Origin of the sequence: Pseudomonas cuatrocienegasensis (genome assembly GCF_900110925.1) — a bacterium.
GTDB classification, from domain to species: domain Bacteria; phylum Pseudomonadota; class Gammaproteobacteria; order Pseudomonadales; family Pseudomonadaceae; genus Aquipseudomonas; species Aquipseudomonas cuatrocienegasensis.
This window is the reverse complement of sequence record NZ_FOFP01000001.1, coordinates 508,773-565,660: the sequence shown is the minus strand read 5'-3', so window position 1 is coordinate 565,660 and position 56,888 is coordinate 508,773. Positions and strand designations below refer to the sequence as shown.

At 60.8% G+C, this 56,888-nt stretch carries 53 protein-coding genes and 2 pseudogenes (2 of these 55 cut by a window edge); 14 read left to right on the top strand and 41 right to left on the bottom strand.

Annotated elements, in window-relative coordinates:
• The 9 genes from BMW49_RS02680 to BMW49_RS02640 all read right to left on the bottom strand — a co-directional run.
• On the bottom strand, positions 1 to 412 hold the 5' portion of the coding sequence (locus BMW49_RS02680; protein ID WP_069516646.1) for a DUF4892 domain-containing protein. It extends 401 nt beyond the left edge of the window; the window shows 412 of its 813 coding nt (coding positions 1-412); its start codon is at positions 410 to 412; its stop codon lies off the left edge, out of view.
• Complete coding sequence (locus BMW49_RS02675) at positions 409 to 1,071, bottom strand: glutathione S-transferase family protein (RefSeq protein ID WP_069516647.1); 663 nt, start codon at positions 1,069 to 1,071, stop codon at positions 409 to 411. The genes BMW49_RS02680 and BMW49_RS02675 overlap by 4 nt, the downstream gene beginning before the upstream one ends.
• A 51-nt stretch (positions 1,072 to 1,122) precedes the next feature.
• Positions 1,123 to 1,986: an alpha/beta hydrolase gene (locus BMW49_RS02670; protein WP_069516648.1), complete on the bottom strand. Its 864-nt coding sequence runs from the start codon at positions 1,984 to 1,986 to the stop codon at positions 1,123 to 1,125.
• Complete coding sequence (locus BMW49_RS02665; protein ID WP_069516649.1) at positions 1,983 to 2,789, bottom strand: alpha/beta fold hydrolase; 807 nt, start codon at positions 2,787 to 2,789, stop codon at positions 1,983 to 1,985. The genes BMW49_RS02670 and BMW49_RS02665 overlap by 4 nt, the downstream gene beginning before the upstream one ends.
• Before the next feature lie 119 nt (positions 2,790 to 2,908).
• Positions 2,909 to 3,352, bottom strand: a complete 444-nt coding sequence (locus BMW49_RS02660) for a hotdog fold thioesterase (RefSeq protein ID WP_069516943.1) — start codon at positions 3,350 to 3,352, stop codon at positions 2,909 to 2,911.
• Between the two features lie 14 nt (positions 3,353 to 3,366).
• Positions 3,367 to 5,016, bottom strand: coding sequence for an AMP-binding protein (locus tag BMW49_RS02655; RefSeq protein ID WP_090390840.1), 1,650 nt, complete (start codon positions 5,014 to 5,016; stop codon positions 3,367 to 3,369).
• A 141-nt stretch (positions 5,017 to 5,157) separates the two neighbouring features.
• A complete protein-coding gene (gene sixA / locus BMW49_RS02650; protein ID WP_069516651.1) occupies positions 5,158 to 5,622 on the bottom strand; it encodes a phosphohistidine phosphatase SixA in 465 nt (154 codons plus the stop codon).
• 10 nt (positions 5,623 to 5,632) lie between these two features.
• Positions 5,633 to 5,980, bottom strand: a complete 348-nt coding sequence (locus BMW49_RS02645) for a DUF4389 domain-containing protein (RefSeq protein WP_069516652.1) — start codon at positions 5,978 to 5,980, stop codon at positions 5,633 to 5,635.
• A 23-nt stretch (positions 5,981 to 6,003) separates the two neighbouring features.
• Complete coding sequence (locus BMW49_RS02640; RefSeq protein ID WP_069516653.1) at positions 6,004 to 7,026, bottom strand: NAD(P)H-dependent glycerol-3-phosphate dehydrogenase; 1,023 nt, start codon at positions 7,024 to 7,026, stop codon at positions 6,004 to 6,006.
• A 539-nt stretch (positions 7,027 to 7,565) separates the two neighbouring features.
• Between BMW49_RS02640 and BMW49_RS02635 the strand changes: the two genes are divergently transcribed.
• From BMW49_RS02635 to fabB, 3 genes are all read left to right on the top strand, one after another.
• Positions 7,566 to 9,464, top strand: coding sequence for a response regulator (locus BMW49_RS02635; protein ID WP_069516654.1), 1,899 nt, complete (start codon positions 7,566 to 7,568; stop codon positions 9,462 to 9,464).
• Positions 9,465 to 9,667: 203 nt separating this feature from the next.
• Positions 9,668 to 10,183, top strand: a complete 516-nt coding sequence (fabA, locus tag BMW49_RS02630) for a 3-hydroxyacyl-[acyl-carrier-protein] dehydratase FabA (protein WP_069516655.1) — start codon at positions 9,668 to 9,670, stop codon at positions 10,181 to 10,183.
• 12 nt (positions 10,184 to 10,195) lie between these two features.
• A complete protein-coding gene (fabB, locus tag BMW49_RS02625) occupies positions 10,196 to 11,413 on the top strand; it encodes a beta-ketoacyl-ACP synthase I (protein WP_069516656.1) in 1,218 nt (405 codons plus the stop codon).
• 58 nt (positions 11,414 to 11,471) lie between these two features.
• On the opposite strand, the gene BMW49_RS25485 is transcribed toward fabB, so the two are convergent.
• From BMW49_RS25485 to BMW49_RS02610, 4 genes and pseudogenes are all read right to left on the bottom strand, one after another.
• A complete protein-coding gene (locus tag BMW49_RS25485; RefSeq protein ID WP_371850854.1) occupies positions 11,472 to 12,512 on the bottom strand; it encodes a methyl-accepting chemotaxis protein in 1,041 nt (346 codons plus the stop codon).
• Between the two features lie 48 nt (positions 12,513 to 12,560).
• Positions 12,561 to 13,097: pseudogene (locus BMW49_RS25480) on the bottom strand (MCP four helix bundle domain-containing protein); the annotation flags it as partial.
• 342 nt (positions 13,098 to 13,439) lie between these two features.
• Positions 13,440 to 13,867 (bottom strand): annotated as a pseudogene (locus BMW49_RS02615) (DUF3859 domain-containing protein).
• A 27-nt stretch (positions 13,868 to 13,894) separates the two neighbouring features.
• Positions 13,895 to 14,908: an amidohydrolase family protein gene (locus tag BMW49_RS02610; protein ID WP_090390838.1), complete on the bottom strand. Its 1,014-nt coding sequence runs from the start codon at positions 14,906 to 14,908 to the stop codon at positions 13,895 to 13,897.
• Between the two features lie 183 nt (positions 14,909 to 15,091).
• Here BMW49_RS02610 and BMW49_RS02605 point away from each other — a divergent pair, with 183 nt between their 5' ends.
• The 5 genes from BMW49_RS02605 to BMW49_RS02585 all read left to right on the top strand — a co-directional run bounded on the left by BMW49_RS02605 (position 15,092) and on the right by BMW49_RS02585 (position 18,679).
• Positions 15,092 to 15,496: an OsmC family protein gene (locus BMW49_RS02605; protein ID WP_069516659.1), complete on the top strand. Its 405-nt coding sequence runs from the start codon at positions 15,092 to 15,094 to the stop codon at positions 15,494 to 15,496.
• Positions 15,493 to 16,353, top strand: coding sequence for a pirin family protein (locus BMW49_RS02600; RefSeq protein ID WP_069516660.1), 861 nt, complete (start codon positions 15,493 to 15,495; stop codon positions 16,351 to 16,353). The genes BMW49_RS02605 and BMW49_RS02600 overlap by 4 nt, the downstream gene beginning before the upstream one ends.
• A gap of 98 nt (positions 16,354 to 16,451) precedes the next feature.
• Positions 16,452 to 17,000: a sigma-70 family RNA polymerase sigma factor gene (locus tag BMW49_RS02595; protein WP_069516661.1), complete on the top strand. Its 549-nt coding sequence runs from the start codon at positions 16,452 to 16,454 to the stop codon at positions 16,998 to 17,000.
• Positions 16,997 to 17,704, top strand: a complete 708-nt coding sequence (locus tag BMW49_RS02590; protein ID WP_069516662.1) for an anti-sigma factor — start codon at positions 16,997 to 16,999, stop codon at positions 17,702 to 17,704. The genes BMW49_RS02595 and BMW49_RS02590 overlap by 4 nt, the downstream gene beginning before the upstream one ends.
• Before the next feature lie 186 nt (positions 17,705 to 17,890).
• Positions 17,891 to 18,679 carry a DUF4394 domain-containing protein gene (locus BMW49_RS02585; protein ID WP_069516663.1) on the top strand — a complete coding sequence of 263 codons (789 nt, stop codon included), beginning with the start codon at positions 17,891 to 17,893 and terminating at the stop codon, positions 18,677 to 18,679.
• Positions 18,680 to 18,811: 132 nt separating this feature from the next.
• Here the strand turns inward: BMW49_RS02585 and BMW49_RS02580 are convergent, their stop codons facing one another.
• The 7 genes from BMW49_RS02580 to BMW49_RS02550 form a co-directional block, all read right to left on the bottom strand.
• A complete protein-coding gene (locus tag BMW49_RS02580) occupies positions 18,812 to 19,597 on the bottom strand; it encodes a dienelactone hydrolase family protein (RefSeq protein WP_069516664.1) in 786 nt (261 codons plus the stop codon).
• A 104-nt stretch (positions 19,598 to 19,701) separates the two neighbouring features.
• Entirely contained in the window at positions 19,702 to 20,700 is a 999-nt protein-coding gene (locus BMW49_RS02575) for a response regulator (protein WP_069516665.1), read from the bottom strand.
• Positions 20,697 to 24,392 carry a PAS domain S-box protein gene (locus BMW49_RS02570; RefSeq protein ID WP_069516666.1) on the bottom strand — a complete coding sequence of 1,232 codons (3,696 nt, stop codon included), beginning with the start codon at positions 24,390 to 24,392 and terminating at the stop codon, positions 20,697 to 20,699. Before BMW49_RS02570 ends, BMW49_RS02575 begins: the two co-directional genes overlap by 4 nt.
• A 147-nt stretch (positions 24,393 to 24,539) precedes the next feature.
• Positions 24,540 to 26,438 (bottom strand): molecular chaperone HtpG, encoded by a 1,899-nt coding sequence (gene htpG / locus BMW49_RS02565; protein ID WP_069516667.1) that lies wholly within the window; start codon positions 26,436 to 26,438, stop codon positions 24,540 to 24,542.
• Between the two features lie 94 nt (positions 26,439 to 26,532).
• The gene (locus BMW49_RS02560; RefSeq protein ID WP_069516668.1) at positions 26,533 to 27,786 is read right to left on the bottom strand and encodes an MFS transporter; all 1,254 of its coding nucleotides are present in this window, start codon (positions 27,784 to 27,786) and stop codon (positions 26,533 to 26,535) included.
• A gap of 43 nt (positions 27,787 to 27,829) precedes the next feature.
• Positions 27,830 to 28,276, bottom strand: coding sequence for a PaaI family thioesterase (locus BMW49_RS02555; protein ID WP_069516669.1), 447 nt, complete (start codon positions 28,274 to 28,276; stop codon positions 27,830 to 27,832).
• A complete protein-coding gene (locus tag BMW49_RS02550; protein WP_069516944.1) occupies positions 28,273 to 28,734 on the bottom strand; it encodes a PaaI family thioesterase in 462 nt (153 codons plus the stop codon). The genes BMW49_RS02555 and BMW49_RS02550 overlap by 4 nt, the downstream gene beginning before the upstream one ends.
• A gap of 126 nt (positions 28,735 to 28,860) precedes the next feature.
• On the opposite strand from BMW49_RS02550, the gene BMW49_RS02545 reads away from it, so the two are divergent.
• Together BMW49_RS02545 and BMW49_RS02540 are read left to right on the top strand one after the other, a co-directional pair.
• Positions 28,861 to 29,142, top strand: coding sequence for a hypothetical protein (locus tag BMW49_RS02545; protein WP_069516670.1), 282 nt, complete (start codon positions 28,861 to 28,863; stop codon positions 29,140 to 29,142).
• Between the two features lie 147 nt (positions 29,143 to 29,289).
• Complete coding sequence (locus BMW49_RS02540) at positions 29,290 to 29,580, top strand: outer membrane protein assembly factor BamD (protein ID WP_069516671.1); 291 nt, start codon at positions 29,290 to 29,292, stop codon at positions 29,578 to 29,580.
• A gap of 59 nt (positions 29,581 to 29,639) precedes the next feature.
• On the opposite strand, the gene BMW49_RS02535 is transcribed toward BMW49_RS02540, so the two are convergent.
• From BMW49_RS02535 to sdhC, 12 genes are all read right to left on the bottom strand, one after another.
• Positions 29,640 to 30,050, bottom strand: coding sequence for an MAPEG family protein (locus tag BMW49_RS02535; RefSeq protein WP_069516672.1), 411 nt, complete (start codon positions 30,048 to 30,050; stop codon positions 29,640 to 29,642).
• Complete coding sequence (locus BMW49_RS02530) at positions 30,047 to 30,781, bottom strand: DUF599 domain-containing protein (RefSeq protein WP_069516673.1); 735 nt, start codon at positions 30,779 to 30,781, stop codon at positions 30,047 to 30,049. Before BMW49_RS02530 ends, BMW49_RS02535 begins: the two co-directional genes overlap by 4 nt.
• Positions 30,782 to 30,933: 152 nt before the next feature.
• Complete coding sequence (gene brnQ / locus BMW49_RS02525; protein WP_069516674.1) at positions 30,934 to 32,247, bottom strand: branched-chain amino acid transport system II carrier protein; 1,314 nt, start codon at positions 32,245 to 32,247, stop codon at positions 30,934 to 30,936.
• 261 nt (positions 32,248 to 32,508) lie between these two features.
• Positions 32,509 to 33,396: a succinate--CoA ligase subunit alpha gene (sucD, locus tag BMW49_RS02520; protein ID WP_069516675.1), complete on the bottom strand. Its 888-nt coding sequence runs from the start codon at positions 33,394 to 33,396 to the stop codon at positions 32,509 to 32,511.
• Positions 33,396 to 34,562: an ADP-forming succinate--CoA ligase subunit beta gene (gene sucC / locus BMW49_RS02515; RefSeq protein WP_069516676.1), complete on the bottom strand. Its 1,167-nt coding sequence runs from the start codon at positions 34,560 to 34,562 to the stop codon at positions 33,396 to 33,398. Before sucC ends, sucD begins: the two co-directional genes overlap by 1 nt.
• A gap of 171 nt (positions 34,563 to 34,733) precedes the next feature.
• Positions 34,734 to 36,170, bottom strand: coding sequence for a dihydrolipoyl dehydrogenase (gene lpdA, locus BMW49_RS02510; RefSeq protein WP_069516677.1), 1,437 nt, complete (start codon positions 36,168 to 36,170; stop codon positions 34,734 to 34,736).
• A gap of 91 nt (positions 36,171 to 36,261) precedes the next feature.
• Positions 36,262 to 37,482, bottom strand: a complete 1,221-nt coding sequence (odhB, locus tag BMW49_RS02505) for a 2-oxoglutarate dehydrogenase complex dihydrolipoyllysine-residue succinyltransferase (protein WP_069516678.1) — start codon at positions 37,480 to 37,482, stop codon at positions 36,262 to 36,264.
• A 70-nt stretch (positions 37,483 to 37,552) separates the two neighbouring features.
• The gene (locus tag BMW49_RS02500; protein ID WP_069516679.1) at positions 37,553 to 40,384 is read right to left on the bottom strand and encodes a 2-oxoglutarate dehydrogenase E1 component; all 2,832 of its coding nucleotides are present in this window, start codon (positions 40,382 to 40,384) and stop codon (positions 37,553 to 37,555) included.
• A gap of 245 nt (positions 40,385 to 40,629) precedes the next feature.
• Complete coding sequence (locus tag BMW49_RS02495) at positions 40,630 to 41,334, bottom strand: succinate dehydrogenase iron-sulfur subunit (protein WP_069516680.1); 705 nt, start codon at positions 41,332 to 41,334, stop codon at positions 40,630 to 40,632.
• A gap of 11 nt (positions 41,335 to 41,345) precedes the next feature.
• Positions 41,346 to 43,118 carry a succinate dehydrogenase flavoprotein subunit gene (gene sdhA, locus BMW49_RS02490; RefSeq protein WP_069516681.1) on the bottom strand — a complete coding sequence of 591 codons (1,773 nt, stop codon included), beginning with the start codon at positions 43,116 to 43,118 and terminating at the stop codon, positions 41,346 to 41,348.
• 3 nt (positions 43,119 to 43,121) lie between these two features.
• Positions 43,122 to 43,490 carry a succinate dehydrogenase, hydrophobic membrane anchor protein gene (sdhD, locus tag BMW49_RS02485; protein WP_069516945.1) on the bottom strand — a complete coding sequence of 123 codons (369 nt, stop codon included), beginning with the start codon at positions 43,488 to 43,490 and terminating at the stop codon, positions 43,122 to 43,124.
• On the bottom strand, positions 43,484 to 43,858 hold the full coding sequence (gene sdhC, locus BMW49_RS02480) for a succinate dehydrogenase, cytochrome b556 subunit (protein WP_069516946.1): 375 nt from the start codon (positions 43,856 to 43,858) through the stop codon (positions 43,484 to 43,486). Before sdhC ends, sdhD begins: the two co-directional genes overlap by 7 nt.
• A 362-nt stretch (positions 43,859 to 44,220) precedes the next feature.
• Between sdhC and gltA the strand changes: the two genes are divergently transcribed.
• Complete coding sequence (gltA, locus tag BMW49_RS02475) at positions 44,221 to 45,495, top strand: citrate synthase (protein ID WP_069516682.1); 1,275 nt, start codon at positions 44,221 to 44,223, stop codon at positions 45,493 to 45,495.
• A 65-nt stretch (positions 45,496 to 45,560) separates the two neighbouring features.
• On the opposite strand, the gene BMW49_RS02470 is transcribed toward gltA, so the two are convergent.
• The 4 genes from BMW49_RS02470 to BMW49_RS02455 form a co-directional block, all read right to left on the bottom strand.
• Positions 45,561 to 45,812 (bottom strand): YkgJ family cysteine cluster protein, encoded by a 252-nt coding sequence (locus tag BMW49_RS02470; RefSeq protein WP_083251662.1) that lies wholly within the window; start codon positions 45,810 to 45,812, stop codon positions 45,561 to 45,563.
• A gap of 70 nt (positions 45,813 to 45,882) precedes the next feature.
• Positions 45,883 to 47,760, bottom strand: coding sequence for an ATP-binding protein (locus BMW49_RS02465; protein ID WP_083251663.1), 1,878 nt, complete (start codon positions 47,758 to 47,760; stop codon positions 45,883 to 45,885).
• Positions 47,757 to 49,979 (bottom strand): GGDEF/EAL domain-containing response regulator, encoded by a 2,223-nt coding sequence (locus BMW49_RS02460; RefSeq protein ID WP_069516684.1) that lies wholly within the window; start codon positions 49,977 to 49,979, stop codon positions 47,757 to 47,759. Before BMW49_RS02460 ends, BMW49_RS02465 begins: the two co-directional genes overlap by 4 nt.
• Before the next feature lie 186 nt (positions 49,980 to 50,165).
• Entirely contained in the window at positions 50,166 to 51,035 is an 870-nt protein-coding gene (locus tag BMW49_RS02455) for an NAD(P)-dependent oxidoreductase (RefSeq protein ID WP_069516685.1), read from the bottom strand.
• Between the two features lie 151 nt (positions 51,036 to 51,186).
• Here BMW49_RS02455 and BMW49_RS02450 point away from each other — a divergent pair, with 151 nt between their 5' ends.
• The 3 genes from BMW49_RS02450 (at position 51,187) to rhtA (ending at position 53,317) form a co-directional block, all read left to right on the top strand.
• On the top strand, positions 51,187 to 51,735 hold the full coding sequence (locus BMW49_RS02450; RefSeq protein ID WP_069516686.1) for a 3'-5' exonuclease: 549 nt from the start codon (positions 51,187 to 51,189) through the stop codon (positions 51,733 to 51,735).
• 348 nt (positions 51,736 to 52,083) lie between these two features.
• Positions 52,084 to 52,365: a pyrimidine/purine nucleoside phosphorylase gene (ppnP, locus tag BMW49_RS02445; RefSeq protein ID WP_069516687.1), complete on the top strand. Its 282-nt coding sequence runs from the start codon at positions 52,084 to 52,086 to the stop codon at positions 52,363 to 52,365.
• A 73-nt stretch (positions 52,366 to 52,438) separates the two neighbouring features.
• Positions 52,439 to 53,317 carry a threonine/homoserine exporter RhtA gene (gene rhtA / locus BMW49_RS02440; protein WP_069516688.1) on the top strand — a complete coding sequence of 293 codons (879 nt, stop codon included), beginning with the start codon at positions 52,439 to 52,441 and terminating at the stop codon, positions 53,315 to 53,317.
• On the opposite strand, the gene BMW49_RS02435 is transcribed toward rhtA, so the two are convergent.
• The 5 genes in view from BMW49_RS02435 to BMW49_RS02415 are tightly spaced (at most 17 nt apart) and all read right to left on the bottom strand, a layout consistent with a single transcriptional unit that may run on beyond the window.
• Positions 53,314 to 55,077: an ABC transporter transmembrane domain-containing protein gene (locus BMW49_RS02435; protein ID WP_069516689.1), complete on the bottom strand. Its 1,764-nt coding sequence runs from the start codon at positions 55,075 to 55,077 to the stop codon at positions 53,314 to 53,316. The genes rhtA and BMW49_RS02435 overlap by 4 nt on opposite strands.
• Positions 55,078 to 55,094: 17 nt before the next feature.
• Entirely contained in the window at positions 55,095 to 55,292 is a 198-nt protein-coding gene (locus BMW49_RS02430) for a DoxX-like family protein (RefSeq protein WP_244168298.1), read from the bottom strand.
• 15 nt (positions 55,293 to 55,307) lie between these two features.
• Positions 55,308 to 55,742, bottom strand: coding sequence for a thiol-disulfide oxidoreductase DCC family protein (locus BMW49_RS02425; RefSeq protein WP_069516690.1), 435 nt, complete (start codon positions 55,740 to 55,742; stop codon positions 55,308 to 55,310).
• Entirely contained in the window at positions 55,739 to 56,329 is a 591-nt protein-coding gene (locus BMW49_RS02420; RefSeq protein WP_069516691.1) for a DUF1287 domain-containing protein, read from the bottom strand. The genes BMW49_RS02425 and BMW49_RS02420 overlap by 4 nt, the downstream gene beginning before the upstream one ends.
• Before the next feature lie 9 nt (positions 56,330 to 56,338).
• Positions 56,339 to 56,888, bottom strand: the 3' end of a protein-coding gene (locus tag BMW49_RS02415; protein WP_069516947.1) for an ATP-NAD kinase family protein. Its footprint extends 566 nt past the window's final position; the window shows 550 of its 1,116 coding nt (coding positions 567-1,116); the start codon falls outside the window, past its right edge; it ends in the stop codon at positions 56,339 to 56,341.

Sequence of the window (56,888 nt, the reverse complement as noted above, 5' to 3'; positions counted from 1 at the left end):
CCGAACCATACAGAATCGACTGGTTGAACACGGCATTGGCCCACAGGCTGCTGGCTCCGCATTCGCGGCCCTGGCACCAGTAGAGCAGTTTGGCGTTCTGTGCCTGCAAGGCTTCACGAGCACTGGTGAACACCTCGTTGGCGCTATGGGTGCCCGGCAGTTCATAGGTCACAGCCGTCAGCGCGCCCTGGGCCTGCACCTCGCGCTCATAGCGCAGCCGACCACTGATGCGGCGGATGGCACCTTGGGGGTAGATCGCCTCCTGCTCAGCGGCTTCCTTGAACACCACGATCTCACTGCCGGGAAACCGCGGCAGCATTGGCAAATCACGACTGCCCGGCACATCCGCCAGAGCCACCGCACTACCCAGCAAACTGGTTGCCAGCAATACACCTCGGATAGCGGCGCTCATCGGGTCAACATCGACTGGGCAGTTTTCACCGCCTTGTCGCCATCGCTTTCACGCACGGGTACCAGCAGGCCACGCTGTACCGCAGGACGTGCGTCCAGCGCGGCCATCCAGCGTTGCAGCTTGCTCAGCCCTTCAACCGAGACACCGGACCATTCGTGAATGCGGACCCAGGGGTAGGTCGCAATGTCGGCGATGCTGTAGTCGCCAGCGAGGAACTCGGCTTCGCCCAGGCGTGTGTCGAGCACCTGGTAGAGGCGCCGGGTTTCATTCTGGTAACGGTCGATGGCGCCCTGCAGCTTCTCCGGAAAATAGCGGAAGAACACATTGGCCTGGCCCTGCATCGGGCCGACGCCGCCCATCTGGAACATCAACCACTGCATGACGGTGGAACGGCCATTGCGGTCCTGCGGGATAAGCTGGCCAGTCAGTTCGGCCAGATACAGCAGAATGGCGCCGGACTCGAAAACGGCAAAATCCCCATTGTTACGGTCGACGATGGCGGGAATCCGGCCATTGGGGTTGATCTTGAGGAACGCGGGGGTTTTCTGTTCCTGCTTGTCGAAGCTCAGGGCGTGCACGGTGTAAGGCAGTTGCAGCTCTTCCAGGGCAATGGACACCTTGTGTCCGTTTGGGGTGGCGGCAGTGTAAAGGTCGATCATGCGATTCTCCGTTGCAATGCCTGGCACCTTTCCCCACTTGCCTTTGGCAAGTCAAGGCGCGAGCAGGAAAGCTTTGAAACAGTCTGCTACCAGTTCCGCGCCCGGCTCGTCATCCAGATGCAGATGATGGCCACCAGGGCGGGTCATCACCTCGATCGGGCTGCCTTCCAGCAAGCGAGTCAATTCTGCCTGGTTGGCCAGCATGCCCTGCTCGGCCAGTACCAGGCGAGTTGGGCAACTTAGCCGACGGACAAAAGCCTCGGCGTGGGCACGGGTCAGGCGCAACGGCGACGGCAGCGTCAAGCGACTGTCTGTGCGCCAGGTGTAGCCGCCTGGCACCGGCATCAGGCCGCGCTGGGCGAGGTATTCGGCCGCCTCACGACTTACCGCGCCAACGCCGCGCATGCGTGCCTCCACAGCCCGCTCGAATTGGCCATAGACCGGTTTGCGCTTGGCCGCCAGGGCCATCTGCGCGAGCAGCGCTTCACCAAGCTTTTGCGGCGCACCCTCGGCTTCGCCGGTGTAGGGCATTACCCCGTCGATCAGCGCGAGGCGCTCGATCCGCTCGGGCAAGGCGCCAGCCAACAACACCGAAACGATGGCGCCCATGGAGTGCCCGAGCAGGGAAAACCGCGCCCAGCCAAATTGCTCGGCGACCTGCAGTACATCGTGCACGTAGTCCCAGATCGCGTAGCTGGCACCGGCCGGCCGGTGGTCGGAGTGGCCATGCCCGGCCAGGTCCAGCGCGACTATGCGCACACCTTCAAGCTTGGGGGCCAGGCGCGCGAAGCTGGCGGCGTTATCCAGCCAGCCATGCAGTGCAAGGACCGGGCGACCGTCCTCGGGTCCGTACAGATGGGCTGCCAGTTCGATATGCGGCAAGCGCAGGCGGACTTCCTCGAATGCCAGGCTCATGCTCGCGCCTCCTCAATGGGCCGATCCCAGCGTTGCAACGTGCGGATCAGCAAATCAGCGGTGGCCTGCGGCCGTTCCAGGGGAAACATATGCCCACCCGGCAGGGTCAGGGTTTCGCCGCGCCCCATATAGCGCACCAACCGGGCATGATGGGGCAACACCACGCGGCTATGCCGCCCACGCACCATCGCCAGCGGCACCCGCAGCTGCTGCGGACGGCCAGGCGCGGCGTGGGGCACACTGCGGTAGATACCAATCTCGGTCGCCGGATCGAATGCCAACCGCAGCTGGCCTCCCTGCTGCTGCAGGCCATGCTGTACGTAGGCATCAAGGCATTCAGGGTCGAAACGCTGGAACAGCGGCTTGCGGGCGAAGTAATCACGGGCTTCGGCCTGGTCGACAAAGGCTTCACGGCGACCCAGGGTGCGCCCGGCTGGGGTGATCCGATCAATCAAGCCAAAACGTTTAGCCGCGCGGATGACCCATTGATCGAGCCGGGTCAGAATCGGCGAATCGAGCATCACCACGCCCCGGTAGCAACTCGGCTCACGCAGCGCAGCGTGGTAGTGCAACAACCCGCCGAGTGAGTGGCCGACACCCCAGACCGGCTCAGGCAAGGCACGCAGGTGATGCAACAGTTCATCAACCAGGTTGCTCCAGTTGTCATTCACCGGAAAACGCGGGTCATGGCCATGCTGTACCAGGTGCTGAACCTGGTAATGCGGCGCCAGGGCGGCGAACAGCTTGCCGTAGGTGGCAGACGGAAAGCCGTTGGCATGGGCAAAGAAAATCGTTTGGGACATGACAGGCTCAGTACGCGGTAACAGTGCCCGGATTGTCGACCACCGCCCTGTCCCAGGCAACGACTGTAACGGCCAGTGATGACGGCGCTATGGCCAGGCTCGGGGTGCCAGATGAGGCCTCAGCGACCCGGTGGCTGCTCGCCCAGCGGCACGATGGCCATGGTCAGCCGCGAGATGCAGCTTGCCTTGCCATCCTCCCCCGTCAGGCGAATGTCCCAGACATGGGTGGTACGCCCCAGGTGGACCGGCCGCGCGACGGCCGTGACCCGACCGCTGCGCAGCCCGCGCAGGTGATTGGCGTTCACCTCCAGGCCCACGCAGTAGTAACGCGCCGTATCTATGCACAGATAGCTGGCGGTGGAACCCAGGGTTTCCGCCAGCACCACAGACGCCCCACCGTGCAACAGACCATACGGCTGATGAGTGCGCGCATCGACAACCATACTGGCACTGATCGAAGCCTCATCGAAGGCCTCGAAGCGGATATCCAGCTGCTCGCCAATGGTGTTTTTCAAGGTGCCATTGAGCTGGTCAAGATCAGGCACTTGCCGCCATAGGCTCATCTCGTTTACAGGCTTCATGGGCGAGTCGTCTCATGCCAGAGCACCGCTTCGCCGCGCGCGACCCAGCCGGCGAAATGCTCGCCATAGGCGCCCTCCACGACAGTACGCTTGATTTTCAGGGTGGGGGTGAGAAAGCCATTGTCAACCGCCCAGACATCTCCAACCAGGATCAGCCCAGTGAGCCGTTCGTGTTTGTCGAGCTCTGCATTGACAGCGCTGAGCAGCGTCTTGAGGCTGCTCTCCAGCTCAGCTCGCCGCCCTGCCTCTGCCTCGCTGCGCCCGACCTCGGAAAGCACGCAAAGCGCCAGCGGCTGGGCCAGGCCATCGCCGATCACACAGACCTGCTCGATCCGCGGGTGCACCGCCAGACGGTTCTCGATGGGTGCAGGCGCCACATACTTGCCCTTGCTGGTCTTGAAGATTTCCTTGATCCGCCCGGTCAGGCGCAGGTTACCCTCGGCGTCCTGCTCGCCCTTGTCGCCGGTACGCAGGTAGCCGTCTTCCGTCAGAGTTTCAGCGGTCTTCAGCGGGTCCTTGTAGTAGCCGCGCATGGTCGCTCCGCTGCGCACCTGCACCTCACCATCCTCGGCGATGCGTACCTCGACACCCGGGCTGTTCTGGCCAATCCAGCCCAGTTTGAATTTGCCCGGCCGGCAGACATGGGAGTAACCGCAGTTCTCGGTCATGCCGTAGACCTCGAGCACATCCAGGCCCAGGCGCTTGTACCAATTGAGCAGCGCCTCAGGTACCGGTGCGGCGCCGGACAGCGCATAGCGCACAGCATCCAGGCCCAGGCCGGCGAGGACCTTGCGGCCGACGAAGCGCCCCAGCAGCGGGATGCGCAAGAGGCGCTCGAGTTTTTCGGCCGGCATCTTGCTGTACACGCCCATCTGGAACTTGGTCCAGATTCGCGGCACCCCGAAGATCACCGTCGGTCTAGCTCGCTTGAGGTCTTCGAGGAAGGTTTCCAGGCTCTCGGCGAAGAACACGGTCTGGCCGCCATACAGCGACGCCATCTCGACGAACATGCGCTCGGCGACGTGGCACAACGGCAGATAGGACAACACCCGATCCTGCTCGCTTACGCCGAATAGCTCAGTGGCATGGCTGGCGGCGAAGCCGAAATTGGCGAAGGGGTGCATCACACCCTTGGGTGTTCCGGTAGTCCCGGAGGTGTAGATGATGGTCGCCAACTGCTCGCCTGCAGGGCTGGGCCTGTCCTCGATCGGCGCCATGGCCTGCAGTTCGTCCCACAGATAACTGAAGGTACCCGCTGGGCGCAGGGGCAGGCCGATGGTCGGGATCGACTCGGGCACACCGGGCGCCATCGCCGGCCAGTCATCGAGCTTGCCGATAAATACCCGCTCGACCTCGGCATGCTCGAGCACCTGGCGTACCGAGTCGGCGGTGAGATTGGGGTACAACGGCACCGATACATGCCCCGCCATCCAGATCGCCAGGTCGCTGATGATCCAGTGTGCGCAGTTCTTCGAGATGATCGCGATGCGGCTGCCTGGCGGCAGTTGCTGATGGCGCAGCCAGTTGGCGGCGCGGCGGGCCTGGTCACCGACCTCGGCCCAGCTCAGCTGCAGAAGCTGCCCACCGGGCAGGGGTTGAACCATGTAGGTTTTAGTAGGGTGACGGGTTTCACGCGCAAAAAACATATCCAGCGGCAGTTCGTAAGCGTCGGCCACGGGGGTTCCTCCTTTATTGTTTTTGTGGAGCCAACCAAGCAATTGCTTGGTTGACTATTCCACGCACAACAACGGGTCGCAAGAGGAGAAATGTTTCGGTGTGTAGTCGCGTTAATCCAGCGCGGGATGCTGCAGGCTGTGCATCGTCATGCAGCCAGCCGCCAACAGGTCGCCGTCGAGTGCGGCGAGGCTGGCTGTATACATCGGCACGGGCTGCTGCCTGTGCCCGTCGACCAACAGCCCGGCCAATGCGCCCACCAAAGGCTGGTGGGTCACAAGCAGCACGCTGCCCTGATCGAAGCGGTCAAGCTGCAGCAGTACTTCACGCAATTCACTGTCCGGGGTCAGCCAGGGCACCGTATGCCAGGCGCCGCGAAAGCCGATAGCATCGCGCACCAATTGCGCAGTCTGCTGCGCGCGCACATAGGGGCTGACCAACAGGGTTTGCGGTGGCTGCTCACGCAGGTGCTCGGCCGCGCGCAACGCCTGCGCACGGCCATGGGCCGTCAGCGGGCGTTCGGCGTCTGTGCGGGCCTGGGGTTCAGCTTCGCCATGGCGTAACAGCCACAGCCTCATCACCCAGCCCTCACAGCTTGGGCTCTTCATCCCGCACGGGATGAGGCGCTGGGGGGATGCTATGGGCCACCTCGCCGTCCGGCGTGCGCGGTGTTGGCCAATCCTGGAATGGCCAGGGTTTCTCATCGCTGTTGAAGGTGCCAAAGCGGCCAATTTGCGCCAGGTACTGGCTAAGGCTGTCACCAAAGCCAAGCAAGCTTGCGTTGGGAGCGCTGTAAATGATCCGGTAGCCCAGCTGCAGCAGGACTACGCCGGCCAGGACCAACTCAGCCAGTTGCCAGACCAGCGCAAACAGCACCATCCAGAGAATACGCAGCACGATGGATTCGCGCTCCAGCGTCTTGTGGGGATCAGTCATGGGCAAGCTCCTGCAAGACCGGTTCAGAAACCGGTGGGTGAGATGAAGTCGACATCGGTTTTTGGCTCTGCGCTCATCAGTGCCGCGATCACCTGATCCAGCGTGCGACCGCCAAACAGAATGGCATACAGACCGCTGACCAGCGGCATATAAATGCCCATCTCCTCGGACTTGGCTTTGAGTACGCGGATGGTATTGACGCCCTCGGCCACTTCACCGAGGCGCGCCACGGCATCGTCCAACGAAAGCCCCTCGCCGAGGGCAAAACCCACTTGATAGTTACGGCTCTTGGGTGACGAGCAGGTGACAATCAGGTCGCCTACGCCTGCCAGGCCAAGGAAGGTCATCGGGTTAGCACCCAGTTGCACGGCAAAACGGGTCATTTCTGCCAGGGCGCGGGTGATCAGCATGCTCCGAGTGTTCTCGCCCATGCCCAAAGCTGCAGCCATCCCCGCGATGATCGCGTAGACGTTCTTCAAAGCCCCACCCAGCTCGACGCCAAAGCGATCGGCACTGGCGTACACCCGGAACGTCGGTCCATGCAGTACGGCCTGAACCTGCAGGCACAGGGCTTCGTCTTCGCTGGCCACCACGGTGGCAGTCAGTGCGCCGGCAGCCACCTCCTTGGCCAGGTTAGGGCCGGATAACACACCAATACGCGCCTGGGGCGCTATTTCCTCAAGGATCTGGCTCATCAGCTTGAAGCTCTGCGCCTCGATCCCCTTGGTCGTGCTCACCAGCAACTTGCCCGCCAGCTCTGCGCTGTGCGGCTGCAAGACTTGACGCAAGGCGCTGGATGGCAGGGCGACAAAGATCAACTGGCAGGCGTTCAGCACAGCACCCAGGTCAGTCAGCGGTTCGACAGCAGAGTGAATGTCGACACCTTTGAGGTAGCGCGGATTCTGCCGTGTGGTACGGATGGCCTCGGCCTGGATAGGATCACGCATCCAGTGCAAGACACGCTGATCGTTATTGGCCAGCAGGTTGGCGATCACGGTGCCGAAGCTGCCGCCGCCCAACACGGCAATAGGGAGCTGCTCAGTCATAGGAAATCCGTTTGGAGCCATACGCGATGGCGAAATTGGGCATTATACGGGGCCATAGTAGGGTCTGTGGTCGTTTCGTCGCGAGCCGCGTTGCCGCGAAAAATCTCGCCAGGCTAGGCGGAGGACGCAGGTAATGGTTGTTCCCTTGCCAAGTCCTCCAACAACGCATGGCGAGATTTTGCGCGCAACCCGTAGGGCCGGGCCCGTTTTAGCGCGATGCTGCGTTTCTCGATGGCTCATTTAGCCGGCTAAACTTCGCATCTCGTGCCTTGCCTCGCGCTAAAACTGGCTCCGGCGCGGCCGCGAACGAAGCGACAACAGACCCTAGCCTACCAGCACTGTGCGACCGTGCAGGCTTGCGGCGGCGTGCACATTTGCGGCAATTACCCCCCGGCCCCGCTGCCAAAGCCAGGCTGCTCGGTTAACATGCCTCTCTTCAAACGCGAACAAGGCCGTTGCGTGATCAACCACTTATCCGCCGCCCGCAGCCCGCTACCCGCTTCACTCATCAGTGCGCACATGCCCTACGGTGACTGCGTATGAAGTGGGGTCGCAGCTGGAACATCCATACCCGCACCCAGTTGATCAGCGTCGGCCCGGCCCTGCTCATGACGCTGCTGCTCACCGGCTTTTTCACGTTTGTGCGGCTGCAGGACCTGCATCAGGAACTCAATGACAACGGCCAACTGATCGCCAGCCAGCTGGCGCCGGCCAGCGAGTACGGCGTGATTACCGGCAACCTGAAGGTGCTCGACAGCCTGCTGCAGGCGACACTCAAGACCCCTCATGTGCGCTTTCTCGAAGTACGGGATCGTAACGACGAGATTCTGGTTTATGTCGAGCAAGCAAAAACCCTGCAAAGTGGCGCCGATGTAGCGGTCTACCACGCCCCCATCCACCTGCTGCAGGTCGAGTCCGCGCAGGCAGGTCGTGCTGATAACGTCTATCTGGGGCGAGTCGTCGTCGGCATGTCGACCGAAGCCCTGAATGCACGCCAACAACGCATCCTGCTGAAAGCCACGGGCCTGGCCTTATTGGCCCTGCTGCTGACCTTCCTGCTGGCACGCCGCCTTGCCCGCCACCTCTCGCAGCCACTGAGTGCCATGAGCGATGCTGTAGTGGCTATTGAGGGCGGCAACTACCGCACTCGCCTGCCCGAGCTCGGCGACAGCGAACTGGGCGCGCTGGCACGCCACATCAACAGCCTGGCCAATGGCCTGGCGCACGCCAGCCAGCAACAGCAGCATGCCATGTCCCTGCTGATCAAGGCCCGCGAAGAGTCGGAACAGGCCAACCGCGCCAAGTCGGACTTTCTGGCCATGATGAGTCATGAGCTGCGCACGCCCATGAACGGCGTACTGGGCATGCTGCAATTGCTCGAAACCACCGAAATGACTCAGGAGCAGGCCGAGTACGCCGCCCTGGCCAGCGAATCCACCGAGCACCTACTCAAGGTCATCAACGATATTCTCGACTTCTCGCGTATAGAGCGAGGGGCGCTGGAGCTCGAACGTATTGCCTTCAACCTGGCCGAGCTGGTCCAGAGTTCGGCGCTGGTCTTCCAGCACAGTGCTCAGCAGCGTGCACTAAGCCTGGAGGTGGACCTGCAGCCGGGCCTGGAACTGGTCGAGGTACAGGGCGATCCGACACGTATCCGGCAAATACTGGTAAACCTGATTGGTAACGCCCTGAAGTTCACCGAAACCGGCGGTATTCGCCTGGAAACCCGCTGGCAGGCACTGGATGAGGACGTACTCTGGTTTACCTGCGCGGTCCGCGACAGCGGCATCGGTATCAGCCCTGAACGCCTGGAACACATGTTCGATGCCTTCCAGCAGGCCGACAACTCGATCTCCCGGCGCTATGGCGGCACCGGCCTCGGCCTGCCGATCGCCCGCACCCTGGCCGAACGCATGGGCGGCACCCTGGTTGCGGAAAGCGAAGAAGGCCGTGGCTCGATCTTTACCCTAGAAATACCCCTGCCCTTCAGCCGTCAGCCCAAAGCAACTGCGCTCAACAGCTGCGACGAAGGCAAAAACGGTCAGGGTCAGCATGTGTTGCTGGTGGAAGACAACCCGGTCAATCAGACCGTTATCGAAGCCATGCTGCGCAGCCTCGGCTACCAGGTCAGCCTGGTTGGGGACGGCGCCCAGGCCGTGCACCTCGTCAGCCAGCAACCGTTCGATGCGGTACTCATGGACTGCCGCTTGCCGGTTATGGACGGTTATCAGGCCACCCGACAAATCCGTCAGCAGCCGGGCTGGGCGCAGACGCCGATCATTGCCTTAACCGCCAACGCCCTGCAGGGTGACCGTGAAGCGTGCCTTGACGCTGGAATGAACGATTACCTGGCTAAACCCTTCAAACGCGTAGACCTGCAACGCGTGCTGCAGCGCTGGTTGCCGCCTCGACCATCGACGGGTGGTCAAGCGCAGTGAAATGCGGCAGGCTTGACGGTTATAAGCCAGTAGGCGGTGTGGTGTGACAGTGCGCCAAGAGCGGAGTACAACTGTACTCACGCCGCTGTGACTTTCATTACAACGCAACAGTCTATGACTAGGCTGCTGGCATGCGCACTCGGTTGCGCTGCCGGCCAGGACGATTGCCCAGCCGTGGTGCGTGGGATTATTGAGGAGCTCGCATGACCAAACAAAACGCCTTCACCCAGGAAGATCTGTTGCGCTGCAGCCGCGGCGAACTGTTCGGCCCGGGTAACGCGCAACTGCCCGCACCGAACATGCTGATGATCGATCGCATCACTCATATCAGCGATGTCGGCGGCAAGTACGGCAAAGGTGAAATCGTCGCCGAGCTCGATATCAACCCGGACCTGTGGTTCTTCGCCTGCCATTTTGAAGGCGACCCGGTCATGCCTGGCTGCCTGGGCCTGGATGCCATGTGGCAACTGGTCGGCTTCTTTCTGGGCTGGCAAGGCAACCCGGGCCGCGGCCGCGCCCTGGGTTCGGGTGACGTGAAGTTCTTTGGCCAGGTCCTGCCGACCGCCAAGAAGGTCACCTACAACATTCAGATCAAGCGCACCATCACCCGCTCGCTGATTCTGGCCATTGCCGATGGCACGGTCAGCGTCGACGGCCGCGAGATCTACAGCGCCGAAGGCCTGCGGGTCGGCCTGTTCACCTCTACCGACAGTTTCTAAAGGACTCTCTCCATGCGTCGCGTCGTGATTACCGGTCTGGGCATCGTTTCCTGCCTGGGCAATGACAAAGAAACCGTGTCCGCCAACCTGCGTGCTGGCCGTCCCGGTATCCGCTTCAACCCGGAATACGCCGAGATGGGCCTGCGCAGCCATGTGTCAGGCTCCGTCGACCTGGATCTGGAAGCCCTGATCGACCGCAAGCTGTTCCGCTTCATGGGCGACGCTGCGGCTTACGCCTACCTGGCGATGGAACAGGCGATCAAGGATTCCGGCCTGAGCGAAGAGCAGGTTTCCAACCCGCGTACCGGCCTGATCGCCGGCTCGGGTGGTGCCTCCACGGTCAACCAGATGGAAGCCATCGACACCCTGCGCGAAAAAGGCGTCAAGCGCATCGGCCCATACCGCGTGACCCGCACCATGGGCAGCACCGTATCGGCCTGCCTGGCGACCCCTTTCAAAATCAAGGGCGTCAACTTCTCCATCTCCTCGGCTTGCGCCACCAGCGCTCATTGCATCGGCCAGGCCATGGAGCAGATCCAGCTGGGCAAGCAGGATGTGGTCTTCGCCGGCGGCGGTGAAGAGGAGCACTGGAGCCAGAGCTGCCTGTTCGATGCCATGGGCGCCCTGTCCACCGAATACAACGCCACGCCCGAGAAAGCCTCGCGCGCCTACGACGCCAAGCGTGACGGTTTCGTCATCGCTGGCGGTGGCGGCATGGTGGTGGTCGAAGAGCTGGAGCACGCCCTGGCTCGCGGCGCCAAGATCTACGCCGAAATCGTTGGCTATGGCGCCACCTCCGATGGCTACGACATGGTCGCCCCGAGTGGCGAAGGCGCGATCCGCTGCATGCAGCAAGCGCTGTCCACCGTCGACACGCCAATCGACTACCTGAACACCCACGGCACCTCGACGCCGGTTGGCGACGTAGCGGAGATTCGTGGCGTACGTGCGGTATTCGGCGACAAGGCGCCGCCGATCAGCTCGACCAAGAGCCTGTCCGGCCATAGCCTGGGCGCCGCCGGGGTACATGAAGCGATCTACTGCCTGCTGATGATGCAAGGTAACTTCATCACCGCCTCGGCCAACATCGACGAATTGGACCCGGAAGTGGCTGACCTGCCGATCCTGCGTGAAACCCGCGAGAACGCCAAGCTGGACACCGTCATGTCCAACAGCTTCGGCTTCGGCGGCACCAACGCCACACTGGTACTCAAGCGCTACCAGGCCTGAGTATCACTGCATTGAAAACGGCGCCTCAGGGCGCCGTTTTCATATCTGCGAAGTGCAGCTAGACCTTAAAACGAGCAATCAAGCCATTGAGGTCGATGGCCAGACGCGACAGCTCCTGGCTAGCCGCACTGGTCTGGTTCGCCCCCGCCGAGCTCTGCAGCGACAGATCACGGATATTCACCAAGTTGCGGTCCACTTCCCGCGCCACCTGGGCCTGCTCTTCGGAGGCACTGGCAATCACCAGGTTGCGCTCATTGATCTCGGAAATCGCCAGGGCAATTTGATCCAGCGCCTCGCCCGCCGCCTTCGCCACATCCAAGGTGGTGCGGGCTCGTGAATTGCTGTTCTGCATCGCGCTAACGGCATGATCGGTGCCCTGCTGGATACCGCCGATCATTTGCTCGATTTCCTGGGTCGATTGTTGCGTGCGATGGGCCAGCGCCCGTACCTCGTCCGCCACCACGGCAAACCCGCGCCCGGCATCGCCCGCCCGCGCTGCCTCAATTGCCGCGTTGAGCGCCAGCAAGTTGGTCTGCTCGGCAATCGAACGAATCACGTCCAGTACCTTGCTGATGCCACGCACCTTGTCAGCCAGCAGCTCGACCTGCCCCGCCGTATCGGTAACGTCGTCAGCCAGGTGACTGATCGAGTCTACCGTCTGGCGAACCTGCTCGCGGCCATGCTGGGTGGTGCGATCCGAAGTGCGCGAAGCTTCGGACGTGTTGACTGCATTGCGCGCCACCTCTTCCACGGCCGTGGTCATTTCATTGACCGCAGTGGCCGCCTGCTCGATCTCGTTGTTCTGCTGGTGCAGGCCACGGGTTGAGTCCTCGGTAACGGCATGCAGCTCTTCCGAGGCCGACGCCAGTTGGTTGGAGGAGTCCGCAATGCTCTGGATGGTGGCGCGCAGGCTCTGCTGCATACCCTTCAGGGCACTCAACAGACGTGCAGGCTCATCACTGCCCTGCACAACGATAGACTGAGTCAGGTCGCCACTGGCAACCGTCTCGGCTACGTGCAAGGCCTCGCTCAGCGGGCTGACGATGCTGCGCGTAAGCAGCATGGCCAGCAGAACAGTCGCGATAGCCGCCGCAACCATGGCAACGATTACCCAGAGACGGGCCGTGCTGAAAATTTCAGCCGACTGCTCGGCCGACTGACTGGCCAACTCGCGGTTGTAGGTATTGATTTCGTTCAACACCGCAGCCAACTGATCAGCATGCTTGGCGTAGTCACCATTGATCACCGCCCGCGCTTCATCCAAACGATTTTGCTTGGAGAGCTCAACAATATTTGCCTGCCCTGCCAGGTACTGACGCTCGAGCTGCTGATAGCGCCCATACTGCTCGCGGTCTTCGTCACTGCTCAGTAATGCCTCGTAGTCACTGTTGGCCTTGGCCAGTGCCGTACGTAGCTCTTGCGAGCGATTTTCACTGACGCTTACCACCTCGGGCTCACGGTTGAGCAGTAAACGCAAGGTGATGGCGCGCAAACGCATTACCGTCAGGCCCATTTCGCCTGCGCTCAGAATACTGGGCAAAACGTCGTCATCGACCTTCTCCGCTTCGGCCCGGATATTGGTCATCTGCGCCAGCGAGAAAGCGCCTAACAAAATGACCATCAGGGCCACTATGGCGAAGCCGAGGCCGGCTCTGGGTGCGATATTCAGGTTTCTCAGGGTCATCTTGTTTCATCCTTGGCTACTATTTGACGGGTATTGAGGCGGCGAAAATGCTGGACGAGCGAAGAGGCACGACCCAAGGCCTGCTTATCGGACGTTGTTGGACAAATCTTGATAGATTGGTCTGATAAATAACCCTAGCTGTAGTCCGTAGTAGTGCAAGTGCCCGGTAAAGCGCACAAAAAAAGGCGCCCGCAGGCGCCTTGATCTGAAGCTATGTCGTGAAACCAAAATCGAGAACAGGTTTTTAGTCTATGCCAAGGCGCAGCCCATGAGCCCTGCGTTCACCGCGCCACCTGCCGAGCAGTACATATTTCATATCGCTTAGCGCACGATGAAGCGTTGTTAAACAATTTTCCGATCGCTCTGGAAAACCATCAGATGCCACTCACCGGGTACGACCTCATGGGCTCGCTGCACTCCAACGCCATGGTTTCCTGGGCGGTGTTAGCGACCAGCGCCTGGGTCACCACAAACTTGTCATGGCGCACGCCTGCGGGGGCCAGAAACAGCAGGGTCAAGGGCGTTTCGCCCGCTGCATTGCCCCTGAGGCTGTAACGCATGCCGACTTTGCTGCCGAGGCGTGCCGGCACCTCGGTGACGCGCTCAATCGGCTGGTTACGCTGGGTCAATACGCGCTCGCCGGGCGTGAAATCCTTTTAGGTGCTGACAAACAATCCGTACTCGACCTCGCCATCGAGCGTCACTTGAGACTGGACCAAGCTACTGCCGAGCATCAGGGCAACCAGCGGTGCACTGTTTTTGTTGAACATGTCCATGACAAGCCAATCACAGCTGCCTCAGGGTGCTGTGCGGGTCTTGAGCTCGGCCTGCACGGTACGCGGTAGTACAGCGAGAAAGTTGTCCCGAGCTACCTGCTTCGCCACTTTTTCCGGTAGGGCGTCGAGGAATGGCGCAAAGCCATGCATGTACTCACCCATGCTGTCGAAGCGACCGACCACATCGGAGCCGAGCATAAAGCGCGCCGGGTAGCTGCTGACGAGGTGGACCCAGGCAGGATCAGGTTTGCCGTCAGCATCCAGCAAATAAGGCCGCAGCATGGTCCAGGACAAATCGATATACAGGTTGGGATAGGTTTCCAGCATGCGCTCGAGGTTCGATAGCAGGAAGTCGAGTTTTTCCTGGTGTCGATGAATCTCCATGCTGGTACCGGCATGGGCCCAGATAAAGCGCACATGCGGGTGGTTGCGCAACGGGTCTTCGATCTCCTGCAGATACAGCGGATTACGCTCGCGCTTGGAGGTGATATTGGAATGCACCATCACCGGCAGGTCGTACTCGGCCGCCAGGTGATAGACCCGCGCCAACGCCTCATTGTTGGCACGCGGGGCATCGCCATGAATCAACGCAGTCAAGTCATCATGGCGGGTAAATACTTCGCCAATGCCCTGCCAGAGACCAGGATCGAGTTCGAGCATGCGCCGGATATGCGCATCGGCATTCTTGTCGTTCGGGTTAAAACCCGACAGGAACGGATGAAAGCGATGCCGCTGTTCGGCGGGCACCTGTTTATAGGCGTGGGCAATCAGGGTATCGGTGGCGCTGTACCAATAGGCATTGGCGTCGTCCCCGGCGTAGTAGCGGGGACGCTTGGGTTCGTTCTCGTCCCACTTCTTGGCCACGGGAATTCCAGAGAACATCACATGGTCGACACCGGCCGCATCCATGCGCTTGAGCAGCACATCCATCCCGGCACTTTCCTGGAAGAAATCGACGTAGTGCAGGTGCGCATCGCTATACCGGTAGTCTCGCGCCTGCGCTTGCAGCACGCATAGCCCGATTGCTGCAGCCATCACCAAACCAGGTACACGCACAGGCACTACTCCAAGAGAACGAATGAGCAGCATAGACCGCTCGTCGCCAAACGAGTTCGAGCGTTTTTGGTGCGCCCTGCCGGCGCCAGTGCCAATCGGCCTGGCAGCGCGAGCATGTCATAGGCTAGGCTGCTGACCGACACCACCCGCTAAGGTAATGCCATGATCAGCATCCGCCATGAAAGCGGCTTCGTACACCGCATCGACATCGGGCCACACCAGCTGCGCTGCGACATGCCTACGGCTCAAGGCAGCAGCGAGTCTGTAGCGCCCGATCCCCATGACTTTTTTGATACCGCCCTGGGCGCCTGCAAAGCCCTTACTCTTGCGCTTTATGCACAACAGAAAGGCCTGCCGCTGGAGCATGTGGACGTCGATGTGCAGCGCGACACGCAACAGGAGCGGCAAGGCACCTACCGCCTGGATGTCAGCCTGACCTTGCACGGCCCCCTGGATGAGGCGCAGCGCCAGGCATTATTGCGGATCGCCGATAAATGCCCGATCCACAACCTGATGACCAAGGCCGACATCCAGATCAACACCCAACTGGCCACGGTGCAAGCATGAGTGATCTGCTGCTGGTGCAGGCGCGTACCGAAGACCTGCTCGGGCAACCGATCCGCCGTCCACTGCCTTCGGCGCGCTGTCGCAGCGTAGGGCCGTTCGTGTTTTTCGATCACATGCTCGAACACCACTACCCGCCGAACGATGGGCTGGATATTGCCGCGCACCCGCATATCGGCCTGGCGACCCTGACCTATTTGTTCAGCGGTGAGCTGCAGCACCGCGATAGCCTGGGCTCGGACCAACGGGTCGAAGCGGGCGATGTCAGCTGGATGTGTGCCGGCGCCGCAGTCGCCCATGTCGAGCGCACTCCACCAGCGTCGCGAGCCGAGGGGTCACGGCTGCATGGCCTGCAAGTCTGGCTGGCGCTACCCGTGGAGGATGAGCAGGGACCGGCCAGTTATAGCCACCACCCGGCACACAGCCTGCCCGAGTCCGATGCCCTGGGGGTGCACATTCGCCTGATCGCAGGCAACGGTTTCTGTTTGCAGTCGCCCGTAGCGGTGCGTTCGCCGACCCTGTACGCCGAGATCCGTCTGGCGACCGCCGCCCATCTACTGGTGCCGACCGAACACCCTGAGCGCGCCCTGTACGTCATTTCAGGCGAGCTGCAAGTCGATGGCCAGCCCGTCCCGCCTGGCCAGCTCGCCGTGTTACCAGCGGAGCGCGAGGTACTGCTGGAGGCGTGCAGCGAAACCCACCTGGTACTTATCGGCGGCACACCGCTTGGGCCGCGGCGGATAAACTGGAACTTTGTCGCCAGCGACCCCGCCCTGATCGACCGTGCACGCACCCGCTGGGCCGCCGGCGACTGGCCCGAAGTACCAGGGGAAACGCGGCGTATCGAGATGCCTGGCTGACCCTAAATAGTTCGACGGCAGGCATCCAGACGGCCTCCGCTCGGGTATAACCTCTGCCCACACGACTTCACCGAGTTTGAAGCCAACAGGAAAGCGGCATGGCGGACACGACGTTCGATTACGAAACCACCTTGGAAGCCTGCGCACGCCGTGACGAGCGCGCCTTCCAGGCGCTATACAACCAGGAGGCCGGGCAGATGCTGGGACTAGCGATTACCCTACTCGGGCGACGCGATCAGGCAGAAGATTGTGTCCACGACGCCTTCGTGCTGATCTGGCGCAATGCCGCGCGCTTCCAGCGCACACTGGGCAGTGGCCGCGCCTGGATTCACAGCATCCTGCGCTACCGCGCCCTCAACCAACTGCGCAGCCGTGGCCGCACCGTGGAGCTGGACGACGACTTTATCGAACGCGCCGCGGACGACAGCCTCCAGGCGGCCGATCTGCTCGAACAACAATCCGAGCAGCGCCAGCTGCGGCGCTGCCTGCAAGGCATCGAGCGTAATCGCCGCCACCCTATTCTGCTGGCGTTTTATCGTGGCCTGACCCATGACCAGATAGCCGCGCGACTTGCCACCCCGCTGGGCACCATCAAAGGTCGCATCCGCGCTGGCCTGCGCGCATTGCAGGAGTGTTTGCACCCATGATCGCGCAACAACCTGCCGAACGCCGTGCCCTGATCGGCGAGTACGTACTCGGTTTGCTTGATGATGAGCAAGCCGCCGAGGTCCGCGCCCTGATCGAGCAGGATGAAGAGGCCGCCCGCATGGCCCTGGACTGGGAGCGTCACCTGCTCGAGCTGACCGACCAGCTACCGGCGCAAGCGCCCTCCGCCCAATTGTGGCCGCGAATCCAGGCCAGCCTGGGTATTGCGCGCACACCCGACCATAGCGCCTGGGGTCAATGGTGGAACAATTTGCTCACCTGGCGCCTGACCAGTGCGGCCCTGGCGATGGCGTTGGTCGCCGCGCTGGCCCCTGGCCTCTGGCAGGGCGAGACGGCCACGGGCTATACCGTGGTCCTGCAACCCCCAGGTGAAACAGCGCAGCCGGGATGGGTGGTGCATATCGCAGGAGACGGCGCGTTGCGTCTGGAACCGCTGATGCAGGATGAAATTCCAGCGGACCGCTCCGTGCAGTTCTGGACACTGGTCGACCCGGCCATTGGCCCGCGCTCGCTTGGCCTTATCGAGCCGGGCAAGCCGACTGTGATCAGCGCCGAGCAGATCGGCGAGGTCCAACCGGGACAGCTGTTTGAACTGACCCTGGAGCCTGCCGGCGGCTCACCATCCAGTCGCCCGACCGGCAAGGTGCTCTACATCGGCCGCGCGGTGGTCGCCTCCGTTAACTGACACCCTGGGCGGCGCCGCAATGGCGCCGCCCTTAATCGGCAAAGCCTCTTCAGTAAAAAAATTTATCCTGCCGACATCCAACGCCCGACTGCCGGGTATAGCTATCAGGTGTTTCGTCGAGGCACCCGCGGTGAGTTCCTTGTTGGACTACCGCCTGATGCTGAAATGTTCCATGAGAGGATGCTTATGAACCGGTTCAACGCACGCCTGACCCTGACCCTTTCCACCGTTGCCCTGAGCTTGGCAGCCGGCTCGGTCAACGCCGCGCCCCTGCTCGCCCTGGGTAGCGATGGGCAGCTGTTCAAGATCGACAGCAGCAGCCTGAAAGTCACTGGCAAAATGGCTGCACAAAGCCCCGTGGCACTGCGTGGTTTCGACATCCGCCCGGTCAATGGTCAGCTTTATGCTCTGGGCAGCGACAACCAGCTGTACACCCTGGATCTCGCCAGTGGCGCCGCGAAGATGGCAGCCAAACTGAATAACAGCCTGCCGGGCGCTGGCCAGGCCGTAGTCGACTTCAACCCGGTTGCAGACCGTCTGCGCCTGCTCGGCCCAGACGGCACCAGCTTTCGCGTCAATGTAGAGACCGGTGAAGTGGCAGTAGATGGCAAGGTCGCCTACGCCACAGATGGCCCTTACGCAGGTAAGACTGCCAAGGTTATGGCGGGTGCCTACAGCAACTCGTACGCGGGTACCAAGGCCACTGCGCTGTACAACGTTGACCTGGCGACTGGCAGCCTGATGTTGCAGAACCCACCGAATGATGGTGTACAGCAGGAAGTGGGCGCGATTGCCAAGGGCCTGAGCGCAACAGCGTTCGACATCGTCAGCGACGGTAAAGGCGGTAACACCGCTTACCTGCTGACCGGCAAGACACTGCATACCATCGACCTGGCCAGTGGCAAGCCGACCACGCTCGGCGATGTGACCGAGCTGCCTGAGGGCATCATCGATATCGCCGTACTGCCGCAGTAAACCTGAAACGCCCTGGGGCTCAGCAGGCGTTGAACACCCAGGGCGTCATCGCGTGTATCGAGTTACTCCGGTCCGCCAACGCGAACCTGTAACACTCATGGGGCATGCCTTGCTGGCATACCCCTTGGTTGTTTAAGGCGCTTGAAAAACTTCGTCGAGCAACGCATTCATGGCTTCGAATGAGCGCTTGGCCACCACTGGATGGTACTCATTGCGTCCCGGCACCTTGGCATAGGGGTCCGTGAACGAGTGCACTGCACCGCCATAACTCACCAGTTGCCAATCGACCTTGGCCGCCTTCATCTCTGCCACGAAACCGTCGACCTGAGTCTGCGGCACAGCCGGGTCATCGGCACCATGCAGTACCAGAACCGGTGCTTTGATATTAGAGGCGTCTGCCGGGTTGGGGGTGTCCAGGTTGCCGTGGAATGCGACGAAGGCCTTGAGGTCAGCACCTGAGCGAGCCAGTTCAAGGACCGCGCCACCGCCAAAGCAGAAGCCAATGGCCGCCATCTGACTGGCATTGAGCAACGACGCGCCTTGCGCCTTGAACACATCAACCGCTGCCTGCGTACGCTTGCGCATCAAGGGCCGGTCACCGCGCACTGCTGTGGCTGCAGCGCGCGCCTCATCGGGGTTGCTAGGGCGCACAGCCTTGCCGTACAGGTCGGCCATGAAGACCACGTACTTATCGCTTGCAGCCCGTGCCGCTTTCTCTGCCGATTTGTCAGTGACGCCCAACCAATTGGGCACCATGACCAGGCCTGGGCGCGGCTCAGTGACCGCGTCGTCGTAAACCAACAGGCCCTCGAAGGCCTCGCCGTCGATCTCGTAAGGGACCGGTTTAACCACCACGGCCGCCTCGGCCAGGCCGATCATGCCGGCGCAGAGCAGCGGCAACAGGGTCTTCTTCTGCATGGGTGCGTTCCTTGGAAGCGAAGGTGAACGTCAACCATAGACCGTCACACCGCTAACACCAAGGTCGGCGCCCTGCCCTTTTTCAACCAAAGATGTCATACGACTCAAGCGTGCTCGGCCCAGCGCGCCTTGATCTCGAGAATGGCCGGCAACTGCTCGATAAACAGCTCAACCAGTTGCGGATCAAAATGCCGGCCGCTTTCTTCGCGCAACAAGGCCACTGCATCCTCGATCGACCAGGCCGCCTTGTAGGGGCGCACGCTGGTCAGCGCATCGAACACATCGGCAATCGCCACGATACGCCCCTCGATGGGAATCGCCTCCCCGCGCAGCCCATTGGGGTAACCACTGCCATCCCACTTTTCATGGTGCGTCAAGGCAATGATCTGGGCTGTCTTGAGCAGGCCGCTGGCGTGTTCACCGATGATCCGCGCACCTATCTCGACATGCCCACGCATGATCGTCCACTCCTCACTGTCGAGCTTGCCGGGCTTGCGCAACACCGCGTCGGGGATACCGATCTTGCCGACATCATGCATGGGCGCGGCATTCAGCAGTTCATCGGCAGCGGCCTCGCTAAAGCCTGCCGCCCGCGCCAGTACCCGGGCAAAGTGGCTCATGCGGATCACATGCAGGCCCGTCTCGTTGTCCTTGTACTCGGCCGCCATACCCAGACGCTGGACAATCTGCAGGCGCGTACGCTTGAGCTCGTCCAGGCGCACCAGCGACAGGTGCGTACGTACCCGCGCCCGGACGATCGCAGGGCTGACCGGTTTGGTGATGTAATCCACCGCGCCCACCTCAAAACCGCGCGCCTCATCGTCGATATCAGCAAGGGCCGTGACAAAAATCACCGGAATATCCTGCAAGGCAGGTTCGGCCTTGATCCGGGCGCACACCTCGTAACCGGTCATGCCAGGCATCATAACGTCCAGCAGGATCAGCTCGGGCTGCTCACGGGCAGCCATTTCCAGAGCTTTCTGCCCATCCTTGGCGAACAACAGACGGTAGTCGTCCTGCAGAATATGACGCAGCACCTGCAGGTTGGTCGCCTCGTCATCGACCAGCAACAGCTGCGGTCGGGTGTCGGTGGAAGTCATCATGGTGACGGTATGTCCTCATCGTGCATCTGTCGCAACAGGTCATCCAACCCAGCAAGGGCCCGGTCAAAATCAAAATCGTCGAGGGCGTGGCGAACGCGCTCACGTGCCTTGCTGAACGTCTCATCCTGCGCCGGGCTCTGAATTAACAGTGCCAGAGCCTGATCATCCAGCCCGCCACGCACCACCGCCAGACGCAGACGCTGGATAGCCGCCAGCAAGTCCGCAGCCGCAGGTCCCGGGGCTTCGTCCTCATAAGGTGCCAACGGCAGCACTGGCACCGCAGCGGCTACGGCCTGAAACGCCCTTGAGAGCTCTTGCAGGAGTGCCTGCACGCGAGGTTTTTCAGTCTGACCGAGGGCATATTCCAGGGCTTCGCCCAGGCGTGCCAAGTGTGTCAGGGCCAAATTGGCAGCAGTGCCTCGCAGGCGATGAACCAGGCTACGCGCAACCTCCCATTCACCCGCGGCGACCAATACATGCAATTGCTTGACCTCCGCACCCTGCTCATCGAGAAAGCGCTGGATGGCAGCGGCCATTCGCACCGGCCCGCCCCACAGCTGCGCGCCTCGCCCCCAATCGAACAAAGCATCGGCAGGCTGATGCTGAACCACCGACACGTCTGCATGCTGATCAAGCTGACCAGTGAGGCGCGCCATTTCCCCGAGCAATGCATCGAGCACCAGTGGTTTGCTGGCAAAGCCATTCATTCCAGCATCCAGAGCGGCCTGGCGATCGTGGTCAAGCACACTGGCTGTCAACGCGATAATCGGTATGGCGTCGCGTCGGTGTATCGCCTCATGGGCGCGAATCCGCCGGGTGGCTTCCAGCCCGTCGACCTGAGGCATTTGCACATCCATCAGGATCAGGTCGTAGTGACCAGAGGCAAAGGCATCGACAGCAGCCTGCCCATCGACGACGCCGGTCACTTGGTGTCCCAGCTGTTGCAATGTCAGCTGCAGCAGCTCCAGATTCTGCTCCACATCATCGGCCGCCAGAATATTCAACGCGCGCAACTGCGGCATCACCTGACGCGGCTGTGGCGCCAACTGCTTACCCGCCCGCAACGGCAGCTCAATAGAAAAACGGCTACCCACACCCAGCGTGCTCTCAACCCGCAGCCGGCCGCCCATAAGCTCCACCAGTTGCCGAGAAATGGTCGTACCCAAGCCCGTGCCGCCGAAACGCCGACTCATGGACGCATCCGCCTGGGCAAACGGCTCGAAAATCTTTTCCAGACGATCTGCAGCGATACCGATACCGGTATCTTCGACCGTAATACGCATGGCATCCGGTTCGCCCTGAACCCGTACGCAGACCTCACCGGCATGCGTGAATTTGACCGCATTGCCAAGCAGATTGGTCAGGACCTGCTGTAGACGCAGCGCATCGCCGCAGAAAAACTCCTCGACCTGAGTCGGGTACTCAAGCAACAGCTTCAGCCCCTTGTTCTCGGCGTTCAATCGCTGGGCCGTACAGACCTGCCCGCATAACTCACGCAGTGAAAAATCCCGTACTTCCAACTCGACCGCGCCGCGATCCAGCTTGGCCGTATCGAGGATGTCGTTGAGCAGCCCGAGCAGCGAGCGTGATGAGTGCTGTACGGTTTGCAGGTGTCGACGCTGCGTATCGGATAACGGTGTATTGATCAACAGCTCGGTGAAACCAATGATGGCGTTCATTGGCGTGCGGATTTCGTGACTCATGTTCGCCAGGAAACTGCTGCGCGCCGCGGCAGCGGCCTCGGCACGATCACGGGCGACACGCATCTCCTGCTCCATCAGGCGCCGTGGGGTCAGGTCGGAGGCCAGCTTGACGACCTTGAACGGCTTGCCATCCGTATCCAGGATCGGGTTGTAACTGGCTTGAATCCAGAACTGCTTATCGCCCTGCCCAATCCGCAAAAACTCACCCGCCTTGAACATGCCCGCCCGCAAGTCATCCCAAAAGGCAATGTAGTCATCGCTTGCTGCATAGTGCGGGTCGCAGAATTCTCGGTGATGGACGCCGACGATCTGTTCGAGTGGATAGCCGAGAATCGCCAAAGCATTCTCGTTAGCCGTCAGGAGATACCCCTGCAGGTCGAACTCGACCATGGCCATGGCCCTGCTGAACGCATTCACCTTGCCTTCGTATTCGGCGTTGCGCAGCTTGGTTTCGGTCTGCTCAAGCAATACACCGTCGATCCAGCGCGGCACGCCCGCCTCATCGCACACGGTGCTGCCACTTTCCCAGATCCAATGCTCGCGGCCCTGGCGATCAAGCAAACGGTACTCAACGGTGTAATTGCGCCCTTGCTTGATGGCTGCCTGCACCTGTTCGACGGTCGGCTGGTAATCGTCTGGGTGGTACAGCGCCGCAATTGACTGACGTCGGCTGGTGAAGTCTTCCGCGCTCCAGCCGGTCAGGGCCTGCACCGCGTCGCTGATGAAGATCATGCTCCAGTCGTCATCGAGCAGGCAGCGAAAAGAGACGCCGGGGATATTACTGATCAACGAACGGTACTGCTGTTCGCTTTCGCGGATGGAGCGCTCCATCTGCTTGCGCTCGGTGATATCGGTGACGAACACCACAAACAGCGGGCGTTGCTTATTCTGGGTGATGCCGATGCTGATACGCACCGGCTGCTCCTGACCATCGCGGCCCTTGCACGTCAGCTCCAGCTCGCTGCTGGGTAAGCGCCTTAGCCCGCTTTGCACATAGTCACGCAGATGTCCGCCGAGCATCTGCGCGTGCTCCGGGCTGAGCAACTGGTCCATTGACTGACCGATCAGTTGCTTGGGGTGCCAACCAAACAACCGCGTCACGGCGCGGTTTGCCGAGCAAATGGTACCGCTATGGTCAATGGTCAGAATGGCATCGAACGCCGTGTCGAAAATCGAGCGCAGGTGCTGCTCGCTGGCCTGCAGCTGCAGGCTCAGGCGGCGGTACCGCAGGAGTGCGTTGGTCGCCACGACAAACACCGCCAGAGTCACGGTGATCAAGGTAATGGCGGTCGCAATGTAGCCACTGTCCATGATGCTCATCGGCACCGGCGACTCGGCCACCCCGACAAAGCGCGCAGCCGCCATGCCGACATAGTGCATACCGCTGATCGCCAGCCCCATCACCAGGGCGCTGATACCCAGCGCCCAACGTGCCGGCAGTCGATTTTGCAGACCGAAGCGCACCCACAGGGCGAGAATGGCCAAGCCCACCGCCACGACAATCGACAGCGCGAACATCCAGGGGTCGTAACGCAGCAAAGGCGTCATCTGCATGGCGGCCATACCGCTGTAGTGCATGGCACCAATGCCAGCACCCACCAATACGCCACCGACACACAGTTGTCTGCCACTGAGGTCACGCCTGGCCAGCAGGCTCAGGGCCACCCAGGATGCGCCAAGGCTGGGCAGCATCGACCACAAGGTCACGCCCAGATCGAAACGCACCGTGGCGCAGAGCTCGAATGCCAACATACCGAGAAAGTGCATGGCCCAGATGCCAGCCCCCAGCGCCAGGGAGACGGTCAGGATGATCGCCTGGCGGGCAAATAGACTGCTGGTATCACGGGCTTCACCGGCCAGTTGGAGGGCCATGCCCGATGTGAACACGGCAATACACAGGGACAGGATCACCAACACCGGGTCGTGACTGCTGAGCACGAGAACGCTGGGATCAGCGTCCGAGAGAAACATCTGATGAAGAAATGACATACCACCCCAAGCAGGACTGCACTGGCATGGTCCATGCCCTAGCGAAATGCCACCATCTCAAACGAGTGGTGCGGGCTTGTCAATCAAGGCCAAGGCCTGATGCCGCACAAAAAAGCCCGCCGAAGCGGGCTTTTCGACCAACGGGGCTTAGGCGGAGAGTTCCACCAACAGCTTGTTCAGGCGCTGCACGTAGGCAGCCGGATCTCTCAGGCTATCGCCGGCAGCCAGGGCGGCTTGATCGAAGAGGATGTGGCTGAGGTCGGCGAAACGGTCTTCGTCTGGCTCTGCATCCAGCTTCTCGATCAACGGGTGGCTAGGGTTGAACTCAAAGATCGGCTTGCTATCCGGCACCTTCTGCCCGCTGGCTTCGAGGATCTGGCGCATCTGCAAACCAAGGTCCTGTTCGCCGATGGCCAGGATGGCCGGCGAGTCGGTCAGGCGATGAGACACCCGCACCTCGGCAACCTGTTCACCCAGTGCACCTTTCAGGCGCTCGACCAGGCCTTCTTTAGCCTTGGCGACTTCTTCCTGAGCCTTCTTGTCTTCTTCCGAATCCAGCTTGCCGAGGTCCAGATCGCCACGGGCCACGTCGACGAACTGCTTGCCATCGAACTCGGTCAGGTAGCTCATCAGCCACTCGTCGATGCGGTCGGTGAGCAGCAGCACTTCGATGCCTTTCTTGCGGAAGACCTCCAGGTGCGGGCTGTTCTTGACCTGGGCGAAGGACTCGCCAGTGAGGTAGTAAACCTTGTCCTGGCCTTCGCTCATGCGCGCGACGTACTCGCCCAGACCGACGCTTTGCTCGCCGTCTTCAGTACGCGTGGAAGCGAAACGCAGCAGACCGGCGATCTTCTCCTTGTTGGCGAAATCTTCCGCCGGACCTTCCTTGAGCACCTGGCCGAAGTTCTTCCAGAAGCCCTTGTACTGCTCGGGTTCGTTCTTCGCCAGTTTCTCCAGCATGTCCAGCACACGCTTGGTCAGCGCCGATTTCATCGAATCGATAATCGGGTCTTTCTGCAGGATTTCGCGAGAAACGTTCAACGACAGGTCATTGGAGTCGACCACGCCTTTGATAAAGCGCAGGTACAGCGGCAGGAAGGACTCGGCCTGATCCATGACGAAGACGCGCTGTACGTAGAGTTTCAGACCGCGCGGCGCTTCGCGCTGATACAGGTCGAACGGCGCACGGGCCGGCACGTAGAGCAGCGAGCTGTATTCCAGCTTGCCTTCAACCTTGTTGTGGCTCCAGCTCAGCGGGTTCTCGAAATCATGACCGATGTGTTTGTAGAACTCCTGGTATTCCTCGTCCTTGATCTCGGTACGCGGGCGGGTCCACAGGGCGCTGGCACGGTTGACGGTTTCCCACTCGGTTTCTGCAGGCGCGTCTTCGCCCTGCTGCTCTTTCGGCAACTCGATCGGCAGGGCGATATGGTCGGAGTACTTCTTGATGATGTTGCGCAGGCGCCAGCCATCGGCGAACTCGTCTTCGGCCGCTTTCAGGTGCAGAACGATGCGCGTGCCGCGCTCAGGCTTGTCGATGGTGGCGACTTCAAACTCACCCTCGCCCTTGCTCGACCAGTGCACGCCTTCGCTGGCCGGGCTACCTGCACGGCGGCTGAAGACCTCGACCTGGTCGGCAACGATAAACGCGGAGTAGAAACCCACACCGAACTGACCGATCAGGTGCGAGTCCTTCTTCTGGTCGCCGGTCAGGTGTTTCATGAAGTCGGCGGTGCCGGACTTGGCGATGGTGCCCAGGTGGGTAATCGCGTCTTCACGGCTCATGCCGATGCCATTATCTTCGAGGGTGACGGTCTTGGCGTCCTTGTCGAAGCTGATGCGAATTTTCAGATCGGCACCGCCTTCGAGCAGCTCAGGCTTGGCCAGGGCTTCGAAACGCAGCTTGTCGCTGGCATCCGAGGCGTTGGAAATCAGCTCACGCAGAAAGATTTCTTTGTTTGAATACAGCGAATGGATCATCAGGTGCAGCAGTTGCTTCACCTCGGTCTGGAAGCCCAGGGTTTCTTTTTGAGTTTCCACACTCATGCTCTCTTACTCCACTTTGTTGACGAAGCCGCAACGCGGCAGGTGTCACCAAGGTGGGGGCTGAGTAGCATTTTTCAAGTCCAGCGGGCTTCACTCACGGCTCAAGCAGCACCAACTGGCTGATTTCCTCGGGGCGCAGGGCGTAACTCACTTCGCCCGGCCCTTCCCTTTCTGGGCGTAGAACAATCCGGCCTTCACTGTCGATACCCTGGAAGCGGCCCTCGGCTTGGCCGCCGCGGACAGTTTGCGCGCGCATGGCCAGGTTCTGGTAGTGATCGGGGCGGCGCAGCAGGCCGTCGAGGTCGAAGCGTAAGCGCCGATCAACCGGGCGCGCGATCCGCTTGGGCGCGGGCGCTTGCGGCACAACTGCAACGGCAGCGCTTGCGGATTGCTCGACGTCCGGCAACGCCGGGTAGCTGTCGCCAACCACTGCCCAGCCACGGCCGTTGCGCTTGCTTAGCGCTAGCGCCAGTACTTGTGACTGACCATTGATCACGGCAGAGATCTCAAGCGGTAGAGGATCGGCAGCCAAGCTGACCGTATGCAAAGGCTCAAGGCGTACCTGACGCGTGGTGAAGCGGCGCTGCAGATAATCGCGTACCACATAGGCCAGGGTATCCATCGAGTCGACCTGCAGGTCGACCTGCCCATCCTGATAGCGTAAACCGTCGCGATAGACCTCGATCTGCCCACTCAAGGTGGTGCGCAATGGGGGCGGCAAGACCAGGTGAAAATCGCCCTGCAGCCGGTTAGGCTCCACGGCACGCAGATCCAGATGCAGGGTATAGCCATGGCTAAGCCGGCGCGCCTCGGGCAACTCCTGCTCGGGCAAAAGCCAGCTGATTTCCACTTCGGGCAAGGTGCCGCTATCGGTGGGCAGTACATCCACGCGGATGCTGCCCTCCTGGGGCTGACGCGGCAAGCGAATGATCACCTCGCGGCTGGCAAAGAAATCCTGGCCCTCGCGCAGGCTCAATACGCCATCGATCAATTCGCCCTGCTGCGGCATGAAGGGTTGCCCGTGTAGTTCACCGCTCAACTGGATCGCCAGGTCTGGCGTCTGCTGGGCCTGCGGCTGCAACCATTGCAAGCTGAGAATTGCGGCCAGACGCTGCGCATCGTGACTGGCCAGCAGGGTCAGACCAACGATCAACGGAATGAACCCCAGCGCGAGCAGAGCAACAGCCTGACGCGCATTGCGCCAATGACGCACCACATAGACCAGGGTCAGTGGCGGAATCAGGCTGCCCCACCCCCACAACAAACTGGTGGCGAAGGCACGCATCACCAACCAGACCAGCCCCGCCAGGATCAGCAACAATCCCCCGAGGATCAGCAACGCATCCATTTCCTGTCCTTACTGCTTACAGACGAGCCATTGCGCCCGCACCTCAGGCTTCATCGACCTTGAAGTGGGCACGTGCCGTGGCAATGGGCTCGGTCTGATTGGTTTGCCAGGCGGTGATCGCGACATTGGCGACACGGCGACCCTGTCGCCACACCTGACACTGGGCGTAGGTGTCACGATAATGACCCGCACGCAGGTAATCTATCGAGAAGTCGATGATTTTCGGAAAATGTGGGCTGCCCATGAACATCAGCAGGTGCAACAACGCGGCCTGCTCCATGAAGCCTGCAATCACCCCACCGTGTATGGCCGGAAGCATCGGGTTGCCTATGGTGTCGCGGTTGGCCGGCAAACGCAGCACCATGTCGTCGCCAAGGCGCAAGCATTCGATACCCAGCAGCCGAGCGTAGGGAATCAAATCAATCAGCTGGCTGTAATCGTTGCGTGCGTGGGCATCGCGCACCAGCTCGTCGAGCGAGGGCGTAGTCATGCCTTACTCTCCCGTGGCCGCTGTACAGGAGCAACCTTGCCCATGCGCATAAATGCCCCGACAACATGGGCGATGGGTTGCTCAGGATCATCCTGATAGGCATAACCGCGGGTAAAGATCACATGGGGTGTGACGCGGTAACACTCCGCGAAGCCGAACACATCCTTGTGCGGTTCGGCCGGGTGCATGTAGTCGATGCGCAAGTCGAGCGTCGGACAGATCTCGAAATCTTCCAGCACGCAAATGGTGGAAATCCCGCAGGTGGTGTCCATCAAGGTGGTGATGGCCCCGCCGTGGATTACGCCCGTATCCGGGTTGCCGATAATCTGCTGACTGTAGGGCAGGCGAAGGGTCAACCCTGCAGGACCGGCGTGCTGCACTTGCATACCCAGTACCTGGCAATGGCGCAACGCGCTCAGAAAGCGCTGGGCACGCTGATGTAAAGGGGAGTCACTCATGCTCAGGTTCGCCAAAACAGAAATTCCAGGCCGGCATCATACCTGGCAGACACAAATACCCTGAACTTACGCCAGCCCGAGCGCCTCGAAAAAGTCGTGGACACACTAATTCCAAGGAGATTATCCATGACTAAAAATGCCGCTTATGCCCTACTGCTCGCCGCCACGCTTGGCCTGGCCGCCTGCGACAACGCTGCTGAAAACAGCGCGCAAGACGCTCAGGAATCCCGCGAGGAAGCCCAGGAGTCGATGAACGACGCCGAGGAATCCATGAACGACGCGGCTGAAGCGCAAAATGACGCGACCGCCGAGGAAGCCGAAGCTGCCGAACAGCGTGCCGAAGAAAGCCGCGACGCTGCACCTGCTGCGCAGCAGCCGGTCTCGCCACCACCAACCAATCAGCAGTAATCCACTCAGGCAGCGTGCGACCAGCAGGCTGCCTTACCCACTCCCCCATCCTTGCCCTGAATAGCCAAGGAACTTCGGACGTTGCACGCCCTCCAAGGGCAGCGAGCATGAACATTGCCCGTACCCGTATCTTATGGAGAAACAACCGTGCAAAAACCGCTGACCTACGCCCTGCTGTTCGCCCTCACTCTGGGCCTGGCCGCTTGCGAAAAAACCCCGGAAGACAAGATGGAGTCCGCCAAGGAGTCCGTTTCCGAAGCGATGGAATCGCTGGGTGATGCGGCTGAAGATACCGGTGACGCGATCAAGCAAAAATCCAATGAAGTGACCGGTAACGAGCCGACCACTGGCGAGAAAATAGAAGCCGCCGCTGAAGACGCTGGCGAAGCGATTCAAGATGCAGGCGACGAAGCTAAAGATGCAATTGACGGCAACTGATCGCCGCTCAACGAGTACGCTGCAAATAGAAAGGCCCGCTGATGCGGGCCTTTCTGCGTTCAGGCGCTGACTATTAGCCAGCGTACCGCCGGGCTGAGCATCAACAGCAAACAGCACAGCAGGCTAAGGATCCAGACCAGCGAACGCTGCCAGTGCAGGTTCTGCCAGTAGAACACCAGGTACAGAACCCGGGCGATGACGAACAGCACGGCCAGCGCATCGACCCAGCCGCCATACATCTGAGTGACATGAGCCATCAGTACACCGGCGGCGAACAACGGGAAAATCTCCAGGGTATTGAGGTGCGCAGCGAGTGCCCTCGCCCCCAGACCGGTCAGTTTCGCCTGCTGAGCACGAGGGTGCTGATTGTCATAACCGCCGGCTTCGGCGTTCATGGCTTTGGCCACGGGAATCTTGGCCACATAGATCAGCAGCGCCGTGATGAACAGACACCAGAATGGGATGCTCATTCGCTTTTCTCCTTGGCAGGCTCTGCCGTGGGTGTAGGGGTATAGACCATGACATCCAGCACGTCGGAATGGAACTCGCGACGATGCAGTACCAGAACCACGCCTGTGGTCACGGCTATGAAAAACCAGGGACTGATAAACCAGGCGAGCGTGGCCATACCGAAATAGTAGGCGCGCAGACCGTAGTTGAACTGGTTGGCCGCCATCGAGATGACCCGTGCGGTGCGCTCGGCAAACGCCTTGCGCTCCTGCTCGGTAACGTGGCGCTCGCCCACCATCGGCGCTGAACCAACCAATACCGCAGCAAAGTTGTACTGGCGCATGCACCAACTAAATGTGAAGAAGGCATAAACGAACACCACCCCAAGACACAGCAACTTGGCCTCGGACATTTCTCGGCTGACCGCCTGCACGAACGGCAGATCGGCGAGCAGCGACACCGCACGGTCGGACGCACCGAGCACGGTGAGAATACCCGCCAGAATAATCAGCGTGCTGGACGCGAAGAAGGAGGCATTACGCTCAAGGTTGCCGATCACATTGGCATCGGCAATGCGGTTATCACGCAGGAGCATCCGCCGCATCCAGTCTTCTCGATAGAGGTGCAAGACACTGGCCAGACAGGGCGTAGTACGGCCCTTGTGCTGGGCGTAGCGGGTATAGCCGACCCAGCAGATCACAAACCAGGTCACGGCAATCAAATGTGGCAGGTAGGCTGAATCGAGCGGCATGGAAACTCCTTGTTGGCCAGTGCTCGATTATAGCCAGCCAGGCGCCCTGCCCGGCCAGAAAAAGCTGCTTTCTGCACACCGCCCACACAACAAGAGCAGTGCTGCGCCAATGGGCTTGACGCCCCCGCCCACCTGGGCAGCACGTCACTGGCTCAGGCGACAGCTGCGGGCGTACGCCCCACTAGCCGATCAGCCACACAGGCGACCACCAGGGTCAGCAGTACCGGCAACAGCCAACCCAGGCTCTGCTCGGCCAACGGCAGCTTGCTGAACAGCGTCGGTACCAGGTTGGAGAAGCCAGCCGCAGCAAAACCATCCACGACGCCAAATACCAGGGTCACAGCCATCACCGGGACAAACACACGGCGCGGCGACAGCCACAGGCGATCGCACAGGCTCAGGGCTACCAGAACGATAGCCAGGGGATACAAGCCAACCAGCACCGGCACCGAGACGCTGATCAACTGCGTCAGCCCCTGATTGGCGACCAGCAAACTGAATACCCCCAGAGCCACCACCACGACGCGATAGGACACCGGCAGCAGGCCGCTGAAAAATTCGCCACAGGCCGTCAGCAGGCCCACCGCCGTGGTCAGGCACGCCAGGGTGATCACCACGGCCAAAAGCAGGCTACCGGTGGTGCCGAAGGTGTGCTGCACATAGGCGCTGAGGATCTGCACACCATTTTGCGCCTCACCGGCGATGCCCTGACTGGTCGCGCCCAGGTAGAACAGCGCCAGGTAAACCAGGGACAACCCGGTGGCGGCGATCACCCCGGCGATCACCGAATAGCGAGTGATCAGCGCTTGCTCGGTCACCCCGCGGTCGCGGATCGCCGTGGCGATCACGATGCCGAAAACCAGCGCCCCCAAGGTGTCCATGGTCAGGTAGCCCTGCAGAAAGCCCTGCACGAAAGGCGCCTGCTGGTAATCGACAGCAACTGCGCCGACCTCGCCGGCCGGGCTTAACAGCGCAGCACCACCCAGCACCAACAGCGCGGCCAGCAGCACCGGGGTGATGAACTTGCCGATGCGGTCGACCAGACGCCCCGGGTTGAGCGACAGCAGAATTACCGCGGCGAAGTACGCCAGGGTATAGAGCCCCAGGGACAGGCCGGTGTTACCGGTAAAAGGTGCGATGCCCATCTCGAAGGACACCACAGCGGTACGCGGCGTCGCGAACAGCGGGCCAATCGCCAGGTACACTGCCACAGCCAGCAGCAGGCCCGCCGTCTTGCCTAGAGGCGCAGTCAGCAGCGCCATGCCACCGCCGACACGGGCCAGGGCCACGATGGTCAGCAGGGGTAGACCAACGCCGGTGAGCAGAAAGCCCAGGGCAGCGGTGCCCATATGTTCCCCGGCCGCCATACCGGCGCTCGGGGGGAAAATGATGTTGCCTGCGCCCAGAAACAGGGCAAAGGTCATAAAGCCAAGGGCTAGGAGATCCGAGCCTTTCAAACGAGTCATAGAAGGGAATACCACTGGCAGAAAGTTATGAGTTCCGAGGGTTTCCCGAAGGATTGGGGAAACGTCGCCCAGCCGGTGAGCTGAAGCCCTGATGCGCGGCCAGCCACTTTTGGTGGCATCCCACGCGGCAGCGCGCCTGACGCATTCGCGGTAGCAACTGCTGCTATGACGGTCGAACAACCTGCAATCGCCTGAGCGACAGTTGTCAGCCGTAAATGCAAGAGGCCACCCGAGGGTGGCCTCTCTGGCAAGCGAGAACGCTTAAGCGTTCTTCACTTCCCAACCGGTCAGCTCGGCGAGTGCCTTACCGATGTCGGCCAGGGAACGCACGGTTTTCACACCCGCGTCCTGCAGCGCAGCGAACTTCTCGTCCGCAGTGCCTTTACCGCCGGAGATGATGGCGCCAGCATGGCCCATACGCTTGCCCGCCGGAGCGGTCACACCAGCGATGTAGGACACCACCGGCTTGGTCACGTTGGCCTTGATGTAGGCAGCCGCTTCTTCTTCGGCCGAACCACCGATCTCACCGATCATGACGATCGCTTCGGTCTGCGGGTCTTCCTGGAACAACTTCAGGATGTCGATGAAGTTGGAGCCCGGAATCGGGTCACCGCCGATGCCGACGCAGGTGGACTGACCGAAACCGGCGTCAGTGGTCTGCTTGACGGCTTCGTAAGTCAGGGTGCCGGAACGCGACACGATGCCTACTTTGCCTGGCAGGTGGATGTGGCCTGGCATGATGCCGATCTTGCACTCGCCCGGGGTGATAACACCTGGGCAGTTCGGGCCGATCAGGGTGATGCCCAGCTCGTCGCACTTGACCTTGGCGTCCAGCATGTCCAGGGTCGGGATGCCTTCGGTGATGCAGACGATCAGCTTGATACCGCCGAATGCCGCTTCCAGGATCGAGTCTTTGCAGAACGGAGCCGGAACGTAGATCACCGAAGCAGTGGCGCCAGTGGCTTCCACAGCTTCCTTGACGGTGTTGAACACCGGCAGGTTCAGGTGAGTGGTGCCGCCTTTACCGGGGGTCACGCCGCCAACCATCTTGGTGCCGTAGGCAATGGCTTGTTCGGAGTGGAAGGTACCCTGGGAGCCGGTGAAGCCCTGGCAGATAACCTTGGTGTCTTTATTGATCAGGACGCTCATTATTTGCCCTCCGCAGCTTTGACGACTTGCTGAGCAGCGTCGGTCAGGCTGGTTGCCGCGATGATGTTCAGGCCGCTTTCTGCCAGGACTTTAGCGCCCAGCTCAGCGTTGTTGCCTTCCAGACGGACGACAACCGGGATTTTCACGCCGACTTCTTTTACGGCGCCGATGATGCCTTCGGCAATCATGTCGCAACGTACGATGCCGCCGAAGATGTTCACCAGAACGGCAGCAACGTTGCTGTCGGACAGGATGATCTTGAAGGCTTCGGTCACGCGCTCTTTGGTTGCGCCGCCACCTACGTCGAGGAAGTTGGCTGGCTTGCCACCGTGCAGGTTGACGATGTCCATGGTACCCATGGCCAGGCCAGCACCGTTGACCATGCAGCCGATGTTGCCTTCCAGCGCTACGTAGTTCAGTTCGAACTTGGCAGCGTGGGCTTCACGCGGATCGTCCTGGGACGGATCGTGGAAGGTTTTCAGCTTCGGCTGGCGATACATCGCGTTAGCGTCGATGTTGATCTTGGCATCCAGGCAGTGCAGGTCGCCGTCAGCCTTGATAACCAGCGGGTTGACTTCCAGCAGGGCCAGGTCGTGGTCTTTGAACAGCTTGGCCAGACCCACGAAGATCTTCGCGAACTGAGCAACTTGCTTGCCTTCCAGACCCAGCTGGAATGCCAGCTCACGGCCCTGGAACGGCTGCGCGCCAACCAGCGGATCGATGGTCGCCTTGAGGATCTTCTCAGGGGTGTCGTGAGCCACTTTCTCGATGTCCACGCCACCTTCAGTGGACGCCATGAACACGATGCGACGGCTGGAGCGGTCAACAACGGCGCCCAGGTACAGTTCCTTGGCGATGTCGGTGCAGGACTCAACCAGGATCTTGGTGACCGGCTGGCCATTGGCGTCAGTCTGGTAAGTCACCAGGCGCTTGCCCAGCCAGTTGGCAGCGAATGCCTTGGCGTCTTCTTTACTCTTGACCAGCTTCACGCCGCCCGCTTTACCGCGGCCGCCAGCGTGGACCTGAGCCTTGACGACCCACTCGGTGCCACCGATTTTGTCGCAGGCTGCTGCGGCTTCTTCCGGAGTGTCTACCGCGAAGCCTTTGGATACGGGCAGGCCGTATTCAGCGAACAGCTGCTTACCCTGATACTCGTGGAGATTCATGCTTGTCTACCGTCTTCGTTTAGGTATTGCGCATTCGGCGCTGCACAAAAGTGCCGCGCCACCTGTGATTGCTTCGTGAGCAATCCGCCGAACATTCCGCACAGCATGCGGGCCGCCCGACGTGGTTCTTGAGCCCGCCCCAGCGATAGCCGGGGCGAACCTTACGACTGCTTAGCGCTTCTTGCGGTTGGCGATGTGGATGGCGCCGCCATTCACCGCCAGTGCAGCTTCGTGCAGGGCTTCGGAAAGTGTCGGGTGCGAGAAGACCATCATGCCCAGGTCTTCGGCGCTGGTACCGAACTCCATGCCGATTGCGCCTTGCTGTACCAGCTCGGCCGCGCTTGGACCAATCACGTGTACACCCAGAACGCGGTCGGTGTTGGCATCAGCGATTACCTTGACCATACCGCCAGTGTCGTTGGCAGCCATGGCACGGCCGCTGGCCGCGAACGGGAAGGTGCCGACGTTGACTGCAACGCCTTCAGCCTTGAGTTGCTGCTCGGTCTTGCCGACCCACGCGATTTCCGGATGGGTATAGATGACTGACGGAATCAGGTCGTAGTTCATCTGGGCCTTGTGGCCAGCGATGCGCTCGGCAACCATCACGCCCTCTTCCGAGGCCTTGTGGGCCAGCATCGCGCCGCGCACCACGTCACCCACGGCATACACACCCGGCACGCTGGTGGCGCACTGGTCGTCGACGTAGATGAAACCACGCTCGTCCAGGGTCACGCCGCTGTCGGCTGCCAGCAGGTCGGTGGTCACCGGACGACGGCCAACCGCGACGATCAGCTTGTCGAAGGTCATCTTCTGTTCGCCATCGGCGTCGGTGAAGCTGACAGTCACCTGCTTCTTCTTCACTTCGGATGCGGTCAGACGAGCGCCCAGACGAATTTTCAGACCCTGCTTGGTGAAGGTCTTCATGGCTTCCTTGGCGATCTGCTCGTCCGCCGCCGGCAGGAACTTGTCCTGAGCTTCGATCACAGTGACTTCAGCGCCCAGACGGGCCCATACCGAGCCCAGCTCCAGGCCAATCACGCCAGCGCCGATCACGCCGAGGGACTTGGGTACGCTCTGGAATTCCAGGGCGCCGGTGGAGTCGACGATCACGTCCTGGTCAACCGGAGCAGGCGGAATGTCGATTGGCTTGGAGCCGGAAGCGATGATCACGTTCTCGGCTTGAACCAGCTGAGTCTTGCCGTCCAGGCCAGTAACTTCGATCTGCTTGCCAGCCAGCAGCTTGCCGTGACCTTCGAGCAGGGTCACACCGTTGGCCTTGAACAGGGTGCTCACGCCGCCGGTCAGGTTCTTCACGATGTTCGACTTGCGCGCCACCATGGCCGGCACGTCAATGCTCACGCCTTTGGCTTCGATACCGTGAATGGCGAAGCCTTCTTTGGCTTCGTAGTATTTCCAGGAGCTGTCCAGCAGCGCCTTGGACGGGATGCAACCAACGTTCAGGCAGGTACCGCCCAGGGCGACCTTGCCTTCCTTGTCCTGGTACTTCTCGATGCAAGCAGTCTTGAGGCCAAGCTGAGCGGCCTTGATGGCAGCTACATAACCGCCAGGACCGGCACCGATGACAACCACGTCGAATTTCTGGGTCATAACTTTCTCCTAAGCCTTAAGCGTCAAGCGGCAAGCCGCAGGTCAAAGCAGCGCAACGCGCCGTTTGAGACGTGCAGCTTGCCGCTGATTTTTAGATATCCAGCAGCAGACGAGCCGGATCTTCCAGCAGGTTCTTGATGGTCACCAGGAAGCTCACGGCTTCCTTGCCATCGATCAGACGGTGATCGTAGGACAGTGCCAGGTACATCATCGGGCGAATCACGACCTGGCCATTGATGGCCATCGGACGTTGAAGGATGTTGTGCATGCCCAGGATCGCAGCCTGCGGCGGGTTGACGATCGGGGTCGACATCATCGAACCGAAGGTACCACCGTTGGTGATGGTGAAGGTGCCGCCGGTCATTTCTTCGATCGACAGTTTGCCGTCACGGGCTTTCTTACCGAAGTTGGCGATGCCGCCTTCGATCTCGGCCAGGCTCATCAGCTCGGCGTTGCGCAGCACCGGAACCACCAGACCGCGGTCACTGGATACGGCAACACCGATATCGGAGTAGCCGTGATAGACAATGTCGGAACCGTCGATCGAGGCGTTGACTGCCGGGAAACGCTTCAGCGCTTCGGTAGCGGCCTTGACGAAGAACGACATGAAGCCCAGGCGTACGCCGTTGTGGCTCTTCTCGAACAGGTCTTTGTACTTCGAGCGCAGCGCCATGACTTCGGTCATGTCGACTTCGTTGAAGGTGGTCAGCATGGCCATGGTCGACTGGGCTTCGACCAGACGCTCGGCAACCTTGGCCCGCAGGCGGGTCATCGGCACACGCTTCTCGACGCGATCACCTGCGGCGAAAACCGGTGCAGCAGCGGGGGCAGCCGCTGGCTTGGCAACTGCTGCCGGGGCGTTCTTCTTGGCTTCGACGGCTGCGACCACGTCTTCCTTGGTCACACGACCACCCTTGCCAGTGCCGGCAATGCTATTCGGATCGATGCCGTTTTCTTCGGCGAGCTTGCGCGCGGCCGGCGACAGGATCTGATCATCAGCAGCAGCTGCGGAAGCAGCCGGCGCGGCTGCCGGAGCAGCGGCCTGGGCCGCAGCAGGTGCAGCAGCGGCAGCACCGCCCTCGCCCAACATGCCCAGCAGTTCGTTGGAAAGAACGGTGTCGCCTTCGTTCTTGATGATTTCGGCCAGCACGCCGTCGGCCTCAGCCAGCACTTCGATCACAACCTTGTCGGTTTCGATGTCGACGATCAGCTCATCACGCTTGACTGCGTCGCCCGGCTTCTTGTGCCAGGTGGCAACGGTGCCGTCGGCAACCGATTCCGGGAAGGTAGGGGCTTTGATCTCGATAGCCATTTTCAGTAATTCCTTAAATTCGGTTTCTTCTATGGGGCGGTCTCACGCGACCGCCCGCTGCGCGAAGGCGTTAAATGGTGAAAGCCGTTTGCAGCAGTTTGTCCTGCTGCTCGGCGTGCATCGACGCATAACCACAGGCCGGTGCTGCCGAAGCATCACGACCGGCGTACTCCAGAACCAGCGACTTCTTGTGAGCAGTGGCGACACGACGCATGTGATGCTGGCTGCAGTACCACGCGCCCTGGTTCATCGGCTCTTCCTGACACCAAACGATGTGCTTGACGTTCTTGTAAGGTGCGAGCACCTCGGCCAGATCGTCTTCCGGGAACGGATACAGCTGCTCGATACGTACGATCGCGATATCTTCACGAGATTCCGCGCGACGCTTTTCCAGCAGGTCGTAATAGACCTTGCCGCTGCACAGCACGATGCGCTCTACCTTCTTCGGGTCGATCGCGTCGACTTCCGGGATGACCGTCTGGAACGAGCCTTCGGAAAGGTCTTCCAGGGTCGAGATCGCCAATTTGTGGCGCAGCAGCGACTTCGGCGTCAATACGACCAACGGCTTGCGCAGCGGGCGAATGACCTGACGACGCAACAGGTGGTAGATCTGCGCCGGCGTGGTCGGTACCGCTACCTGAATGTTGTGCTCGGCGCACAGCTGCAGGTAACGCTCCAGACGTGCCGACGAGTGCTCCGGGCCCTGCCCTTCATAGCCGTGCGGCAGCAGCATGGTCAGGCCACACAGACGGCCCCACTTGTGCTCGCCACTGGAAATGAACTGGTCGAACACCACCTGGGCACCGTTGGCGAAATCGCCGAACTGCGCTTCCCAGATCACCAGTGCATTGGGCATGGTGGTGGCGTAGCCGTATTCGAACGCCAGTACGGCCTCTTCCGAGAGGAAGGAGTCATACAGGTCAAAACGTGGCTGACCTTCGTACAGGTTTTTCAGCGGCAGATAGGTCTGCGCGTCCTTCTGGTTGTGCAGCGCCGCATGGCGGTGCGAGAAGGTGCCACGACCGACGTCCTGACCGGTAATCCGTACCGGGTGCCCTTCGAGCAGCAAGGTAGCGTAAGCCATGGTCTCGGCGTAGCCCCAGTTGATCGGCAGCGCACCGGCGCCCATCTTCTGGCGGTCTTCGAGAATCTTCGCGACCTGGCGCTGCACCACAAAGCCTTCCGGAATTTCCAACAGCTTGTTGGAGAGTTCCTGCAGGGTCTTGAGCTCGAAGCGCGTGTCGTGACGCGCGGTCCAGGTGTGCCCCAGGTACGGACGCCAGTCGACGAACAGTTCCTTGTTGGGCTCCTTGACCAGGCTCTTGACCACGTGCTGGCCATTGTCCAGCGCAGTACGGTACTCGTCGATCTTGGCCTGCACCTCGTCAGCCGACAGGCTGGCAACACCGACAAGCGCGTCAGCATAGAGCTCACGGGTGGTGCGTTGCTTGGCGATCTGCTGGTACATCAGCGGTTGGGTACCGCTTGGCTCGTCGGCCTCGTTGTGACCACGACGGCGGTAGCAAACCAGGTCGATCACCACGTCACGCTTGAACTGCATGCGGTAATCGATGGCCATCTGAGTCACGAACAGCACGGCTTCCGGATCATCACCATTAACATGGAGAATCGGCGCCTGAATCATTTTCGCCACGTCGGTGGCATATTCAGTGGAGCGCGAGTCTTCAGCACGGCTGGTGGTGAAACCAACCTGGTTGTTGATCACGATATGGATCGTGCCACCCGTCTTGTAAGCACGGGTCTGCGACATCTGGAAGGTTTCCATCACCACACCCTGGCCGGCAAAGGCAGCGTCGCCGTGCAGGGAGATGGGCAGTACCTTGTCGCCGCTGGCATCGTTGCGGCGATCCTGACGAGCGCGGACCGAACCCTCAACTACCGGCGAAACAATTTCCAGGTGCGACGGGTTGAACGCCAGGGCCAGGTGAACTTCGCCGCCGGTGGTCATCACGTTGGAGGAGAAGCCCTGGTGATATTTCACGTCACCGGACGACAGACCTTCGACTTTCTTGCCTTCAAACTCGTCGAACAGATCGCGCGGGTTCTTGCCGAAGGTGTTGACCAGTACGTTGAGGCGGCCACGGTGGGCCATGCCGATCACGATTTCCTTGGTACCGTAGGAACCCGAGCGCTGGATGATTTCGTCCAGCAGCGGGATCAGGCTCTCGCCACCTTCCAAACCGAAGCGCTTGGTGCCCGGGTACTTGGTGCCCAGGTATTTTTCCAGGCCCTCGGCAGCAGTCAGACGCTCAAGCAGGTGGCTTTGCACCTCGGCCGAGAACTGCGGGCGACCACGTACGCTTTCCAGACGCTGCTGGAACCAGCTGCGCTGTTCGGAATCGACGATGTGAGTGAACTCGGAGCCGATGGTGCGGCAATATGTCTGCTGCAACGCATCGCGAATTTCACGCAAAGTAGCCTCTTCCTTGCCAATCGCCAGACCACCCGTACGGAAGGTGGTGTCCAGATCAGCATCGGTGAGGCCGTAGTGATTGATGGCCAGATCGGCCGGCACCGGACGCTGCCACAGACCCAACGGGTCGAGCTTGGCAGCCTGGTGGCCACGCATGCGGTAGGCCTGAATCAGACGCAGCACTTCAACCTGCTTCTTTTCGTGCTCGCTGCTCACGCTGCCGGCAGAAACCGGTTGGGCGCGACGCTGGTTCTTGGCAAGCAAAACGAAATGATCACGGATCGTCGAATGCGATACGTCGGTAGCAGCGCTGCCGTCAGCAGGCAGCTTCTGGAAGTAAGTGCGCCATTCTTCTGGCACAGCGTTGGGATCGTGCAGGTAAAGCTCATAGAGCTCTTCCACATATGCAGCGTTACCACCGGATAGGTGGGCACTGTTCCACATGCGCTGCATCACACTTTCTTGCATGCTTGGTCACCCTCGGTAAGGGGACACCACCGGCGTAGACTCGGCGTGCGCTTTAGCAGTCATAAAGCAGCGACTTGCTGAAGCCACCACGAGTTCCGCAGATAGTCCGGGTACCAGCCCGGATGCCCCTGCTGGTCGTTATTTTTCAAATTAAGCCGTGGCTTTGTGGGCTACGACTTTGGCTATAAACCACAGCGCTGGTCAGGACCAGCGCTGTGGGTGCAACGGTTCAAGCAATTACTGTCTCAGGTACCGCTCTGCAGCAGCATGTTACGTACATGACCGATGGCCTTTGTCGGATTAAGACCCTTGGGGCATACGTTCACGCAGTTCATGATGCCGCGGCAACGGAACACACTGAACGGATCATCCAGCGACGCCAGACGCTCGTTGGTCTTGGTGTCACGGCTGTCGGCCAGGAACCGGTAGGCCTGCAGCAGTGCTGCCGGGCCCAGGAACTTGTCCGGGTTCCACCAGAACGACGGGCAGCTGGTGGAGCAGCATGCGCACAGGATGCACTCGTACAGACCGTCCAGCTTCTCGCGGTCTTCAGGCGACTGCAGACGCTCGATGGCCGGAGCCGGGGTATCGTTCTGCAGGAACGGCTGCACCTTCTCGTATTGCTTGTAGAAGATGCTCATGTCGACCACCAGGTCACGAATGACTGGCAGACCGGGCAGCGGGCGAATCACCAGCTTGTTGTTCTTCACGGTCGCCGACAGCGGCGTGATGCAGGCCAGACCATTCTTACCGTTGATGTTCATGCCGTCGGAGCCACAGACTCCTTCGCGGCAGGAGCGACGGTAGGAAAAGGTCACATCCTGTTCCTTGATCAGCGCCAGCACGTCAAGAACCATGATGTCCTTGCCACCGGTGTCGACCTGGAAATCCTGCATGAACGGAGCAGCATCCTGCTCCGGGTTGTAGCGATAGACACTGACTTGCAACATATCAGGCACCCTTAATAAGTCCGAACCATGGGTTCAAACGTCGGAACTGTCTTCGGCGAGAAGTTGACCGCACGCTTGCCAACGCGCTTCTCACCCGCGAAATACATGGAATGGCACAGCCAGTTCTCATCATCTCGCTCTTCGAAATCTTCACGGGCGTGAGCGCCGCGCGATTCCTTCCGGCCTTCAGCGGCGATGGCAGTTGCTTCGGCCACTTCCAGCAGGTTCTGCAGTTCCAACGCTTCGATACGCGCAGTGTTAAACGCCTGGCTCTTGTCCGCGATCTTGACAGTCGCGATCCGCTCACGCAGGTCGACCAGTTGTTCGATACCTTTCTGCATGTACTCACCGGTGCGGAACACACCGAAGTAGTTCTGCATGCAGGTTTGCAGCTCTTTACGCAGCGGCGCCACGTCTTCGCCGGTGGTGCGCTGGTTAACGCCCGCCAGACGAGCAAGCGATTGCTCCAGATCGGTTGCCGAGGCACCACGGTACTCGACGCCTTCTTTCAGGGCCTTTTCCAGGTGCAGACCAGCAGCGCGACCAAACACCACAAGGTCGAGCAGCGAGTTACCGCCCAGACGGTTGGCACCGTGCACCGATACGCAGGCGACTTCGCCTACAGCGAACAGACCGTCGATGATCTTGTCCTTGCCGTTGGCATCCTGGGTGATGGCCTGACCGTGGATGTTGGTCGGCACGCCGCCCATCATGTAGTGGCAGGTCGGCACAACCGGGATCGGCGCTACAACCGGATCGACGTGGGCGAAGGTCTTGGACAGCTCACAGATACCTGGCAGGCGGCTGTGCAGCACTTCCTCACCCAGGTGGTCGAGCTTGAGCATCACGTGATCGCCATCCGGACCACAGCCGTTGCCGGCGATGATTTCCTTGACCATGGAGCGCGCAACCACGTCGCGGCCAGCCAGGTCTTTGGCGTTCGGCGCATAGCGCTCCATGAAACGCTCGCCATGCTTGTTGATCAGGTAGCCACCTTCACCACGGCAACCTTCGGTCACCAGGGTGCCGGCACCGGCGATGCCAGTCGGGTGGAACTGCCACATTTCGATGTCCTGCACCGGTACGCCAGCACGCAGGGCCATGCCCACGCCGTCGCCAGTGTTGATCAGGGCATTGGTGGTGGAGGCATAGATACGCCCAGCACCGCCAGTGGCCAGCACGGTGGCCTTGGAGCGGATATAAACGGTTTCGCCGGTTTCGATGCAGATGGCGATCACGCCGACAATGGCGCCGTCCTGGTTCTTCACCAGATCGACCGCATACCACTCATTGAGGAACGAGGTACCGTTCTTCAGGTTGGCCTGGTACAGGGTGTGCAGCAGTGCGTGACCGGTACGGTCAGCTGCAGCGCAGGTGCGTGCAGCCTGACCACCCTTACCGAAGTCTTTCGACTGACCACCGAAAGGACGCTGATAGATGCGGCCCTGCTCGGTACGGGAGAATGGCAGACCCATGTGTTCGAGCTCGAACACAGCTTCCGGACCAACGGAGCACATATATTCAATCGCGTCCTGGTCACCGATATAGTCGGAGCCCTTGACGGTGTCGTACATGTGCCAGCGCCAATCGTCGTTCGGATCGGCCGAAGCGATGGCGCAGGTGATGCCACCCTGGGCCGACACAGTGTGCGAGCGCGTCGGGAAAACCTTGGTCACCACGGCGGTTTTGTGGCCGCCCTGAGACAGTTGCAGTGCGGCACGCATGCCGGCGCCGCCGCCGCCAATGATGATGGCGTCGTAAGAGAGTGTACGGATGCTAGTCATGAATCAGTTACCCCAAAAAATCTGCACACCCCAGACGAAAAACGTAAACATGGCTATGCCACACGCCGCCTGAAACAGAAAACGCACCACAGTCGCCCACTTACCCAGCGCCATTGGCGTCAGGTAGTCGGTGGAAATTGTCCACATACCGACCCAGGCGTGAGCGCTAAGCGCCACCAGTGTCAGCAGACTGAAAATGCGCATCGCATTATTGGAGAACAACGCCTGCCATTCGGTATAACCCATACCCGGGTTGCACACGATATAACCCAGCAGAAACACCACATAGGCTGCGAGAACGACCGCAGACACACGCTGCGCCATCCAGTCATAGAGGCCCGAACGCGAAAAATTCGTGACGTTGGTTACCATACCCATACCCCCACCAATGCGATCAGGATCGCCGAAACGACGATAACGATTTTCGAGCCCAGCTTGCCGCCTTCCAGCGTCTCACCGATACCCATATCCATGATCAAGTGGCGTACTCCGGCCACCAAGTGATACAGCAGAGCGGACAGCAATCCCCAGATCACGAACTTGGCCAGCGGGCTGGTCAAGCACTCTTTCACCTCGGCAAAATCTTCTGCGGACGTCAGCGACTTGTCGAGCCCGAACAGCAGCACGGCAATGCCGAAGAACAGAATAATTCCAGAAACCCGGTGAAGGAATGACGTAACGCCAGTAATAGGAAGCTTGATAGTCCTAAGGTCGAGGTTTACAGGTCGTTGGCTATTCACGGCTTTTTTATCACACTGAGAGCCCCTAACTATCAGGGCAAAGTTGTCGGGAAGTGCACTGGTCAGGTACCCATCACCCAAGGAGTGACAACCACCTGAATCGGGCGCAAAGCCCTTGGTGGTCGGGCGCAGAGTATAGACAGTTAGGTCGCTAATGACAACGCAAACCCCCCTACCTAAATGCTGATTGCAGAGCGCTCGATAATCACGTAAATGGGTGCTTTTTAGAGCCTAAAATAGCGCCCAAACCCTTCTGCCAGCTGGGTTTTCGCAAATTGACATTCGCATTTATCTCACTATAGTGGTGCGGGCCCTGCGTGGGGGGCTGTCAGATGATTCCAAGCATAACTAGGAGGCCAAACATGGCTGACAAAAAAGCGCAGTTGATCATCGAGGGCAACGCCCCCGTAGACCTGCCTATTTTAACCGGCACCGTTGGTCCCGATGTCATCGACGTACGCGGCCTGACCGCTACCGGGCGCTTCACCTTCGACCCCGGCTTCATGTCCACGGCTTCGTGCGAGTCGAAGATTACCTATATCGATGGCGACCAGGGCATTCTGCTGCACCGTGGCTACCCGATCGAGCAACTGGCCGAACAGTCCGACTACCTCGAGACCTGCTACCTGCTACTCAATGGCGAACTGCCGAATGCCGACCAGAAAGCGGCTTTCGTCAGCACCATCAAGAACCACACCATGGTTCACGAGCAGCTCAAGACTTTCTTCAACGGCTTCCGCCGCGATGCCCACCCGATGGCCATCATGTGCGGCGTGGTAGGCGCGCTTTCCGCCTTTTATCACGACTCGCTGGACATCAAGAACCCGCATCACCGCGAAGTCTCGGCCATGCGCCTGATCGCCAAGATGCCGACCATCGCTGCCATGACCTATAAGTACTCCATGGGTCAGCCGATGATGTATCCGCGCAACGACTTGAATTACGCGGAAAACTTCCTGCACATGATGTTCAACACCCCGTGCGAGATCAAACCGATCAGCCCGGTACTGGCCAAGGCCATGGACAAGATCTTTATCCTCCATGCCGACCATGAGCAGAACGCATCGACCTCCACCGTTCGTCTGGCAGGCTCCTCGGGTGCCAACCCGTTTGCCTGTATCGCAGCCGGCATCGCTGCGCTCTGGGGCCCGGCCCACGGCGGCGCCAACGAAGCTGTACTGGCAATGCTGGACGAGATCGGCAGCGTGGATAACATCGACGCTTATATTGCCAAGGCCAAGGACAAGGACGATCCGTTCAAGCTGATGGGCTTCGGTCACCGGGTCTACAAGAACCGCGACCCGCGCGCCACCGTGATGAAGCAGACCTGCGACGAAGTGCTGGCCGAGCTGGGTATCACCAACGACCCGCAGCTGGAACTGGCCATGCGCCTGGAAGAGATTGCCCTGACCGATCAGTACTTTATCGAGCGCTCGCTGTACCCGAACGTCGATTTCTATTCGGGTATCATCCTCAAGGCGATCGGTATTCCGACCAGCATGTTCACCGTGATCTTCGCCCTGGCGCGTACCGTCGGCTGGATCTCGCACTGGAAGGAAATGCTCTCCGGCCCCTACAAGATTGGCCGTCCGCGCCAGCTGTATACCGGCCCTGTGCAGCGCGACATCAAGAAGTAAGTCGCCGCACTTCGAAAAGGCTGCCTCAGGGCAGCCTTTTTCGTTTCTGCAGCATCACAGGCTATTCAGGCCGTTTGCTGCTCAAGCCATCCAATAAACCTGATCGCCTCATCTCGACTACTGCCACACGCCTCAGCATCTGCGGCGAATGAGGCACAAACGGCTGGGCGCTCCGGCAAACCGAACAAAAGACAGTAATAGCGCTCATCCAGATGAATGCACCGCATGCCCGCAGGTTTGCCTTGGGGCATCCCCGGAATGGGTGAACTGATCGAAGGGGCGATGCAACAGGCACCGCAACCGGCACGACACATCATGATGGCTCAGGGCCTCGCCTGCAGTGTGGAGGGCGCGCATTCTAGCGTGCCGCTGTAAATTTGACAGACCCTATGCCAAGGCAAGTACAAGACGAAAACAGCTACCTACCCCAGGAGTACTGCGCACCTGCAGTTGCGCACCCAGTATGTCCACTGCCAGTTGATGGGTGATGTGCAGCCCTAAGCCCGTGCCGCCACGACCGCGACGCGTGGTGAAGAATGGATCGAATATGTGGGCAAGCACGCCCTCCTCCATTCCACAGCCGTCGTCTTCGACTTCGATTACGCAATGGTGGGCAGCCTCGTCACGACTGAGCCGAACGCTGATCACACCTTGCTCACGCCCCTCAAAGGCATGGACCAGGGCATTCTCGATCAGATTCTGTAACACCTGACTGATTGGCCCTGGGTAACTGTCCAGCCAGAGCTGATCCGGAGCGTGCACGCAGACCTGATAATCGCCCTGACGTAGCCGTGGCGCCAGAATGACCAGCACCTCCTGTACCAGCGCAACCAAATCAAACTGGCGCCGCTCAGTGCTGGCACGATCACTGGCCAGGCGCTTGAATGCCTGGGTCAGCAGCGCCATGCGTGCCAGGTTATCAATGACGATGCCAAGACCTGCTTCGCTGCGGCCAAGAAAATGCCCAATATCGTCGACCTGCCCGGCCTTGCGTGCCCGCTGCACCGCTGCCTGCAGGGTCGAGGCCGTGACACTGGCCGCACCGATCGGGGTATTCAGCTCATGCGCTACGCCGGCGACCAAGGTACCGAGCGATGACAGTTTTTCCGCCTGCAACAGGGCGCCCTTTGTCCGCTGCAACTGCTCAACCGTTTCGCGCAACGCCTCATTGCTGCGTAGCAGCGCACGCTGACTGCCCAGTAAGTCCTGCTGAACACAGTCATGCTGATACTCGGAGCGCCCAAGCCTAATCACCACAAAAGCACCGAGCGCCAACATACCTAGACACAGTGCCATTACCTGCCATAAAACCTGACCCTCCAGCGTACGCACCAAGGGGGCAGGGACGTGCGCCACCAGCATCCACTGCCCTTCCCGGCTATCCAGGCGCGATTGGTCGTAGGGGTCAAAACGGCTGTATGCCCAAAGGCCGTCCGCGTCACTGAAAACGCCACTGGGTTCTTGCTGCATGCTCAGCCAGCTTGAACGGTTGCGATTGGCCAAGGTGGCATCGGCACGCCCACGCATCAGCCCCCAGGCATCTTGCGGGTCAGGCGCGAGCATCCAATAACCTTCATGATCGACCAGACTGAGGCTACCCGCATAATCAGCGGCCACCTCGCCAAGTCGCTTGAGCAAGCCTGCCCCCAGGTAATTCAATACCAGCACGCCGCGCCGCCCTCCCTGCTGATCGAACAGCGGACTCGCCACACGCAAGGTCGGCTTGAGCGGCTGCTGCAAGACGCCAAACACCTGCTGCAAATCGAAGCGCGAAAGGTAGCGGCCGCCAGCCGGTAAGCTCATGGCCTCCACGAAGTAATAGGCATCCGCCATATTCTGTAGATGCCCCTCAGGCCGCAGCCGGGCACCATCCTCAGTCATATCGACCCGGACGCGCTCATTGCCTTGTTCGTCCAGCCAGCGAATCTGGTCATACCCGCCTGTGCTGGCAGAGAACTCCAGAAACAACTTGCCCAGCGCCTGCCGATTCGAGGCACCAGGGTTCTCCAGTGCCCGCGCCAGCACAGGCTGCTGAATGAGGAACTGCTGATGGCCCAAGAGATTCGCCAACTGCCGATTGAGAATGCCCAACCCCTCGCTGAGAACGTACTGCTGCTCGCGTAACAAAGGTGCCAGCCGCGCATCCAACAAACGCTCGTACAGAAGCACGGTCAACAGCAATATCAACAGCATCCAGGGTAGAAACAGCAACATCAGGTTGCGCCGCACCGGGCGACTGTCCAACCAGTCACGCCGTTGCATCATGCCGTCGCCTGCCCCCGTTCGGCCAACCAGTTCAACAGCTGATCGCAGGGCATTGGCTTGCCGAACAGATAGCCCTGAGCCTCATGGCAACCATGCTGGCGAACCCAATCGGCCTGCAGCGGTGTTTCCACACCCTCGGCAATGACCTGCATACCCACGCGCGCAGCAATCTGGATGACCGCCTCGGCAATCAGTTGATGGTCGGCTACGGCGCCGATCTCCATGATGAAGCTACGGTCAATTTTCAGCCGATCGGCAGGTAGCAGACGCAGGTAACTGAGCGAAGAAAACCCCGTACCAAAATCATCGATGGCTACGCTCACCCCTCTTTCCCGCAGCGCACGGAGCTGAGAACAGACGCTGTCAAAATTGCGCATGGCCACCGACTCGGTGATTTCCACCTCCACCTGCTGAGCACGCACCTCGGCGGCGCGCAGATGAGCATCGAAACGCTCGACAAAATCGGGCTGCAGCAATTGCGCAGCCGAGACATTGACAGCCACCCGAACTCCACCGTACCCCGCATCAGCCAGGCGCTTGGCGGCCTGCAGAGACAGGCGCAGCAGCAAATCACCCAACGGCAGGATATAACCCGTCGTTTCGGCCAACGGAATGAACTGCAGCGGCGGAACAGACTGACCATCAGCCTGACGCCAGCGCGCCAACGCCTCGACGCCAATCACCGCGCCGCTGTTCAGATCGAGCTGGGGCTGCAGCTCAATACTGATGCGCCCGGCTTCGACCGCATCACGCAGCGCCAGCAGCATCCGGTAGGATTCAGCGTGAGTACGCTGCAGGCCTGGATCATGAATCACATGCTGGTCGTAGCCCGCAGACTTGGCCTGCTTTAGCGTCAACAGCGCACTCTGCAGAACAATATGCGCGCTGCCAACAAAATCAGCGAGGCGCAACGTGACACTGCTCAAGCTGTGCACCTGCCCCAACTCATAAGGCCGCCCCTGGCGCCGAAACAACGCGACCAGCGCGGCGGCCCTGACCTCCTGCTGAGGCCCCAGAATGGCGAACAGATCGTCACGCACCCGCGCCACAAGCACTTGAGAGGCAAATGCATCACGCAAGCGACGCGCGACCAGGCCAAGGATGAAATCGCCATAGCCGGTGCCAAAAGCGGTATTGGCTCCGGAAAAATTATCGATATCGATCAACACCAGCACCTGCTCGCTACGCAGTTGCTCATCCTGCAGGGTGAGGTCAAGCATGCGCAGCAGTGCGTTGCGGTTCGGAATTTTCAGCAACTCATCCTGGTAGGCCATTTCCTCCAACCGCCGAAACAGGGTGACGTTGTACAACCCACGACTGATGCTGGCGCTGAATACGCGCAACAACTCGAGGTCGGTGTCATCCAGAACGCATGCGGTCTCCAGATAGCACGCGTAGTCGGCCCCCGCCTGGAGCCGTGGCAGGTAAAGCACCAAGCCACGCGAGCGCCGCACCACGGCCTCAAGGTCGAAGGCGGAGCGCACGGCATTCACCACCTCGGGTTCATCCAGACTGTCCAGTGAAGTATCGCGGGCGTGCTGGAAACGGCCAGTAGCACTGATCACCCGGCCTTGCAGAGGGCCGCCCGGTGCAGCCATATCCTCACGCATGCAGATCAGCCCTTCGGCAGGCTGATCAAGCAGAAGACCGATTTCGCCCAGCACCTTACCTGCAAGTTCATGCTGGCTTTTCGAGCAAAACAGCGCATTGCTTGATTCAACGATCATCTGCAACCCGCGGCGCGCCTTGGTCACGCTGCGCAATTGGGCAAAGCTACGCAAGCCTGCAGTCAGCACGGTCAACAAGCGATCCGCCGTGAGCTCGCTTTTGCTCCAGTAATCGTTGATGTCGTATTCGTGCATGACCTCCTGAACCGGCGCCATACCGGGCTCGCCCGTCAACAGGACGATATGCGCCTCGCTGTTGCCAATCACCTCGCGCAAGGTTCGGACCAGGCGCAGACCGGCATCATCGGTTTCCATCACCACATCCAGTAGCACCAAGGCTATATCCGGGCGGCGCGCAAGCACCGCCGAAGCCTCGCGATAGCTGAAAGCCTGTAGCAACTCGATCCGCCCGCCAAGCACCTGCAACTCTTCCAGCGCGAAGGCGGTGGCCCGCTGAAAATCGGCATCATCATCAACTGCCAGCACACACCAGGTCAGCGCGGGCTGTGCAACCGGGCTCTCGCCTTCCAACCAGAGTATTCGTTCATCCATGAGAGCCGCCTTACCTGTCGCTCTGCCGTATGGAAACACCTGCCTAAACCAGGTGCATAAGCAGTATAGACAGCGTAAAAAAACAAGGCGGACAACCCTGTTTGGCGGACTAAATGAGCCATCGAGAAACGCCGTGCTGCGCTAAGACAGGCTCCGGCGCCGCTGCGCGCGAAACGACAACAGAGCCTAGCGCGCCTTCAGGCGGGTAAGCAGGCTGGAAGTATCCCAGCGCCCGCCGCCCATGCGCTGAACGTCGGCATAGAACTGATCTACCAGCGCAGCCATGGGTAATTGAGCGCCGTTTTGACGGGCCTCCTGAAGAACAATCGACAGATCCTTGCGCATCCAGTCAACCGCAAAACCGAAATCGAACTCTCCGGCCAGCATGGTCTTGTGGCGGTTCTCCATCTGCCAGGACTGCGCAGCGCCTTTGCTGATCACATCGATCACCGCCTGGCCATCAAGCTCGGCACATTGAGCAAAGTGCAACGCTTCGGCCAGGCCCTGGACCACCCCGGCGATGCAAATCTGGTTGACCATCTTGGTCAGCTGACCACTGCCAACCGGCCCCATCAGACGGGCCATGCGTGCGTATGCCCCGATAACCGGTTCGGCCAGCGCATAACTCGCTGCGTCACCGCCGAGCATGATGGTCAGCACGCCATTCTGCGCACCCGCCTGACCACCGGAAACTGGCGCATCAAGAAAGCCCACACCGCGCTCAGCGGCACAGGCGGCCAATTCGCGGGCGACATCAGCAGACGCCGTGGTGTGGTCGACCAACACGGCACCTGTCTGCATACCTGCCAAAGCGCCATCGGCACCGAGCACCACCGTGCGCAAATCATCGTCATTACCGACGCATATCATCACCAGCTCGGCGCCCTGGGCGGCTTCACGCGGGGTTGCCGCATAATCGCCTGCGTACTCCTCGACCCACTGCTGCGCCTTGCTTTCGGTACGGTTATAGACCCGGACCTGATGACCGGCACGGGCCAGGTGTCCCGCCATCGGATACCCCATCACGCCCAAGCCGATAAATGCTACCTGTGCCATACACACCTCCGAATGTCAGGGTCGACAGACTAGGGGCTGTTGCCGTTTCGTCGCAAGCGGCATGATCTCTGCACCCGTAGCCCAGCATGCTCAACAGCGCTTTGCCTGATCCGCAAAGACTTACATACTGCCCCAGTGCAAAGGAGAGCCTATGGGACACTGGCTGGTAATCGATTTGGAAGCGACCACCGAAGACGGCGGCTGGCCGTTGACGGACATGGAGATCATCGAGATAGGCGCCTGCCTGGTGACCGCCGATGGCCGTGAGGTGGACCATTTCCAGCGTTTCGTGAAACCGCTGCGGCGCCCGCACCTGACCGCATTTTGCCGAGAACTGACCCACATCAGTCAGGCCAATATCGACAGCGCCGCTGCACTTACGACTGTCTGGCCACAATTTGAACAGTGGCTGGGGGTTCACGCACCGCGCCTGGTGGGCTGGAGCAGTTGGGGCGACTACGACCTCCAGCAACTGACACAGGACTGGCAGCGCCACCAATTGACCAGCCTGCTCGGCGAGCGCCCACACCTCAACCTCAAGCAAGCCTTCGCCACCGCGCGCCAGTTAGCTAAACCTGTGGGCTTGCACAGCGCCTTGCAGCTGGCCGGCCTGAGTTTTCAGGGCCAGCAGCACCGTGCTCTGAACGATGCACGCAATACAGCGCGGTTACTGCCGCTGGTATTGCCTCGGGTCTGTTGACGTTTCGTTCGCGGCCGCGCCGGAGCCAGTTTTAGCGCGAGGCAAGGCACGAGATGCGAAGTTTAGTGGGCTAAATGAGTCATCGAGAAACACAGCATCGCGCTAAAACGGGCCCGGCCCTGCGGGTTGCGCGGAAAATTTCGCCATGCGGTGTTGGAGGACTTGGCAAGGGAACAACCATTACCTGCGTCCTCCGCCTAGCGGAACGCCGCCCGGCCTGGCGAGATTTTTCGCAGCAACGCGGCTCGCGACGAAACGTCAACAGACCCTAGCTAAATGCAGATGACGACCGAGTGGGGCTTGGGCATACTTGCCCGTCTTTTTCAGCCCCTTAGCGAGGACTTGCAGATGTTCAAGGTCAACGAATACTTCGACGGCACCGTCAAATCCATCGCCTTCACCATGGCTGAAGGCCCGGCGACCCTGGGCGTCATGGCGCCCGGCGAATACGAGTTCGGAACCAGTCAGCTGGAAGTCATGCACGTGGTTGCAGGCGCCCTGACGGTCAAACTGCCGGGCAGCGAAAACTGGGATACCTACAGTGCTGGCAGCCAGTTCACCGTACCGGCCAACAGCAAGTTCCAGCTCAAGGTTGCCAGCGATACGGCCTATCTCTGCGAATACCGCTGAGTTTGCCCGCCCCAGAAAGCCGGCCGACAGGCCGGCTTTTTCGTTAAGGACGTAAATAGATCGGATTCCTTGCATGCCCAGCGTTCGCTCTGCCTCCATCCTTTTGCCCATTGCCCTGCTGCTGGTGGCCATGACCTCCATCCAGAGCGGCGCAGCCCTGGCCAAAGGGCTGTTCCCCCTGATTGGGCCGGAGGGCACGACTGCACTGCGCCTGGTGCTGGCAGCGCTGATCCTGGCGCTGGTAATGCGCCCTTGGCGAGCGCGATTGACCGGGGCCTCGTGCCGTTCACTGCTGGCCTATGGTTCGGCATTGGGCGGCATGAACCTGCTGTTCTACATGTCGCTCAAGACAGTACCACTGGGCATCGCCGTGGCCCTGGAGTTCACCGGCCCTCTGGCCCTGGCCCTGTTCGCCTCACGCCGGCTGATCGACTTCGTGTGGATTGTGCTGGCGGTGTTTGGTCTCTGGTTGCTGCTGCCCAGCGATGTCCACAGCACGCCACTGGACCCCATGGGCATGCTGCTGGCGTTGTCGGCGGGCTTGTGTTGGGCGCTGTACATCATCTTCGGACAAAAGGCGGGCGCCGAACACGGCGGCCATACCGTCGCCCTGGGCACCCTGGTCGCCGCCCTGCTGGTAGCGCCCATCGGGCTGTGGCAGGCCGGTACAGCGCTGTTCTCAGTGGATTTGCTGCCAGTGGCGGTGGCCGTCGCCATACTGTCCTCGGCCCTGCCCTACAGCCTGGAAATGATCGCCCTGACCCGCCTGCCCGCGCGCACTTTCAGCGTGCTGATGAGCATGGAGCCGGCCATCGCCGCGCTGTCGGGCCTGCTGTTTCTCAGTGAGCGCCTGTCATTCAATCAATGGCTGGCCATTGCCGCCATTATCGCCGCCTCGAGCGGCGCGGCAGCGACCCTGCGCGGCAAGGCCCAGCCCATCGTCCATGACTAGTCCGCAGCAAACTGCAACGCAGCCAATCGCGCGTACAGCGGACTGCTGATCAGCAGCTCGGCATGTCGCCCGATGGCCACCAGACGCCCCTGGTCGATCACCGCAATCCGATCGGCGCGCTTCACCGTAGCCAGGCGATGGGCGATCACCAGGGTGGTGCGGCCGGCCATCAACGAGGGCAGCGCCTGCTGGATCAGGTGCTCGCTTTCCGCATCCAGGGCGCTGGTCGCCTCGTCGAGCAGCAGCACCGGGGTATCGGCCAGTAGCGCACGGGCAATCGCTAGGCGTTGGCGCTGCCCGCCGGAAAGGCCGAGGCCACCATCACCCAGGTGAGTCTGGTAGCCCTGGGGCATGGCGACGATAAAGTCATGGGCGTGTGCCGCCCGCGCCGCAGCCTCCACCTCGGCCTGGCTGGCGCTGGGCCGGCCATAGCGAATGTTGTCTTCCACCGAGCCGAAGAACAGCGCGGGGTTTTGCGAAACCCAGGCAAACGCCCGGCGCAAGTCATGGGGATCGAGCTGCCGGATCGGCTCGCCGTCGAGCAGGATGCGCCCCTGCTGCGGGTCATAAAAGCGCAGCAACAACTCGAACAGCGTCGACTTGCCCGCCCCCGAGGGCCCAACCAGCGCCAGGGTTTCTCCCGGCTCAATCTGCAGATCAATCTGTGTCAACGCGGGCTGCCCGGGCCGCGAGGGGTAGGCAAAGCCGACCTGCTCGAAGGCAATGGCGCCGCGCACTGGATGCACCAGGCGGCGCAGATCATCCGCCGGGGCGGTGATCACACTGCGCGCCTGCAACAACTCGGCAATCCGCTCGGCGGCGCCAGCGGCACGTTGCAACTCGCCAATCACCTCGCTCAGGGTGCCGAAGGATGAGCCGACGATCAGGCTGTAGAAGACAAAAGCGGCCAGCTCACCACCGGATATACGCCCGGCGATCACGTCCATGCCACCCACCCAGAGCATCACCCCAACGGCACCCAGCACCAGGACAATCACCACGGTGATCAGCCAGGCGCGCTGGGCAATACGCTTGCGCGCAGTGTCGAATGCCGCCTCGGCGGACAGGGCAAAGCGCCGCACGTCTTCCGCCTGATGGTTGTACGCCTGCACGGTGCGGATCTGCCCAAGCGCTTCGCCAACATAGCTGCCGACATCCGCGACCCGGTCCTGACTCTGCCGCGACAGCGCGCGCACGCGCCGACCGAACAGCAGAATCGGCGCGACCACCAGGGGCAACGCGGCCAGCACGATGCCGCTGAGCTTGGGGTTGGTCACCATCAGCAGCACGCTGCCGCCGACCAGCATGATCAGGTTGCGCAGAGCCATCGACAACGACGAGCCGATCACCGACTGCAACAGCGTGGTATCGGCGGTCAGGCGCGATTGAATTTCCGAGCTGCGGTTATCTTCATAGAAGCCTGGATGCAGTTCGACCAGGTGATCGAAAACGCGCCGGCGAATATCGGCAACAAAGCGCTCACCCAGCCAGGACACCAGGTAAAAACGCGCGAAGGTGCCCAGCGCCAGGGCCAACACCAAGACGAAAAACAGCCCGATCGACTGGCGCAGCGCCGCTGGCGACTGGGTAGCCAGGCCCTGATCGACCAACAGCTTGATGCCCTGGCCCATGGACAGCGTGATCGCCGCGGTAAACAGCAGCGCCAGCAATGCGCCGAGCACACGCAAACGATACGGCGCGATAAAGCGCCAAGCCAGGCGCAAGGCACCACGCTGGCGGGAGGAAAGGATCGAAGACATGCTGTCTCGCTGCGGCGTTAGGAATCGGAAGATGTCGGCGCTTCGGCCAGCCAGGCCACAGCACAGAGTGCCAGTGCGGCCAGGTTGGTGGATAACGGATTGAACGCCTGAACCAACAGATGGGGGCTCAGCAGCAGTACATCAAGGAGCAGCAGAATCAATACCACACCTGCCAGCAACAATGGCCAGCGCCGGCTGCGCACGCCAACCAGCAACAGACCCTGCGCCGATCAGTCATGCAAAAAGCGCTCGGCGTGATCAGCGGTCGGCAGTAGACACTGCGAATGACGACCGAATAGCTGATAACGGTTCAGCGCAATGCGGTCGTAGCACCAGTCGCGCAGTGGCCTGGGGATAAAACGTAGCAAGGCCAGCATGCGCCAGGGCCCAGGCAGTTGCGCGAGGATGCGCAGTAGCGCATCAGATCGCACCAGCAGCTGACCGTCGTCGATCAATGCCATCGTATCGAAGCGCTCGGTGGGCAACCCTGCCCAGACCAACAGCGCCTGCCCCTGGGGCGACTGCACCGACGCAAGGCGGAAATGGCGGCGATTATCGTGACGGATCAAGAACCGCGCCCAGCCATTGCACAGCTTGCAAACGCCGTCGAACAGCACTACGGACTCGCCCGCGCGTAGGCCGGGTGGCAGATGTTGCTCGGTCATGTCTGGTTCCCTGCCTGCTGACTGGCATAGCGGTAATGGCCGATCACCCGGTAGACGAAGAGGATGTCCTCCTCTTGAGTACCCCGACCGATATTGTGCAGCACCAGCGGCACGCCCGAGGCGCTATGCCGGTCGCTAAGAATGCCGATATGGGTCAGGCCGCCGCCCAGGTCCCAGGCGACGATATCGCCAGCACGATAAGCGCCCGCCTCCCGCGCAATGGGCAGCGCCCAGCCTTGGCGTGTGAACCAGGTCATCAGGTTGGGAACCCGGCGGTGGTCGATATTGGTGTCGGGACGGCTTAGCCCCCAGTTCTTCGGGTAAGCAGCGAAATTACCGCGCATATCGCGGTGTACCGCCTCCTGCAGATCCAGCCCCTGCTGGCGCAGGGCGCGGATCACCACATCGGTGCACACCCCAGTTGCCAGTGGCACGTCACCAGCGGGATAGGCCAGGCGACGATAAGCCGGATCGTAGCCGAGGGTTACCCCCACCTGCTCGCGCGCCGCCAGCACCAGCTTGTCCGGCTCGATGGCCTGCGCGGCAAACGCCAGCAAGCCACCGAGCAACACCCAGATCATCCGCATCGCGACCTCCTATCGGCTCAGGGGATACAGCAGCTCTTCCTTATAGCCAGTCCACACCCGCACTGCATCGGGGAAGGCGTCGTCCAGCACTATCTCGCCGCTGTCCACCAGCAATGGCCGTCCCTCCAGGGTGCTCAGCTTGCGTTTGGTGGCCACCACCCGCAGACGCTCCAGGCCGATAGAGCGCAGTACACGCGGGCTGATCTGCTGATTACCACGGCCGATGATATGGCCCTGGCCGCCAATAGCCGTGACCAGCAGGTAACTCGGCGTGCCCGCGACCAGGGCGAACAGCTCAGCCTCACTGACGTCATGGGCAATCACCCGGCCATCCTCGACCACGTCGACGCCGAGCAGTGTGGTTTCCAGCCCCAGATTCTGCGCCAGGCCATGCAGGGTCGAGCCAGGGCCGAACACGTAGCGCACACCCGGCTGCCAATCCGCTTCCAGCCAGGCAGCGAGATCGGCCAGCACCAGTTCTTCGGACTCCACACCTCCTTGCTTGACCTGCTGCAGGTAGCCGCCTTCTTGCGGCACCGTCAGCTCACCGAACCAGCGC

Bases quoted from the DNA above. Each gene is read 5' to 3' on its own strand.
- BMW49_RS02675 (WP_069516647.1), bottom strand. From the start codon at position 1,071: ATGATCGACCTTTACACTGCCGCCACCCCAAACGGACACAAGGTGTCC.
- BMW49_RS02670 (WP_069516648.1), bottom strand. From the start codon at position 1,986: ATGAGCCTGGCATTCGAGGAAGTCCGCCTGCGCTTGCCGCATATCGAA.
- BMW49_RS02665 (WP_069516649.1), bottom strand. From the start codon at position 2,789: ATGTCCCAAACGATTTTCTTTGCCCATGCCAACGGCTTTCCGTCTGCC.
- BMW49_RS02660 (WP_069516943.1), bottom strand. From the start codon at position 3,352: ATGAGCCTATGGCGGCAAGTGCCTGATCTTGACCAGCTCAATGGCACC.
- BMW49_RS02655 (WP_090390840.1), bottom strand. From the start codon at position 5,016: ATGTTTTTTGCGCGTGAAACCCGTCACCCTACTAAAACCTACATGGTT.
- sixA (WP_069516651.1), bottom strand. From the start codon at position 5,622: ATGAGGCTGTGGCTGTTACGCCATGGCGAAGCTGAACCCCAGGCCCGC.
- BMW49_RS02645 (WP_069516652.1), bottom strand. From the start codon at position 5,980: ATGACTGATCCCCACAAGACGCTGGAGCGCGAATCCATCGTGCTGCGT.
- BMW49_RS02640 (WP_069516653.1), bottom strand. From the start codon at position 7,026: ATGACTGAGCAGCTCCCTATTGCCGTGTTGGGCGGCGGCAGCTTCGGC.
- BMW49_RS02635 (WP_069516654.1), top strand. From the start codon at position 7,566: ATGAAGTGGGGTCGCAGCTGGAACATCCATACCCGCACCCAGTTGATC.
- fabA (WP_069516655.1), top strand. From the start codon at position 9,668: ATGACCAAACAAAACGCCTTCACCCAGGAAGATCTGTTGCGCTGCAGC.
- fabB (WP_069516656.1), top strand. From the start codon at position 10,196: ATGCGTCGCGTCGTGATTACCGGTCTGGGCATCGTTTCCTGCCTGGGC.
- BMW49_RS25485 (WP_371850854.1), bottom strand. From the start codon at position 12,512: ATGGTTGCGGCGGCTATCGCGACTGTTCTGCTGGCCATGCTGCTTACG.
- BMW49_RS02610 (WP_090390838.1), bottom strand. From the start codon at position 14,908: ATGGCTGCAGCAATCGGGCTATGCGTGCTGCAAGCGCAGGCGCGAGAC.
- BMW49_RS02605 (WP_069516659.1), top strand. From the start codon at position 15,092: ATGATCAGCATCCGCCATGAAAGCGGCTTCGTACACCGCATCGACATC.
- BMW49_RS02600 (WP_069516660.1), top strand. From the start codon at position 15,493: ATGAGTGATCTGCTGCTGGTGCAGGCGCGTACCGAAGACCTGCTCGGG.
- BMW49_RS02595 (WP_069516661.1), top strand. From the start codon at position 16,452: ATGGCGGACACGACGTTCGATTACGAAACCACCTTGGAAGCCTGCGCA.
- BMW49_RS02590 (WP_069516662.1), top strand. From the start codon at position 16,997: ATGATCGCGCAACAACCTGCCGAACGCCGTGCCCTGATCGGCGAGTAC.
- BMW49_RS02585 (WP_069516663.1), top strand. From the start codon at position 17,891: ATGAACCGGTTCAACGCACGCCTGACCCTGACCCTTTCCACCGTTGCC.
- BMW49_RS02580 (WP_069516664.1), bottom strand. From the start codon at position 19,597: ATGCAGAAGAAGACCCTGTTGCCGCTGCTCTGCGCCGGCATGATCGGC.
- BMW49_RS02575 (WP_069516665.1), bottom strand. From the start codon at position 20,700: ATGATGACTTCCACCGACACCCGACCGCAGCTGTTGCTGGTCGATGAC.
- BMW49_RS02570 (WP_069516666.1), bottom strand. From the start codon at position 24,392: ATGTCATTTCTTCATCAGATGTTTCTCTCGGACGCTGATCCCAGCGTT.
- htpG (WP_069516667.1), bottom strand. From the start codon at position 26,438: ATGAGTGTGGAAACTCAAAAAGAAACCCTGGGCTTCCAGACCGAGGTG.
- BMW49_RS02560 (WP_069516668.1), bottom strand. From the start codon at position 27,786: ATGGATGCGTTGCTGATCCTCGGGGGATTGTTGCTGATCCTGGCGGGG.
- BMW49_RS02555 (WP_069516669.1), bottom strand. From the start codon at position 28,276: ATGACTACGCCCTCGCTCGACGAGCTGGTGCGCGATGCCCACGCACGC.
- BMW49_RS02550 (WP_069516944.1), bottom strand. From the start codon at position 28,734: ATGAGTGACTCCCCTTTACATCAGCGTGCCCAGCGCTTTCTGAGCGCG.
- BMW49_RS02545 (WP_069516670.1), top strand. From the start codon at position 28,861: ATGACTAAAAATGCCGCTTATGCCCTACTGCTCGCCGCCACGCTTGGC.
- BMW49_RS02535 (WP_069516672.1), bottom strand. From the start codon at position 30,050: ATGAGCATCCCATTCTGGTGTCTGTTCATCACGGCGCTGCTGATCTAT.
- BMW49_RS02530 (WP_069516673.1), bottom strand. From the start codon at position 30,781: ATGCCGCTCGATTCAGCCTACCTGCCACATTTGATTGCCGTGACCTGG.
- brnQ (WP_069516674.1), bottom strand. From the start codon at position 32,247: ATGACTCGTTTGAAAGGCTCGGATCTCCTAGCCCTTGGCTTTATGACC.
- sucD (WP_069516675.1), bottom strand. From the start codon at position 33,396: ATGAGCGTCCTGATCAATAAAGACACCAAGGTTATCTGCCAGGGCTTC.
- sucC (WP_069516676.1), bottom strand. From the start codon at position 34,562: ATGAATCTCCACGAGTATCAGGGTAAGCAGCTGTTCGCTGAATACGGC.
- lpdA (WP_069516677.1), bottom strand. From the start codon at position 36,170: ATGACCCAGAAATTCGACGTGGTTGTCATCGGTGCCGGTCCTGGCGGT.
- odhB (WP_069516678.1), bottom strand. From the start codon at position 37,482: ATGGCTATCGAGATCAAAGCCCCTACCTTCCCGGAATCGGTTGCCGAC.
- BMW49_RS02500 (WP_069516679.1), bottom strand. From the start codon at position 40,384: ATGCAAGAAAGTGTGATGCAGCGCATGTGGAACAGTGCCCACCTATCC.
- BMW49_RS02495 (WP_069516680.1), bottom strand. From the start codon at position 41,334: ATGTTGCAAGTCAGTGTCTATCGCTACAACCCGGAGCAGGATGCTGCT.
- sdhA (WP_069516681.1), bottom strand. From the start codon at position 43,118: ATGACTAGCATCCGTACACTCTCTTACGACGCCATCATCATTGGCGGC.
- sdhD (WP_069516945.1), bottom strand. From the start codon at position 43,490: ATGGTAACCAACGTCACGAATTTTTCGCGTTCGGGCCTCTATGACTGG.
- gltA (WP_069516682.1), top strand. From the start codon at position 44,221: ATGGCTGACAAAAAAGCGCAGTTGATCATCGAGGGCAACGCCCCCGTA.
- BMW49_RS02470 (WP_083251662.1), bottom strand. From the start codon at position 45,812: ATGATGTGTCGTGCCGGTTGCGGTGCCTGTTGCATCGCCCCTTCGATC.
- BMW49_RS02465 (WP_083251663.1), bottom strand. From the start codon at position 47,760: ATGATGCAACGGCGTGACTGGTTGGACAGTCGCCCGGTGCGGCGCAAC.
- BMW49_RS02460 (WP_069516684.1), bottom strand. From the start codon at position 49,979: ATGGATGAACGAATACTCTGGTTGGAAGGCGAGAGCCCGGTTGCACAG.
- BMW49_RS02455 (WP_069516685.1), bottom strand. From the start codon at position 51,035: ATGGCACAGGTAGCATTTATCGGCTTGGGCGTGATGGGGTATCCGATG.
- BMW49_RS02450 (WP_069516686.1), top strand. From the start codon at position 51,187: ATGGGACACTGGCTGGTAATCGATTTGGAAGCGACCACCGAAGACGGC.
- ppnP (WP_069516687.1), top strand. From the start codon at position 52,084: ATGTTCAAGGTCAACGAATACTTCGACGGCACCGTCAAATCCATCGCC.
- rhtA (WP_069516688.1), top strand. From the start codon at position 52,439: ATGCCCAGCGTTCGCTCTGCCTCCATCCTTTTGCCCATTGCCCTGCTG.
- BMW49_RS02435 (WP_069516689.1), bottom strand. From the start codon at position 55,077: ATGTCTTCGATCCTTTCCTCCCGCCAGCGTGGTGCCTTGCGCCTGGCT.
- BMW49_RS02425 (WP_069516690.1), bottom strand. From the start codon at position 55,742: ATGACCGAGCAACATCTGCCACCCGGCCTACGCGCGGGCGAGTCCGTA.
- BMW49_RS02420 (WP_069516691.1), bottom strand. From the start codon at position 56,329: ATGCGGATGATCTGGGTGTTGCTCGGTGGCTTGCTGGCGTTTGCCGCG.